The following is a 57671-nucleotide window of genomic DNA, read 5'->3' as shown; positions in this document are numbered from 1 at the left end:
TTGAAATCTTAATTAAGTTATTGAATTAGATGCTATTTTAATATAAAACCATACTTAACTGGATCTTCATCATCTATAACAAAATGATTGAATCCTGTTATATAAGCTGCTGCAGTTATTTCAGGTCTTACTGCATCAAATTCACCAACTTTATCAAGACCTACTATCTTACCTTTGAATAGAGTTCCTAATATACTTTCGTATACAAAGTTTTCTCCTTCTTTAATTTCTCCTTTTGCATATAAAGTAGCAAGTTTAGCACTTGTACCAGTTCCACATGGAGATCTGTCCACTTGACCTTGACCAAATATAACAACGTTTTTGTAAGTTGCTTCTGGATGAGTAGGGTCATCATATATTTCAACTAAATCAACAGTATTTATATGAGCTAAAGTTGGATGTTGTACAGCTATTTCTCTGTTAACTATTTCTCTCATTTCCATACCTATGTTGTTTAATAATTGAGTGTTCTTAGGCTCAACCTTAACACCAAATTGACTTGCATGAACTATTGCAAAGAAACTTCCTCCAAATGATATGTCAAATTTTATTTTCCCATAAGGAGCCATTTCTATTTCACAGTCTCTTTTGTATAAGAAAGCTGGAACGTTTACGAAAGATACTTCTCTAACTTTTCCATCTACTATTTTAGCTTCTGCTTCTATCATTCCTGCTGGAGCTTCCATTCTAACATGAGTAACTGGTTCTACCATATCTACCATTCCTGTTTCTATAGCAGCAGTTATAGCACCTATTGAACCATGTCCACACATGTTTAGGTATCCTCCACCATCCATGAATATGATACCGAAATCAGCAGTTGGATCACAAGGTTGAGTTATTATAGAACCGAACATATCATTATGCCCTCTTGGTTCTAACATTATAGCTGTTCTTAAATGGTCAAGATTTTTTTCTAAATACTCTTTTTTCTCAGCCATAGTATTACCTTTTATATTAGGAATTCCTCCTGTAACTATTCTTGTTGGTTCTCCCATAGTATGAGAGTCAATTGCTTGAATGCTTCTTGAAAATTTCATTTGCCTGTCCCCCTAAAATCATTATTAAAATAAATATTTATAATATATTTATTGAATTAATCTATGATAAACAGATAAAAAAACGGTTTCAGCGTCTATATTTACTTCTTAACGTTAATTAATTGACAATAAAGTGTATATATATAGCGCGAATACCATCACCGTAAAAATGTAAATTTTCAGTCATTTATCGACCACTTTTTACAACTTATCTACTTACCTATTTTCATTATAGTTAATTAATCTCAACTATTCAACAAAATTTTCACATTTTTCCATAATGCTTTTTTATTACAAAAAATATATACCATATGTAGAAGACATGGTATATATTTAACATTAATTTTATTCCATTTTGCAATTTTGGGGTTTATTTTTATATGTTTTTTGCATTTTTTTGTTATTTTTCAATATACAATTGTTATTTTTTTATTTATGATTTTCATTATTTTCTGTACTATCATTATCTTCAGAATCTTTTTTCTTATATGCTGAAATCAACATAGATATAGAAGTATAGAATACGACTGCAATTACTAACCATCTCAATATATCAAGTGGCAATGATTTAACTATATATGCCGCAATAAATACTCCTATTGCTCCAAATAATCCAAGTAGTAATGCAGCTTTTCTAGGGTATGCTCCTTCTTTAATAAATTTAACTGAACATACTGGCATTAATGTAGCACATGATCCCATCATTATCGGGAAAGCAACTGCTGGAGACATACCTAAGAAGTAAATTAAAGCCATGCAAGGTGCATAAAGTCCGATACCTGCCGTCATTAATGCTCCAAGTATAAAGTTACCTACAATCCCTATAACTAATTTTACTCCCGTAAGGCCTATGGCTTCTCCGCCACCTGGCATTAAATTTAATGCACCTAAAGTCATTAAAGCACCTGTCACTAATAAAGCAAATCCCATAATTTTTTGAATTTTAATTTCATCTAACTTGGATATTATACCAGCGCCTAACCAAGAACCTACTGCAGATGCTACTAACATCGTTACCAATGTTACTGGTTCTACATCTATAACCGTAGTAAATATTACCGCTTCACACATAACTGGTAAAGTATCTCCTACATTTAATAGTCCTGGTAAATCCTTATTTCTTACTCCCATTTTCAAGAACTTATTAAATGCTACTGTTGGTGCAAAGGAACCTATTCCTAAAGTATCAAAGAAATTAGTTATAAATCCCACAACACCCACTTTTGCTACACTAACCTCATCAAGCTCACCCGATACCTTAACTTGCTTGTAATCTTTAATAAATACATAGTAATAAAATGCCATCAATACTGCCCAAATCACTCTTACAAAGTTTAACATGTTACTTCCTCCTTAAAATTTATATAGTTAAATCCCACTTGCTGAGATTTATAACTAGCTTGTATAAATATATAGTATGCTCACTATATATTTATTCTAAATAAAATGTTATTAGACTATCTATAATGGCAATATACATAATACATATATAATTTGCACTACACTTGCATCAGGTGAAATTATAAAAAAAGACCTTCTTTGAATTTTAAACAAAGAAGGTCTTTATATATAATTAGCAAGCTTTGCTAACTGTTTCAATAGTTTTATTTTCTTTTTTCTTTGACATAAAGTAAGTTAAGAATCCGTAGAACCCTGCTCCACCAACTATATTACCTAATGTAACAAACAACATACTGTATAAAGCATTTGCTACTGTAACGTCATTAGCTACTGGTGAGAATAAACATACTAATAAAGTAGTCATATTAGCAATACAGTGTTCAAATCCGCTTGTTACGAAGGCAAATATCAATAAAAATACTATAGCTATCTTAGCCATTTCATCTTTCGTCTTGTAAGCTGCAAGTACAGCTGCACAAACTAATATGTTAGCTAAAACCCCTCTACAGAATAGTTGTAAAGCTGGTGCTGCAACTTTATAAGCACCACAGTATGCAAAATAATCCATTGTATGTCCACTAGATGCAAAGCCAGTTCCTACAAATAAAAGTGATACAAGTATTGCTCCTAAGAAGTTCCCAAAGTAACTATATACCATTATTCTTATTCCATCTTTTGCACTAGTGGCTTTAGCTAAGCTTCCCATAGTCATAATCATTGTATTACTTGTAAATAGTTCATATCCTAATGTTATAATTGCACTTAGTGCAAATGAGAATGACATCCCTGAAACTATTTTCGTTGCTGGTGATTCTCCAGCATGTAATTGCCCACCTATAGTGAATATTAATATACATCCAAGTCCTATAAACATTCCTGCAAATATTGATAGTACTAAATACTTTAATTTACTCTCATTAAGCGTATTAATTTTGTCTTCAGCTTTATGAGCTAATAATTGAATTGTTTCTTCATTCATTACCTATGTCTCCTATTCATCATTTATTCCATTTTGTATCTTGTATACAACCTTTTTTATTTTAGCACATAGATAAACTTTTTTAAAACAAAAAATAAAGTTTTAAACTGGAAAATTTTTCAATCAAATAATTTATTTCCTTACTATCTATAATGTTCTACAAATATAGGTCAGACAATTCTTGTTTAATATGATTATCTGCACTTATTTGCTTAACATCATTTTCATCATCATAATCTTTTATCTCTATAGGAATACTTATTATAAAACTTGTTCCTATATTTTTTATGGATTTAACGTATATATTTCCATTGTGACAATCCACAAAAGCTTTTACAATAGATAATCCTATTCCACTTCCTTCATTTGATCTGGTTAAGGAATTATCCAGTCTTACAAATCTCTCAAATATTTTATTTAAGTGTTCTTCATCAATTCCTATACCATCATCCTCAACTACAATATGCAAATTATTCTCACATATATCTATCTTTACATCTACAAAACCAGCTTTTTTAGAATACTTAATACTATTAGATAATAAGTTTAATACTATTCTTTCTATTTTATTTTTATCTACAGACATAATTATTTCTTCTTCTGTTGTATCAAAAGTTATATCTATATTTCTTGCTTGTGCATATGGAACAACTGACAAAACTGTATCTTCTATTACTTCAACTATATTTACATTTTCCATATTTAAATTAATCCCTTTTGAGTCAATCTTTTCTAAATCTATTATATTATTAACCAATTTTAAAAGTCTTTGGCAGTTATCTTCTACTAAAACAATATTTTTCTCACTTATAAAGTGTTGTTCCTCCTGCTTTTTCATATATTTAGTTAACTGCATAACAGAGTTTATTACTGTTATAGGAGTTTTTAATTCATGATTCATATTAATTATAAAATGATTTTTTAGCCTATTTATCTCTTCAATTTCATTCATTGCGCTCTTAAGTATTTCTTCATGTTTTTTCTTATATGCTAAATATCGTATAAGCGTAATTATGACTATAATTAATGTTACGACAAATAGTATTATAAATATAAATAATCCCTTGTATAAAGTTATAAAATCCTTTGGAGCATTAATTAGCCTGGTATCTCTCGGTAGCATATTAGGTCTAATCTGAAACTTACTCATATTAACGTAGTCAAATATATATTTATTAACATCATTGTCACTTATATACAAAGGTTTAACATTTTTACCATCAATGAAATCTTTAGCTATTTCTCCTACCTTTTTCTCTTGGCTATATCTACTTACTAGTTTACCACCAATACTTCCACTTCCTATCCCATCTTCTACCAAATTATATATGGGAATTTTATTATTAGTTTCATTAATTAGTTTATTTATATCCTTATCACTTATCCAATTAGAATTTTCAAAATAATTTGGATATATGGTCAAAATTGCACTACCCTTTTCTACACTTTTTATTTTATGTATGAATTCGTTTTCTGATAGCTTACTTGTATATATAAACTTAAAGTTTATGCCTTTAAAATTTGGTATTATATTATTTTTTAATTCATCTATTTCTTTACTATCTTCATAGTTATTTATTACTACTATATTGTTTACAAAAGGATGATACTTTTTAATTAGATTTATTGTAGAATCAACAAATAAAACCTGTTTAACTCCTGCCACCTTATCCTTTCTAATAGCTTCTTCTATTATTTCACTGTTTGATACTCCAAAAAAAATAATAGGCATATCTTTTAAAATTTCATTTCTATTTTTTATTGCAAATTTTAATGTGTAATAATCTCCTACTATTATTGCATCATAACTTTCTTCTTGTAATGTATTTTTTAACTCATCAACAAAATATTTTTGTTCTTCTTTATTTTCAATAATACTTTCACTAAAATATTTAGTATGTAAATCTATCCCTTCTCCTAAACCTTCTTCTATTCCTGATATTCTTTTTTCAAAATCTGAAGTACAGGAGCTATAAGTAGTTATAAACAATACATCTTTTTTTTCAATTGCATAAATTTTATATAGAAATAAATTTATTCCTATTAATATGGTTAATGTAGTTACTACTATTTTCTTTAAATATTCTCCCATATTATACCTCCTAATTTTAACTGATTTTTTAATTATACTAAATTAATCATTACTTTTATAGCATTTAATATCATCGAATCAAGAGAATCGTTTTCCTTTTTTTATTCAAACAGCTTAGTTTTTTAATCTAGTTAGGTCAAAAATAAAAAAGAGTTGTATTTAAGATGATATTTTACTCATCTTAAATACAACTCCATAATTAATATTATTCACTTATAAATTTTGCTTCTATTAATAATGCTCTAGATTTATCCACATTGGCAGGATTAACAAGTACTATTGGTCCAGTGCAACCCATTCCACTTTCAGCATAAATCTTATTTTTCCATAAAAATTCCACTGCATCTTCTAAATCCATTACATCTACTCCAGATATTTGTTCCGTTACAACTTCTTTTTCAGGTGCTTCTACCTTTTCTTCAATTGATGCAGATACTTGAGGCTTAGATTTTTTTAACCCTTGCAGTACTTCGTTGAATCCAGCTTTTTCAACTTTTGCAAATTCCTCTTTAGATATATTGTGAACATCGTTATTTACAAGTTCAGCCGCAAACTTGATTGCACCTTCTATAACCGGTGCTCCTGATGCTCTTGATATAATCATTATTAATTTATTGAAATCTTTGCCTATTCCTGGTCCATATCCATAGCCTACAGATTCATATTTTCCACCTGAGTTATAAGCAGAGAACATTTTTATTAATAAGTTTCCAGTTAATGAGTCAGTAACCATTACATCAGCTGACGCTGTCATTAAGTCGTTACCTCTCATAACCACTCCGCCATCTGCTCTATCTGACTGCGCGAAGTTTATATCATAACCTTTTTCTTTTAATGCTTTAAGTGCTATTTCCACTTGTCTAGCACCATCTACGTTAGCTATTCCAACTGTTGGATTTTTTATTCCACAAGCTTTAGCAGTTATTATTCCGTAAATAGCATTTTTAACCATACCTTCCACTCTTTCAGCAGAAGAAGTTCCTGTAGTAGTTGCTATAAACATCTCTCTTCCTTTTTCAGGAGTTATAACTCTACCTACAGTAGATACGCCTATTGGGAATGGATAGTGCATAGTTACTGCTCCGTCAACTTTCTTGCTGTCTAAAAGATTTTCCATTAATTCATGTGCTTCTTTTTCACAATCAGTTTTAACATGTTTTAATCCTTCAGCACTTTCACTTCCTATAGTAGTAACTGAAATATTTGATTTAATAGCTTTTAAAGCTCCTTCTATAACATTTTTTTCACCATGTTCACTTCCTATAGTAGTTATTGCTATTTTGGGTATTTTTACATCTATCGCTTCATCTTCTTCTAAATCTTGAAATTTCTTATCTTGATTTTCTTCTATTACAAATGATATACCATCAAATAAATTTGTCATTCTTCCAAGGAATAAACTTCCTTTACCAACTATCATGGCATTTTTAACACTACCTGCCATTATATCCTCTCTAGCAAATCCTAGATAAGGTACTCCTGATGGTATATGTCCTTGAGTTGGAGCCCAACCTACCATACCATGATTTTCTATAAATGAAGGTAATTCTTTTCTATCTAAGTTACCCATCTTAACAGCTAGAGCACCTATCATTTTGTAGTTAGCATTAGGTACGTCTCCAGCTCCTGCAGGCTTAGTTATATCTGGATTTTGCATTTCTGCAGAATATTTTTGTATATCAGTTATTTTAAGTCCTGCTTTTTCAAGTGGCTCACTAACTAAAGAACTAATTACTGCTTGAGGAGAAGAACCAGTTCCTACAGTGTGACGTCCCACAATATCATTTCTTATTTCTGGGCTTTCGCCGTCGTTTTCACTTACTAATACTGCAAATCCAGCAACCATATCTTCAAGTATTGGCATACCTTTTTTAACATGATCTTTTCCGTTCATACCAAGTTTTGCAGTAGAACCACCAGCGCAAACTATTACATTTTTGAATGTACCACTTTTTACAAGAGCAGCAGCATGAACCATGGCATGAGCAGGTCCTGCACAGAACCCTCTAACGTCTGATCCTGTAGCATTGTTAAGTCCTGCTATTTCAGCAGCAGCTTTGGCAAAGTTTCCTCCACCTCTTTGGTTCATATCACCACATGCTTCTTCACAACAATCTATAACATAATCTATATCATCTTTATTTACATTATTTTTATCAAGCATGTTCATTATAGAAAAAGCACAAGAAGCTTTTGATACTAAATTTTCAAATAAAACATGAGCAGATAAATTAGTGTCTACATCATGAGCATTTTTCACACAACCTACTACTTCTCCATTATTATATAAAGGCTCCGCATGCTCTTCTTCTATAAATTTCATTATAGTATCTAATTCTTCACCTTCTTTAATTTTTACAACTAAATCAGATGAAATTAGATTGTTCTCGCTTAATAAATTCTTGCTTAAAGATGCAAAGTTTTTTTCTAATTTAACTAAATCAAATACATCACATATTTGCATTAATCCTATAAATTCTTCTTGCGGCATTATTTCTCCAAACTTGCCATACTTACTAGCATCTGGAGTTTCTTTATCATGCCAAGGCATTGCATATTTAGATAATTCATCTGGAGTTATATTTCCTATATAGGCTTGATTTGGTGGGTATTTTACCACTTCATCATAAGTTCTTATATGATCTTTTAATACTTTTAAATACTCAGAATTTGGATTAACTACTCTCTCAGTAGTTTGAGTAGTCCCGTTATGAATTACCATATCAGGAGTATGAGCAAGTATGTATCCTGCTGCTTTTAATACACTATTCATATTGTTCCCCCTATTTTGAAATTAGCTAATCGATAAAAGTTTAAAATACTCTTCATCGATTAGCTAAATTATTTTAATCCTTATAGATTTTCTTAATATTTACAGAATTGTTCTCTTATAGATGACATTTCACCTACTATATCATCAACATCTAATACCATTTCCATCATACCTATTTGCTCGTCATAAACACCAGCATCAAATTCTTCTTTTACTTGTGGCTCACAAGCATGGTATACTTGAAGTCCTAACTGGACTCCTGTCAATGGACCTGCATATGTTGGGTCTCCTGCAGTTACAGTTTCTGCAGCAAGTCCTGCAGCTTCACCTTCTGCAGCACCTAACATAACAACAACATTTTCACAACCAAATTCTTCAGCAAATTCCTTTACTCTTTTTTGGTTTTCTAGGTCCATCGCTCCAGCAGCAGTTCAGACAAAGCATTCAGTTGAAGAGAAAACAACCTCTCCACCAGCTGTCTTAACACATTCTTCTATTGCTGGACCAGGAATACCATCTCTGTCACCAATTATGATGACTTTCTTTTTTTCTAATATACTCATTAGAAATACCTCCTGTCCTTATTTTTTATTTTAATAATAGACATATAACTGTTTAGTGTCACACATCTATTATTCTATAAACTGTTTTTTATTATAGATATTTTAAGCAACGGATATATCTGCAACGAAGCAAAATAATTCGCCGTCACGTCGCTCAAATATATATCGTTATCGCTATAACCTATAGGTATTTTTTAATCATTGCTTCGATGTTTTCTTCAGTTGCATCGTCTTTAACTACTTCTTCAACCTTAGCTCCATCTTTATATATAGCAATAACAGGTAAACCTAATATTTTTTCACTTATAGCAAGTCTTCTTGCTTTAGTTGTATTTAATTTAGTGAACTTTAACTGTTCTCCATATTTTTCACTTAAAGACTCAACTGTAGGCATTAATGCTGCGCATGGCTCGCATCCATCACCAAAGAAATCTACTAACACATATCCTTCACTTTCAAGAACTTCTGTTTTAAAAGTATTTTTATCTACTACTAACATTTTTTACCTCCTCACTAGTCTAAAGATTCTATATATTTTTCAGCTTGAACAGCTGCTATAGCTCCATCTGATGCTGCAGTTATTACTTGTCTTAGAGACTTAACTCTAACATCTCCTGCAGCAAATACTCCCTCTATATTAGTCTTCATATTTTCATCAGTTACTATATAACCTTTTTCCATAGTTAATACATCTTTAAACATATCTGTTTTTGGAACATATCCAACGAATCCGAATAATCCAAATGTCATATCTTCTTCGTCAGCTTCTATAGTTGTTAATTCACCTGTTTTCACATTTTCAACAACCATAGTACTTAATATTCCATCTCCTGATACCTCTTTAACTACTGTATCCCACATGAACTTCATCTTAGGATTTTTAAATGCTTTATCTTGTATAGATTTAGCAGCTCTAAGTTCATCTCTTCTGTGTATTAATGTTACACTTCTTCCGAACTTAGTTAAAAACATTGCTTCTTCAACTGCTGTGTCTCCACCACCAACTACATATATATCGAAATCTTCGAAGAAAGATCCGTCACATGTAGCACAGTATGATACACCCTTACCTATATATTCTCTTTCATTTGCACAACCTATTGGTCTTGATGAAGCACCTGTAGCTATTATTACAGCTTTGGCTTGGTAAGTACCTTTTTTACCTTTTAACTCTTTTACAGAACCGTCTAAATTAACTGATTCTATATCATCAATAGCAAATTCAGCGCCAAAGTGTAATACTTGCTTATGCATTCTTTCTACTAATGATGGTCCTGATTCTCCTTCTAAGCATCCTGGGTAGTTTTCTACTTCAGAAGTTAGAGCTATTTGACCACCTTCTTTTTTCTTTTCTAATACTAACGTGCTTAGTCTTGCTCTTCCTGCATATAATGCAGCTGAAAGTCCTGCTGGACCTCCTCCTATGACTACAACATCATATATTTTACTCATTATATTCCCTCCAAAAGGCTAGTAAATATATCTTGATTCTTATTCAAATACAGTTTGGTCTTCAACTTCAGTTTGTAAAGCTTTTAATGCTTTTGTAACTAACTCTCTTCTTATTTTCTTTTCCTCTTCTAATGATAATGCTGGGTTTCCAAGAGGATGAGGTATAGCTATAGTTGGTACTATTCTGTTAGCTCCAACTGTTAAAGAAATAGGAACTACTGTACACATGTGTACTACTGGTATTCCATCTCTTTCTATTTCTTTTACCATCGTTGCACCGCAACGAGTACAAGTACCTCACGTAGAAGTTAAGATTACAGCATTAACACCATCTGCAACTAATTCTTTTGCTATTTCAGCAGCATACTTCTTAGCATTTGCAACTGCAGTTCCGTTACCAACAGTTGTGTAGAAGTACTGATGTAAACTTCCTATTACACCTTGCTCTTCAAATTCTCTAAGTACATCTACTGGTAAAACTCTATCTGGCTCTTCATTTGCATAAACTGGATCATATCCACCATGAGCAGTTTCATGATCAGCACTGCTTAAATGCTTGAATGATCCTATATCATATTTACCATATTTAGAAGCACTTGAAGATTCTATATGATCTGGATTTCCTTTTGGAACTATACCTCCAGAAGTAACTAAAGCTATTTTAGCACTACTTAAATCAACAACGGCTTTATTTGGTTCTACCCTATCGAAATCAGGCATTGGATACTCAGTAGTAAACTCTTCACCTTTTAATTTCTTAATTAGCATATCTACAGCTCTCTTAGATCCTCTTTCACTATCAAAGAAGTTCTTTCTTACACCATTTGGCATATATCCTTCTTCTTTTGATGATCCTATTGGCTCTTTTTTACCTAATTTAAGTGCAAGAGGTGCCATAACTTTAACAGCGTCTCTCATACCCACTGCAGAGTTTCTAGTTGGTACCATGTAAACTTTTTGTTTAAACATGTCAGCACCTGGGTTTTCTATATACATACCTGTTAAAGATGGTATTCCTAACTCATCTTGTACAGCTGTAGCTATAGTACCACATGCAACACCATATCTACCTGCATTAAATGCTGGTCCAGCTATAAATATATCTGGGTTATATTGTTTAACCATTTCTAAAACTTCTTTTTTAGCTTCTTCTAAGTTTTCATTGAAATAAGAGTCACCGCATATTACTGTAGCTACTATTTCAGCTTCTCCTTTAAATGCTGCATTGAAAGCAGCGCCTGGCCCTACTATACCTTCTCTTACTTCAGGCTTAACATGAGCCATTTCTTCTCCACCTATTTGTGCGAAAAATTGATTTATATATTGAACAACTTTTATCATCTTCAAACCCCCCTCTCACTATCTTGCACTTAATTTATTAAATCCAAGTTCATTAGTAGCCCCAGTTATTACTTGAAGCTCTGCAACTATTGATCCATCTGGTTGTAAACTTCCATCAAATCCACCAGCTATAACATCTGCAACTTCTGGATATCCTATTACTTTATCCATTGGAGGAAGAGTAACAACCTCATTTGCATTGCCTCCTGTTACAACTGCATTTGCTAAAGGATCTGCGTCTGCTAATGATTGAGATTTTCCATCTCTACCAGCATACTCATCAGTAACTATAACTGTTTTTATTCCTTTTTCCTCTATCTTCTTACAGTTCATTATTAAGTCTGTGTCTGGGTTACCAAATCCTTCTTGAGTTATGACTACACCATCAACACCTAAGAACTCTGCTAATTTGGCACTCCAGTTAGAAGATCTCTCTTTATCAGCAAGATAAACGTTTTCATTAGTAAGGATTACCCCTACAAAGTTTAATTCTTTACCATGCTTTTCAAATAAATCATGTATAACTGGGTTATTTAAGTGATGATAAGTTGTGTTTTTGTCACATGCAGAAACACAGTTACCACTTACTACTGCACCATCCATTATTTCAGTTGGATTTATTAAAGTAGATATAGTTTTCTTAGCATCTACTCCATAAACATAAGTGTCATGTAATAATCCTTGAGTTTGAAGCATATACACATAAGCTACTCTTGGTAGTTCTGGGTATTTTTTGTATCCTTCTATTATTGAATCTGTTTCATAAACTTCTACTTCATCTGGAGTTATATCTTTAGCTAACTCTCCTAAGTATATAGCTGCTTTATATCCAGCGTATCTTATAGCTTCTTCGTGATTATGTTGTTTTAAACCGTCTACTGGTTCACAAACTACTACTAAGTTATTTAACCCTGAGAAAGGTGTGTATTTAGAACCTTCACCACTCATATCTATTATTCCTTCTTGGAAACCTACTATTTTCCCCGTTGTTACTACAGCAGAACCTTTAAGTACATTCGTTTTTCCCGAGCCCACTGTTGTTACCTTATTTATCATACCTGGGAATATTCCTCCCGGTCCTTCAACTTTAACTCTTGGCTCTATAACGTCTTTAACTGGCATAATACGAATACTATCACCTGGTTTTGCTATTTCTAAATCTACTGATTTGATATTCTCATCTTCCATTAATAAGTCAATTAACTCTTGCTTATTAACATAAATTACTCCATCTTCCACTTTTGAAACATCAGAAAAACATATGTCTTTAACTTTTACATATCCTAATTCTAATTTCAAAAAAATCACCTCCAAAAATTTTATTTACTTTACAAAAATTTTATTTACTTGAACTAGGTATTTATTTAAAAGCACAATAAGCGCTATTAAAACATATTACTATTTCTATGGAATAATAAATTCTGCTAAATATGCTCTATTTACTTAAGAGCATTTTCAATTATTGATAAATCTACAACTTTAAAATCATCCATTATTCTATCGGTTAATTCAACAGTATAATCTTTATCTTTTTTAAATTTGTCATATGTTAAAATTGCATTTTCAATAATTGTTAAAGATTTGTAATCTAGGGATTCTTTATAATCAGATATTAGGACTGATTTATATGGAGTTTCATTTGGTTTTATGCTACTAGACAGAGGGTGAGTTAAAAGTATATGTCCTTCATGAACTCTATCTCTTACATAAAGTAAGATTTCTTTAAAAGAACATTCCTTATAATAAATCTTATAATCACTTTTGTATTTTTCATATACTTTATTGTTGTTAGTTATTATCATTTTATATCCCCCAGAACAGTTCTATTTTTTTGCAATAAAATAGCAGAAAGCCCCTAGCTTTCTGCTCTGTATTTAACCTGAGAGTTTTCCTCTATTCGCATAGAGTTGCCCCTTCGGTGCATATATTTATTGATTAAACTTAATGATGTCTTGCTTTCCAGAGTTAAGTCGTACTACGGTCCTTTTGCCTGAGATCATCACCAATATTCGCTTAATATTGGCTTATTCCTTCGGCGCTTTTTAAAAGTCTCTCCCGTAATAGTCATCCTTAATATAATAATTGTATTATTCTAATTATTCTGCAATATAATAATCGTCTTATTATTCATTCACTTAAAGTTTCTATTCATTTATAATTTTTTTCTATTTTAATTAGATTATAATTAATTATATCTATAATAAGCAACAAGTTTTTTTATATTTTTCAATATTTTTATTTTTTTCTATATTTATTAATTTATATGTTGATAATTACTATTTATAACCCTTTATTTTTAACTTTTAGTACTTACAAAATTGCTATCTTAATTAGTGGTCATTTCATTAACTATATAATCTATGTCAAGTACCATTTCTATCATTCCTATTTGATCATCATATACATTAGATTCAAATTCTTCTATTGCTGGACCAGGTATACCATCTCTGTTACCAATTATGATGACTTTCTTTTTTCTAATATACTCATTAGAAATACCTGCTTATCTAAATTTTATTTTTATATATTTACATTGAGCATAAAATATTGCTCAATGTAAACATAATTTAAATTTTATTCGAATACAGTTTGATCTTCTATTTCAGTTTGTAATGCTTTAAAAGCTTTTGTTATAAGATTTCTTCTTATTTTCTTTTCTTCCTCCAATGGTAGTGCTGGATTTCCAAGTGGATGAGGTATAGCTATAGCTGGAACTATTCTATTAGCACCAACTGTTAAAGAAATAGGGACTACTGTACAAATGTGTACTACTGGTATTCCCGCTCTTTCTATTTCTTTTACCATCGTTGCACCGCAACGAGTACAAGTACCTCACGTAGAAGTTAAGATAACAGCATCCACACCATCAGCCTTCAATTCTTCTGCATATTTTGCAGCAAATCCTTTTGCATTAGCAACTGAAGTTCCGTTTCCTACTGTTGAATAATAATATCTATTAAGCTCTCTTATTACACCTTGTTCTTCAAATTCTCTCATTATATCTACTGGTAAAACTCTGTTAGGATCATCATTTGCATAAACTGGATCATATCCACCATGAGCAGTTTGATGATCTGCACTACTTAATACTTTGAATCCATCCAAATCATATTTACCATATTTAGATGCACTTGAAGATTCTATATGGTCTGGATTTCCTTTTGGAACTATACCTCCAGAAGTAACAAGAGCTATTTTAGCCTTTGATAAATCTTTAATTGCTGGATTTGGAGCTACCCTATCAAAATCAGGCATTGGGTATTCAGTTGTAAATTCTTCACCTTTTAATTTCTTAATTAACATATCTACAGCTCTCTTAGACCCTCTTTCACTATCAAAGAAGTTCTTTCTTACACCATTTGGCATATAACCTTCTTCAATAGATGCACCTATTTCTTCGCCTTTTGCAAGTTTAAGAGCAAGAGGTGCCATAACTTTTACAGCATCTCTCATACCTACTGCAGAATTTTTAGTTGCTACCATGTAAACTTTGTCTTTGAACATGTCAGCACCTGGGTTTTCTACGTACATACCAGTTAATGAAGGTATTCCTAATTCTTCTTTAACAGCAGTAGCTATTGCTCCACAAGCAACACCATATCTACCTGCGTTAAAAGCTGGTCCTGCTATAAATACATCCGGATTATACCCCTTAACCATATCTAATACTACTTTCTTAGCTTCTTCTAAATTTTCATTAAAATAAGAGTCTCCACATATTACTGTAGCTACTATTTCAGCTTCTCCTTTAAACGCCACATTAAAAGCAGCACCTGGCCCTACTATACCCCCTCTCGCTTCAGGTTTAACATGAGCCATTTCTTCCCCACCTATTTGTGCGAAAAATTGATTTATATATTGAACAACTTTTATCATCTTCAAACCCCCCTCTCACTATCTTGCACTTAATTTATTAAAACCTATTTCATTTGTAGATCCTGTAATAACTTGAAGTTCTGCAACTATTGAACCATCTGGTTTTAAACTTCCGTCAAATCCACCAGCTATAACATCTACAACCTCTTGATATCCTATCACTTTATCCATCGGAGGAAGAGTAATTAATTCATTTGCATTTCCTCCTGTTACAACTGCATTTGCTAAAGAATCAGCATCAGCTAATGATTGCGATTTTCCATCTCTACCTGCATATTCATCTGTTATTATTACTGTTTTTATTCCTTTTTCTTCTATCTTTTTACAATTCATTATTAAGTCAGTATCTGGATTACCAAATCCTTCTTCGTTGATTATTACACCGTCTACACCTAAAAATTCAGTTAATTTGGCACTCCAGTTAGAAGACCTTTCTTTGTCAGCAAGATAAACATTTTCGTTTGTTATTATTACACCAACAAAGTTTAACTCTTTTCCATGTTTTTCAAATAAGTCATGAATAACTGGGTTATTTAAATGATGATAAGTTGTGTTTTTATCGCATGCAGAAACACAGTTACCACTTACTATTGCTCCGTCCATTACTTCTGTTGGATAAATTAAAGTAGATATAGTTCTCTTAGCATCTACACCATATACATAAGTATCATGCAATAAACCTTGAGTTTGAAGCATATATACATAAGCTACTCTTGGTAATTCTGTATATTTTTTATATCCTTCTATTATTGAATCTGTTTCATAAACCTCTGTTTCATCTGGAGTAATATCTTTTGCCAAATTTCCTAAGTATGTGGCTGCTTTGTATCCAGCAAATCTTAAAGCTGCTTCATGGTTATGTTGTTTTAAATCATCAATAGGCTCGCAAACTAATACTAAGTTACAAAGCTTAGAAAATGGAGTATATTTTGCACCTTCACCACTCATATCAATAATACCTTCTTGGAATCCAACTATCTTACCTGTTGTAACTACTGCTGAACCTTTAAGCACATTAGTTTTTCCGCTACCTACAGTAGTAACTTTACTAATCATACCTGGGAATATTCCTCCCGGTCCTTCAACCTTAACTCTTGGTTCTATAACATCTTTAACTGGTATTATACGTGTACTATCTCCCGGTCTAGCAATATCTAAATCAACAGATTTAATATTTTCATCTTCCATTAATAAGTCTATTAGTTCTTGCTTATTAACATAGATAACACCATTTTCTACTTTTGAAACATCTGAAAAGCATATGTCATTTACCTTTACATATCCTAATTCTAATTTCAAAATAATCACCTCCAAATATTTTTATTTGTAACTAGGTTTAACATCATTATTTAAAAGCCCATTTAAGACTTATAAATCATCTTTATTCAAATCTTTTTAAATAATTTATATGCGACATGGTGATAGATGTGTTAAAATAACAAAATTTTGCAACAAAAAAAGCAGAAAGTAAGATAGCTTTCTGCTCTGTATTTAACCTGAGAGTTTCCTCTTAAAGAGTTGCCCCTTCGGTGCAATATGCTTTATCATGTTGTATTATTTGCTTTCCAGAGTTAAGTCCTACTACGGTCCTTTTGCCTGAGATCATCTTTAGCACTCGCTTGGTACTAAATTATTCCTTCGGCTCTTAATTTAATAAGTCTCTCCTGCAGTAATCAACCTTCATAATATGCATTTTTATTAACATATTTGTTTACTAGAAAAATAGAATATAAAAATTATTTATTAATTATTTTTATATTAATTATATTATATAAATATTTTTTATAATTTTCAATAAGTTTTCTAACTTTTTATAACAATAAAAAAAGAAATGTCACATGTACATATGACATTCCTCTCTAAAATGTGGTTAAGTCATTAAACTAAGCTTCAAGTATAGTATTCCCTTCTTTAATAACTTTCATTACATTAATATTTTTTAGTATCTTAATTAAATTTCACTTGCCAACTTTGCGCCTCCAAATATACCTGCATCATTTCCTAATGTTGCTAATTTAAACTCTGTATCAGCAGTTGAATGAAAGGCATTTTCTAAATAATATTTTTTTATGTTATGCAATAACATATCTCCCGCTTTCGAAACTCCACCACCTATAACAAAGACCTCTGGGTTACAAATGCAAGCTATATTTGATAAAGTACGTCCTAATATGGAGCTAAACTTTTCTACAACTTTTACAGACAATTCATCATTTTCTTTGGCAAAGTCAAATACATCTTTAGCTGTAATATTTTCAATATTTCTTAATTTAGACTCACAACTTTCTTTTTCTAAAATTTCTCTTCCTAATCTTGATATTCCAGTTGCTGAAGCATATTGTTCTAAACAACCTTTTCTACCACAATTACAACTTATTTTTTCATGAGGATTTACATTCATATGACCAATTTCTCCACCAGAACCAGTGTATCCAGCTATTACATTATTATTTATAATAACTCCTCCACCTACCCCAGTTCCTAAAGTAACCATTATCATATTTTTGTATCCTTGTCCTCCACCCTTATACATTTCACCAAGCGCCGCAATATTTGCATCATTTGCCACTTTTATAGGAATGTTTAATAATTCTTCTAAAGTTGTTGACACATTAAATACTGGCCATCCTAAATTTACACTTCCCAATATAGTTCCGTCATCTTTTACAGGTCCTGGTACTCCTACTCCAGCTCCTAATACTTCATCTTTAAATATATTTCTTTCTTCTAATAAGCTATTTATTGACTCTGTAATATCAGATAAAATATATTTTCCATTGTCAATTTTTCTAGTTTCAATTTCCCACTTATGCAATAATTCACCTTCATTATTAAATAAACCAAGTTTTACTGTAGTCCCTCCTATATCAATTCCTAGCGAATATTTCTTCATAATAACCCTCCAATTTGCTGTATATATTTATTGATTTATTTTTAAATATTTCTATTATATAAAACTTTACTTTTCATTTTATCTACTAAAGATTCTTTTTCAATTAACTTAGTGTTTATTATATAATACTTTTCACCTGGATCTTTGCTTTCCAATTTATCCATCATTATTTTAGCTACATATTGACCTAAATATTTTCCATTTGCCTCATGTATGAACTTATCATCTTCATCTTCAAAGAATAGTGCCTTTTCTAAATCTTGATTTATACTTACTGAAACAAAAGGAAACTCTATATCTTTTAAAAATTCAGTAGTGATTTTATCTTCTTCCTCGTGAAATAATAAAATCCCCTCAACAAAGTTGCTTTGTATAAACCTATTAATCCAGGTATCATCATTTTCTTTAAAAGCATACATGATAAAATAATCTCTATCTTTTGCACAATTGCTTATACCTCTAAAAACTTGAAGAAAGAAAGGATGGTAAAAGGAATCACAAATCCATTGTGGTATAATTACTGCTAATATCTTCGTTCTTTTGTTTGCCAGACCTCTCGCCATTTCATTTGGGACATAATTTAGTTTTTTTACTGCATCCCAAACCTTTTTTTTTGTCTTTTCACTAATTTTGCTACTATCCGAAAGTACTCTAGATACTGTGGAAACAGCAACATTAGCTTCTTTTGCTACATCTTTGATTGTAACTTTCATCCTCGTCTCCCCAATTTATATAACATTTTTAATTCATTGTAACTATATTCTTCTTAATTATATTATATTTTAAGTTATAATCAAATACTTCTACTTAGGAAGTTTCATTCTAATATAAAAACCTTTACCATTTTTGTGCTAAAAAAGCCCTCTTCTATTTTTCTTAATTACTTAAAAAGAGGACTTTATTTTAAAATATTATATTTATATATTCCTTACAATTAGTACACTTATCACCTTTAATATGAGCATTTGTTGTGTAAATATCCCTAGTTACAAGATTATATCCACAGTTTGGGCAATAAGTGTTATTATCTACACCTGCTACATTCCCCACATATACATAATTTAAATATTTTTTAGCTTCTTTCTTTGCATTCATAATATTTTCCACTAATGTGGGCTGATTTTTCATTTTATAATTTGGAAAATATCTACTTAGGTGAAGAGGAATGTTTTTGTCTATAGAAGATAAAAATTTTGCAATTCCAACTATTTCTTCTAATGAATCATTTTCATCCCTAACCATTAAAGTTGTTATTTCTACATGAGTATATTTACTAGCTATTTTTATAGTTTCTAAAACTGGTTCTATTTTAGCACCGCAAATTTCATTATAATATTTTTGTGTAAATCCTTTTAAATCTATATTCATTGCATCAATAAAAGGCAAAATTTTTTCTAAAGGTTCTTTATTTACAAATCCATTAGTCACTAATATTATACTAATGCTTTTATCGTATTCTTTTATTTTTTTAGCCACATCATAAACATATTCATACCACATAAAAGGTTCATTATAAGTAAATGCTATACCCTCATTATTTGGTATATTTATTATTAAATTTATAAGTTTATCTATATCAATAAATTCTGATGAAGATTTATTCTGTGATATTTCATGATTTTGACAAAAACTACAACTCATATTGCATCCAAAAGTTCCCACAGATAAAATATCCATTCCTGGCTTAAAATGATACAAGGGCTTTTTTTCTATTGGATCCACATTGGCAGAAGTTATTTCTCCATAATTTGTGACAATAGGTATATTATTTTTTACAGTTCTAAGTTTACATACTCCATATTTCCCTTCACTTAAAAAGCAGTTATGAGGGCAAAGGTGGCATTTTATGCAATTTCCTTTCTCTTTGTAAAATTTTAATTTTTCTTCCATCTATACACCTTCTTTGTATCTTGTCACCTGAAATCTTTCTATTTCATATTCTTCATGTGGATTTATACCAGCCTTTTCACAAGCTATTTTAAGTTGATAATCCACAGTATTTACTCCATCTAAGTCTGGTAGTAATAATCCTTTTTTATATCCCTGAATAACTATAACACCATATTTTTTAGGATTCAATTCTGCCTTTGTAGATTTATGAGGTCTGCTAAGAACGTCTACAGATATATCTATGTCCAACAATTCATTTTCTGTAACATTTGGAAATCTTGGGTCCTCTATTGCTGCATTCACTGAATTTCTTATTATTTCTTCTGCTATAGAATCGGTAGTTGGTAGGAAAGTTCCAATACAACCTCTTAACTTTCCAAATTTTTTTAAAGATACAAATACTCCACCTTTTTCTTTACTAAGTCCTTTTGGTAAATTACTTGGTTTTGCCATAAAATGACCATAAGTATAATAATGATTTAAACTTTCCCTAGCTAATTTTACATATAAGTTATCATTAGCTACTTTTTTATTATAAAGTTCCTTTTTCAGATTGATTAATTCTTCTAAATTACTCTGGTTTTTTAACTCATTATTAAAAGTCATCACTCCATATCCAACCCCAAATGGTCCTTCATAAGACAATAATTTACCCTTAACTACTTCTCCTTCCATAGCTCCAAGCATTATAAATACAGACCTTAATCCACATTCTCCTGCACATTCTACCATGTATTTATCCATATTAAATACGCTTAATACATCACCTTTTTGTAAATTATCTAATAATAACTTATCAAATTTTGAACCTTCTGGAGAATAGTTATAAGGTCCATTCTCACTTAATCTATGAGACAAATCTCCACTTGCTATAAACACTATCTTTTTATTTAAGTTTTGTGCACTTTTTCTTATGGCCACGCCAAACTTATAAAGTTCAATATCACTAAGCGCTGCATATGTAACATGAACTATTTTGTATTGTTTATAATACTTATTTATAAAATACATAGGTATCATAGCTCCATGATCTAGCTCATATTCTCTATTAAATTTGCTTAAAATATTAGAATCTATCCTTGTTACTGGTATATTTTCCTCCTTACAAATATTAATTAATTCTTCATTAAACACTTTATCAATTATACCTTCTATGTAAGTATCAAAATCGTTAAATTGTTTAAAATCTCCCTTTATATATTCCTCATTTGAAATTGCAATAGCATCTGAAAACATAGTTCCATGAGGGGTTATAATTACCACAGTTTCTGGCTCTAAGTTACTTATTTCTTCTCCTACTTGATTACAAGCATCAATAGTACTTTGTATTTCTCTTTCTTGTCCCTTACCCACAGATGGAATTATCAAAGGTGGATGAGGCATTAAATAATATCTTAATATATTTTCCATAATATACACCTCTCTTTAGATTTAAAATGTATCCTCTTATTATTTTCCCTATTTTTTTAAGTAATATTTTACAATACAAAAAAATCCTTATTATATATGTTTTAGAATTGTATTAAGATACCCTCTTTTTTCTATAAATTAATACTTAGACTTTGTTGTTTAATAACTTTCAGCTAAAAAACACCCTACTTATTACAATTTGGGTGTTTTATTCTAACCAAGCAAAATATCAATTTTTTGTATCTTATAATTATTCTTTTCAATAGTCATAATTACAAATCTTATAGGCAGGTTAAATCGTCTTTTGCCACAACTACCGGGATTTAACCAAAGTATTTCTTCCACTTTCTCACAAAAATATTTATGAGAATGTCCAAAAATAATTACATCTACAGGTTTTAAATTATATGAAATATCTTTTTTGTTGTGTACCATATAAAATCTAATCTTTCCTATATTAAAATATAATTCTTTTGGTAGTTTTTCTACCCACTCACCTTTATCATTATTACCTCTCACCATATATACAGGAGCTATATTTTTCAATTCTTTTAGAACATCTTCTGAGTTAATATCGCCACCATGTACTATATAATCACATTTTTTCAAATAATCAATTACTTCATCTCGTAATAATCCATGAGTATCTGATATGATACCTACCATATATTTTTCTTTCAATTTATTTCTCCTCATCTTTTATGGATTCCATTTCCTTATCCTTTATTTTATCTTGCTCTTCATTATGAAACCTATGTAATGATTTAATCGCACTTAAGAAAGTTTCCGACACTAAATCTTCAGAAAGAGAGGCATCCTTTGTTAAACTTACAAGGTATATAAAAACATCATGTTTGTATTCTTCATATATTTTTTTAATAATTAACATAAATCCTCCTTTCATATTATTAGTGATTATAAAATGTATTTCGTTACAATATATATTTAAATTTTTTATTCCAATTAAAAATCTGTTTATTATCTTATAATTTATTTGCACCTAAAAAATAGGAGTAAAACTACTCCTATTTTTATCATCTCATAATTAAATTGTATTTTGAATCATAATGTAATCCCAAATCATTACAAATACGTTTATTAATCTTACTTAAAGCTTCATGATATTCTTTATATTTAGGTGATAATAAAATCATATTTGGAATAAATATATCATTATAACCACTATCTTGTAAACGCTGCATAAACTTTCTCTGTAAAATAAATGCAGGATGATATTTAAAAAAGAAACTATTTTTTATTTTTACACCTCTTGCTGTCTGTTCTTTTAACTTTTCATATGCTTCATCACTTATATTTATATATTCTTTAGTCTTAGCATCCATTTGTTCTACCATTTTGCTCATGTCTTGCTTAGGTAATAATTTATACATGATAAAACTATTAATTTTCATCAATAAAGGTATTTTGATTTCTGCATTGTCCCAAAATTCAATTATCCTTTTATATGCATCCTTTTGCTCTTTTGTTTTAATTTTCATTTGCAAATAAGGCATAAAATGATTCATAAAATAGTAACCATAAAATCCTGGAATCATATCTTGTATTGCTTTGCCTAAAGTTTCATAATCTAAGTTTTCGTATATTTCTTCCACGTCATTGTTATCAATAAATCTTTTTAAAGATTCTGCTTCACTTTTATAATCTTCAAGCTTATTTATTTTTTCTTTATATATATTTTCTAATAATTGCTTATCTTTATTTTCAAGCAAAACTTTAATGTCCTTTATGCTAATACCTAACTTTCTATAAATAGAAATCTCTTTTAAAATTTTTATATCTTCTTTAGTATAATTTCTATATCCATTTTCATCTTTGTTGATTGACAAAAGTCCTTGTTCCTCGTAATATTTAATCGCACGCTTTGTCAAATCAACAACTTGAACAACTTCATTTATTTGCATATTATTCACTCCTCACTAATTATTTTAAACAAATTATATTGCTATACGTAAGGTACAAGTCAATAAGATTTATATCAATATGCTTCTTTTAATAAATTCTTTTTAATTTTAAAAAATAATTAGTGCAATTAATCCTATGAATTATCTCTTTTAACCTTTACCTGTTTTTTCTTAATTATAATTTCCTTATGATTTTTTAAAAATGATTTTCCTTTATGATTTAAGATGTCTACATAAGAACATGTATCTTTTACTTCAATTACACCAATATCTTCATTACTTATTCCCTCAATATTGCTAAATGCTCCAACTATATCTATAACTCTTATTTTTTTCTTCTTTCCAACATTCAAGTAAATTCTAGTTATTTCATCATTTAAATTTTTAACTTCCTTATTCTTATTTCTTTTATTGTTTGATAGATTATTTTGCTGTTGATCAAATTTTATTTTGCCTAAATTCACTTCATTATCATCAATACTTTCTATTTCTTGTATTTTATCATTTGTATACTCTTCTATTTCCTGAAGATATCTTTTCTCTCTAGACGAAACTATTGTAATAGCTTTTCCCCATTTATCAACTCTTCCTGTTCTTCCTATCCTATGAATATAGTTTTCTTTATCCCTTGGTACATCATAATTTATTACCAGAGAAATATCCTCAATATGAATACCTCTAGCTGTAATATCACTGCTTACTAATATGTTAAATTTATTATTTTTAAAATCTTTGATGATAAATAATCTTTTATCCTGAGACATATCACCATGTATTACTCCAACATTAAACTTATCTTTTTTCATATTCTTGTAAATTTCATCTACTTTATTTCTTGTATTTGCAAAAATAATTAAAGATTTTGGACATTCCTTATAAATAATCCTTTTTAATAATTCATCTTTATCATTTTCTTCACTTTTAATAAAATATTCACTAATTTGTTTTTTTATTTTTTCATCTTCTTTAATATCTATTCTAAGTGGATTTTTCATATATTTATCACAAGTTAAATTTATGTTATTATCTATAGTTGCTGAAAACATCCCTTTACATGATTTTTCAGGTAACTTGCTTAGTATAAATTCCATATCATCAACAAAACTTTTATGTAACATTTTATCAGCTTCATCGATTACAAAGTATTTTATATTACTTAAATCAATAGTCCCTCTTCCAATATGATCAATTATTCTTCCAGGTGTAGCAACTACTATATGAACCCTTTGTTTTAACTCTGTTACTTGCTCCCTTAGTGGTTGTTTTCCAAATATTGCACTACATCTAACTTTTTTTATTCTTCCTATATTTTGTATTTCCTCTTTAATTTGTAGTGCTAACTCTCTTGTTGGGGCTATTATTAATCCTTGTACTTTGTTATTATCTATATCAATTTTTTCTACCATTGGTATGGCAAAAGATGCTGTTTTTCCGCTTCCTGTTTTAGATTTCACTATTACATCTGCTCTTTCTAATAACCTAGGAATAACTTCATCTTGAACTTTTGAAGGTTCTTTATAATTTAAATTATTTAATGACTTTATTATATTTTTATCTAAATTAAACTTTTCAAATTTATTATTCATTTTTATCTCCTTAATTTCATAACATCTCTTATCATTATAATTGTCTAATTAACATTATTCAAAACAAAAAAGTCAGCACTAATTATTAATGCTGACTTGTGTATTTAAGCTACTGCTTTTTCTTTATTTACCTTGGTGTAACTTTTTACTTCTTTAACTAATACTGCCGCTATTATAACTATAGCAATAATATCTGCTACTGGTTGTGAGAACCAAACTCCATCTAATCCTAAGAACTTTGGTAATACCATTATTAAAGGTATTAAGAATATACATTGTCTTAGTAAGCTAAGCAATATTGATATTTTAGCTTTACCAATTGATTGGATATAGTTTGTCCCTATAATTCCAACACTCAATATTGGTAAAGTTACTGTGTATTTTTTAAGTCCATTTACTGTTATACCCATAAGTTCTGGATCACTATTAAACATTCCTACTAAAAACTCTGGTGCTATATTTATTATCATTGCACCAATAACAAATATACATGTAGATGCTATTAAACATATTTGTAATGCTTTTTTTGCTCTGTCATATTTTTGGGCCCCGTAATTAAATCCAACTATTGGTTGCATACCTTGACTTATTCCAAATGAAGGCATTAAAAATATCATTGAAATTGAACTTATAGTAGCCATAGCTCCTATTGCTAAATCTCCACCATAAGTTTTTAAACTTTGGTTACTTATAACTTGAACTAAACTTGCTGCAAGCTGAATTGCAAATGGTGACACACCTATTGCTAAAATAGATTTTGCTGCATTTTTATTTAATCTAACAGTTGATAACTTAAACTCTAAATTAGATTTTTTTCTTAAATAATATGAAAGTCCCCACATAGCTGTTATAGCTTGTGATATTATTGTTGCACTTGCTGCACCTTGGATTCCCATATTAAACTTAAAAATAAATAGTGCATCTAATATTATATTTGTAAGACATCCAACTGTCATTATAATTGCTGATAATTTAGGATTTCCATCTCCTCTAATAACATTGTTAAAGAACATCGCCATTATAGAAAATGTTGTTCCTACAATAATTATATCTGTATATGATTTTGCGTAATATAAGGTTGCATCACTAGCACCAAATAATATTAGTATCTGTTTTGAAAATATAAGTCCTAATATGGTAAGTGTAACACCTAATACTACTGATAATAACATACCTGTTCCTATTATATTTTGCGCCTCTTCTTTTCTACCTTGTCCTAATTTTATAGAAACATTTGTTGCTGAACCTACACCAACAAGCATTCCAAAAGCTAACGCTATTGTAAGTATAGGCATTGTAACACCAAGTCCTGCTATAGCCATAGAACCTACTTCAGGTATATTCCCTATAAATATTCTATCTACCACATTGTAAAGTGCATTTACCATCATTCCTATTATAGCTGGCACAGAATATTTTAATAATAATTTTCCAACTGATTGTGTTCCTAATTCTGCCTGATTTTTATTCATACATTTTCCTCCTATATATTTATATTAGAGCAAACTCTTTTAAGTAGTTTTATCATTAATTCTCTTTCTTCTTTATTTAATTGCTCGCTCATTTTTTCATCCCATTGATTCAAAATAAAGAATATATCATTCTTTACTCCTTTTCCTTCTTCTGTTAAATAAACCCTGTTGGATCTTTTGTCATTTTCGTCCTTTTCTCTTCTTACAAATCCATTTTCTTCTAACTTTTTTATAGCTCTTGCTGTAGTTCCTTTATCTATTTTAAGTACTTCAGCTAATTCCTCTTGATTTCTACCATCCTCTATATAAAGTTCTAATAAGTACATAAATTGACCTTGACCTATATTATATTCCTCCAGACCTTTACTAATGAAAATACGGCCTTTTCTATATATTTGAGAAATATATTTTCCAATATTATCACAATTATTTTTTTTCATATACCTCTCCCCTTTCTTTATTTAGTTGTGTATGCAACTATATTAGTATAACATATTTAGTTGTGATTGCAACTATTTTTTATAAAAATTTTATCTTCTTTAGTAACTACATATAAATAATAAAAGAGGATAAGTATTTCAAATACTTATCCTCTTAAAAAATAAATAATTATAAAGTTGATACTAAATATTTAGTATATGCTATAAATGCCCTTGCTTCTTCCATAGTATTATAAAGTCCTAAGCTAGCTCTTAACATTCCATTTGTCGGTTTATTATTATAAGCATTGTTACATGCAGTTTCATCGCTAATTCCCATTAACCTATTAACATATGGATGTGCACAAAACTTTCCAGTTCTTAGAGCAATTGCCATTTCATCCGCAAATCTTTTACCTATTGTTTTATAATTTTCACCATCTATATTAAAAACAATAATACCTAGTCGATCATCTATATTTTCATTATCTCCATATAATATAACCCTGTCTATTTTTTTCATTTCTGTTATTATAAATTCTTTTAACATCATTTCATGTTCATATATATTATCAAAACCAATTTTCTTCAATTCTTGTAATGCTCTACCTGTAGCCATAGCTCCTAATGAGTTTGGGCTACCTGCTTCATGCAAAGCTGGAGGATCATCCCATATAACATCATAATCTGTAACTGCTTTTACACATGCCCCTCCCTTTAAAAACGGTGTTAAGTTTGACAATTCTTCCTTCATTCCAACTATTACACCTGTTCCATATGGTGAATATGATTTATGACTAGAGAAAACAAGAAAATCTATTTCTTCTCCTGGCTTTTTGCCCTTCATATTTATTTCCTTATGAGCAACTAATTGAGCACCATCTACTATTATTTTTGCATTATATTTATGACATATTTTAGCTATTTCATGTATAGGATTTACATATCCTGTTACATTTGATGCTCCTGTTACAGTTACATATTTAATTGTACCATTATTTTCCTTCAATTTATCTTCTATACTCTCAACGCTTATTCTTCCTATTTCATCAACATCAATATATTCTACTGTAGCGCTATATCTCCAAGGCAAATCATTGGCATGATGCTCCATTCTTGTTGTAATTATTTTATCATCTTTACTTTTAATTAAAACATTTGCTAATAAATTCATACACTCAGTTGTAGTTTTTCCAAAAACTGCAGTATATCTTGAATCACTACCCACATTAAAAAAATCTAGTATAATTTGTCTTGCCTCTTCATATTTTTGAGTAGTTATTTCACTTTTCTGGCCAGTTCCCCTAGCTACAGCTCCATATGTTATTAATCCTTTACTTAATTCTCTATATGATGATTTTAATGATGGCGTAGTTGCTCCATTATCAAATCCTATGGGCATAGCCATATTTCCATCTGCCAATTGAACTGGATTGTCTACTCCAATAAATAAATCTCTATATTTATTATGATTATTATATATATCCATAAGTTTAGCATCCCTTCTTATAAAATTATACTTTACATTTTTATATATATGATTGTTCTTAAATAAGGTTACTTTCTACATATGATAGCCACATATTTATTTATCTTTCCATAAAATAAAGGAATATGTCAAAGTCCATATTCCTTTATTTTTTCCTCTATCTTTATAATATGTATTTATTTATAAAATATTTCATTTCTTTATTCAAATCGCCACAATCTTCTACAATTTCGCATCTTCGGCATTCTATAGCTTCCCCTTCTAAAGCCGGATGTATTTCTATATTTTTACCATTACATGAAATTAAAAATCCTAAGTTTATATCTTCATAAGCATTAATATATGCATCTGACATATATATACCTTGTGAATTTCCTTTTGACTCATCATCAATAATATAGTTTTTTCCATTTATACATGATAAATACTGTTCATTTCTACTACCAAAAAAATAATATAGCTGCCCCTTATACTTTAATAATTCTTCAATCTTCTTGTCTTTTTCATCTTCCTTTAAACAGGTACTTATACCATTGTAGCACGTTTTTACAGCAACTTTTTTACATATTTCCTCATTCATTTTGCATAAATCAAAAGTTCTTAATTCCCCACTAAAAAAACTCATTTTATGACACCCCTTTATATGTTTGTAATTATATTGTAATTGAGAATGATGTTATTTTCATTATAAAAAAATTTTTATACTACTGGTATTTTCTGCCTATTTCGTTTTATTTCAATGAATTCAAATTACTTAAAATATACTTTTTAAACTTATATGATAGTTTTTTTATATAAATAAAGTACAAATTATTAAAATTTTAATTCTTGGCCCAAGTTGTTGTTTTTCATTAAAATAAAGATTAGAATGTTACTTATAACCGAAGAAATATTAGCATACATCATACCTATATTTATATGGAGGTTTATTATGGGAGAACAAAAAATTAGCTTAAAGGAATTTTTATATGAAACATTCCTTCTTATTATGGGATGTCTTTTGATGGCATTATCTTTTGTATTGTTCTTTGATCCTCATTCAATTGCTCCTGGAGGATTAACAGGATTAGCAGTAATAATCAATTATCTGTTTAACATCCCCTTATGGTTTGTGAACTTAATTTTTAATGTGCCATTATTTATCTTAGCATACAAAGTTCTAACAAAAAGAGAATGTTTGAAAACGTTATCCGGAATAGTTTTCTTTACTTTAGCGCTAAATTTATTCGAAAATTTCGAAAATTTCCAAATTACTAACGACGTCTTATTATCAACTCTTACTGGTGGAGTAATTTTAGGATTAGGGCTTGGTGTAATATTTAATATCAACGGAACAACAGGTGGTACAGATTTAATAGGTCTAATATTAAACAGATGGCTTCCATCCATTAGTGTTCCCAAATTAATGGGAGTAGCGGATTTTATAGTAGTTATGTCATCAATATTCGCTACAGGAAAAATAGAGATTGGTTTATACTCTGCACTAGGATTATACGTTGCTGTTGTAGTAAGCGATATGGTTGTGCAAGGTTTTTATAGTGCCAAATCTTTTACTATTATATCAAATTCACCAGATGAAATATCTAATGCTATATTAGAAAAAATGAATAGAGGAGTTACTATTTTAAGTGCCAAAGGTGGTTATACAAAAGAAGAAAAAGATGCTTTACTTGTTGTAGTCGGTAAAAGAGAGGTATCTACTCTTAGAAAAATCGTCAAAAGTGTTGACCATAATGCATTTGTAGTTATTACAGATGTTCACGAAGCACTTGGGGAAGGTTTCAAACAAATGTATTAGCAAAAAGGCGGTATCTTTTTTGATACCACCTTTTTATTGTCTATAAACTTATAAAGTTAGGCTTCATTTTGTCAAAAGTACAGACATATTTGTATCCCATATCTTTTAAATTTTCATAAATTCTTTTAAATTCATGAGCCACTTGAGCTGGATTATGAGAATCTGAACCTGTAGTAATAATTTCCCCTCCAAGTTCTCTATATCTTTTTAATATATATGATGAAGGAGTTAAATCTGGTAATTTGTATCTAAAACAAGATGTATTAATCTCTATTCCTTTACCTTCATGTATTACCATTTTTAATATTTCATCAATTTCATCACCAAATACCTTATCGTCTATTATATTGTTTAAATCACCGTACCTTTTAACAATATCAACATGACCAAGTACAGAATAATTTTTAAATTTCTTCATCACACCGTACAAAGTTTCATAGTACTGTCTATAGGCTTCTAATTGAGTTTTGTCTTGATAGAATTTTTTTCCTATCAACTCCTGCTTATCAATTGTATGAATTGATGCTATAACAAAATCAAAGTCGTTATTGATGACATCTTCTAAACATCTATCTAGTACATGACCTTGCAGTCCCATTTCTATTCCCTTTTTTATAGTGATATCATTTTTGTAAAGTTCATTAAAATAATTCAATCTAGAAAAATAATCCTTATAGTCTACACTAATATCTCTTTCTTCATCATCTATTATTACACTATAGTCTATATGCTCAGTAAAGCATATCTCTTTTAGACCTAATTCTATAGATTTTTTTATCATATCATCCATAGGTGTTTTACTATCTTCAGAAAAACTCGAGTGCATATGATAGTCATAATACATAGTCTTTCCCCCTATTCATTACTTTTTCTTTGTTGTTGTATCTTCTCCAAAAGCACCATACCAATCTTCAGTAAATTTATCTACGCTCCAACTAGTTAAAGGATGGTTCATCATTGCACTACATATATCTGATGGTACAGTTACACTATGAACACCTGATTTCATTAATTCTAAAACTTGTTGGCAGTTTTTAAAGCTAGCAGCAAGTACCTTTGTTTTCATATTATAAGTATTTAATATTCTAACTAAATCACTTACTACTGATATTCCATCTGCACTAATGTTGTCTAATCTATTAACGTAAGGTGCAACATAATCAGCACCGGCTTTTGCAGCTAAAAAACCTTGATGTGCAGTAAATATTGCTGTTGCAGTTATCTTTATTCCTTGTTTTTTAAGTTCTTTTATAGCTCTTAGCCCATCTTTTGTTACTGGTATTTTTACATACATATTCTTTCTTATACTACTTATAAATAAAGCTTCTTCTATTATATCTTCAAATTCTGTACTTACTACTTGTGCATGTATTGGTGTATCTTGGCCTATAATTTCATCAATCTCTTTTATAAGTATTTCAAAATCTTTCCCTTCTTTTGAAACTATACTTGGATTAGTAGTCACACCATCTATAATTAAATGAGTGTACAGATCTTTTATGTCCTCTAAATTTGCTGTATCTAATATTAACTCCATAATTACCTCCTAAATTTTGTATACAATTATTAGAAAAAATCAGTTACCTCTATACAGAAGTAACTGATTTTTTTTCAATATAAAGTATTAATTATTTTTTTATTAATATTTCACTACCGATTGATAGTTTTGGTACCTCTAAACTTTCAACATATATACTTCCTGGTAAAGAAGCTTCTGCTGACCCATCAAATACTATAGTAACATGACCTAAACTTACTAAGTTTTGCTCTGCAACATTTCCAATTGCAGTTATTTTGTATTCATTTCCATCGATTTCAACTGTATGACCAACCTCTATAGTCTCACTTACTGGTTGTATATCTACTGTATAACAGAAATCTTTTAATGTATCTGGAGCATTATCTCCAAATAATATAAACATTGGCTCCCCTTCAAAGGCTGATACTTCTGAACCTATATTTTTTATTTTATTTTTGTATATTGTTTCCATTTTGAATCTCCTTAAGTTTACATAAAGTTTACATATATTTTTAAATATTCTTTATTTTATATTATGCATATAATCCTATGCTAGCTGCCCAAGCTATTAATACTCTTGGTACACCAGTTAAAAATCTTGAATATAATACAGCTGGAACACCAACTTCAACTGTTTCTGGATCTGCTTCTGCAAGACCAAGTCCTACTGGTATAAAGTCACATGCACCTTGAGTATTTATTGCAAATAATGCTGGTAAAGCTAAACTTGGTGCTATATTTCCTTTTCCAATTTCAACACCTATCAATGTTCCTATAACTTGAGCTATAACTGCTCCTGGTCCAAGAAGTGGTGATAAGAATGGTAATGAGCATATAAATCCTATTAATACAAGACCTATTCCTGTTCCTGCTAGAGGAGTCATTACTTTTGCGAATACATCACCTACACCAGAACCTTGAATTATACCTATTAATAGTGCAACGAATGCCATAAATGGTAATATCGTGTTTATTACAGTTTGTACAGCATCACGAGCTGATTGGTAGAAAGTATTTACTACTTTTCCAGCTCCCATACCTATTTTAGTTAATAAGCTAGTGCTTCCATCTTTTTCAGTAGTTTGAGTTATTTTTTTATCCGCGCTGTATTTAAACTCCCTTTGCTGTTCTTCTTCTTTTGATTTTTGAGCTTCATTAGAAGTTTCTTGTTTATTAACAATTCCTTTTGCTAAGCTTATTTGATCAACTCCAACTGCAGATACATATATATCTTCAGTTATATATTTAGCTAGAGGACCACTTTTTCCAACTGGCATTACATTTATAGTTGGTATTCTTTTTTGTGGATATATACCACATCTAAGTGTTCCACCGCAATCTATTATAGCTAAAAATATTTGCTCTTCAGGTACAGATGTTTTGAAACCGTTTACCGCTTCACAACCAGTAAGCTCTACTATTTTGTCTACTATGTCTGGTTTAGCTCCACCACCTGTTATATATAAAAGTTTATTTTTTTCTTCTGTTGGTGTTACTGTTAAAGGACCACCAAATCCTCCATTACCTTTTTTTATTTCAATTGTCCCGAATTTTGACATCTTTATATCCTCCCTTAGATTTAGTCCTACGCTGCTACAGTTTTAACTTCTTTACTTAGTTCAATACCTTGTTGTTTCATAACCATTTTAGTTGTGAAATCAGTCGCCCAACCACTCATGAAGTTACATACTAAACCTACTAATAAATATCTTACCGCTAATGGCATTGTACTTAGTCCTAATGTTGATATTCCGTTTGCTATTCCTAAAAATATAAATACTTCCCCTGGATTTATATGTGGGAAAACACCACTACTTGTATGACAGAAATAACTTGCAGATGCATAGTAGCTTGGTTTATATCTTTCTGGCATAAATCTACCTAGTGATAATGCCATTGGATTACCTAGCATAAATGCTCCTAAGAAAGGAACTACCATATAACGAAGTACAGGATTTTTTGCTGAAAACTTAGCAAATCTGTTTATTTTTTCCTCTCCTATTAATCTTATTATAGTGTTCATTGCTATTAATAGTAATAATACTTGAGGTACTATTCCTGTTACCCAACTTGTAAAAGTTTCTGCTCCTAAAGAGAACAGCCCCATAAAACCTTCTGCGAATTTTATAATTGCATCCATAATTATTCAAACCTCCATTAATTTATTTTTGAGTTGCTACTTTTTGTATTGATCCTGCAACCTTTTCAAAAGGACTCTTAGGATCTTCTATGCTACCACCACTTGTTATAGTGATATAGTTTGAAGAGGCATCTAATATTGATTTTTGAACTTGTTTCGAATAAGATCTAACATGGTCTTTTGTTATAGTAGCAATATCAATTCCATTTAAATCATTAAATTCCTTAAATCTAGCAAGTACTGTAACGCCAGATAAACACATTCCTTTTAAGATAATTCCTTTATCATCTATTGCAAACATTGCTATTGATCCTGCTACAAATCCGCCTTTTTTCTTTCCTATGGCAACTCGACCCATTCGTCTTAAATCTCTAAAGTTTAAATTAAAATTTTTCATTTGCATCATAGTTAATAAAAATTGAACTACATATGCTGCACCTAAACTTATAATTACAGCCCAAAATATCATATTTACTCACCTCATCTTTTAAAAAGTACTGTCTTCTTTTATCTTATAAAGAACTAAATCCTTATATTTTTTTAACCTAGATATTTCTTTTATTTTATTTTCATCTTTAGCAATGGAAATGATTTCGTTATAAATTTTAATTAGTAATATTTCATTTTCACCAAGCTCTTCTGGGATACCAAGTAAAAATACTAGTTTCACATTTCTATCTTTATCAATAGCTAAAGTATCATCAAATACTCCAAGAGCCAAAACAATATTATCACTTTCATAATTTACAACATGTGGTATAGCAATATGTTTATCAAAAACCATAGTAGAGTTGTCTTCTCTCTTCTTAAGTCGTTCTTTAAAACCATCATCCACATATCCATTATTTTGAAGTGCATCAACCATTAAGTTTATATTTTCTTTATAACTTAAATTATTATCTAAAACGAAAAACTTTTCTTCATCTAATAAATTTAAAAGTATAGAATCTATTCCCTGTAATAGAGGAACTTCCAATTTTTGAGTGTATTTGACTTGCTCGATTTGATTTCTAAATTGGTGTTCATCAAATATCTCTTTCATATATATAATCGGTGTATTTATATCACAAGTTAATTTATATGTGGAACATATTAAGTCATATTTGTTTAATAACTCATCATTAACTTCTGTACTTGAATATATATCTATTTCTGATTCTGAAGATAAAATTTTCTTTAACTGACTGGATATAATTCTTGCAGTTAATACCCCACTTCCACATATAATTGCTACTCTATAGATTTTATTCTTATATGAATTCTCTGATATAAAAACCCCAAAGTACATAGCCATATATCCTACTTCATCTTTAGATACTTTTTTACCTAATTTGTCTTCAACAATACACTTAGATAATTCCGCCATTTTAAATGCCACTGAATATTTTTCCTTAATATCTTCTAAAATAGGATTTTTAATTTTTATACCAAATTTAACTCTATTTATCATGAAAAACATATGATATACAAATTCATCAAAGAAATCGCCTGGCATAATAGTTATATTCATCTGGCTTTTTATTAAGGTTATTATTTCCTGAACTAAATCAATTGTCTCATCAGACACTTCAATTTCTTTTATTCCCTGAGAGTTTATGGGAGTTCTCATACTAATTATAGGTAAGACCATAAATATTCTCTCATTCACAGGAACTTTTACAGGTATAATTTTTTCTACCTCATCTAAAAGCTTGTCTACAAATTCAAATGTTTTTGTAGATTCTAGTTCTACATATTTATCATCTAAAGATTTAATTGTATAATCATTTAGCAATCTATCTATCATAACTGTAAAGAATTTTATAAAGTTATCTATTGCTCCACTTCCCAAAGCATTTTCTCTACAAATTTTAGATATGGATTCAATTATGTCTTCATCAATTTTGAATTCTTTATAAATTGGACCATACATGTCTTGTAATAAACACATTCTAATATCTACTTCATTTCCTTCAAGAAATAATCCTGTATTCGTTTTCCCGACAATCTTTAAATTATACTTTTCCATCTTATTTCTTAATTTTTTTAAATCACCTATAAAAGTAGTTTTTCCTATGTTCATTTCTTCTGCTAAATCATCTGTTAGGTAGGGCACATCACTATTCATTAACTTATACAAAATATATGACATTCTATTTTGTTGTGAGTTAAAAAAGTCATCTTGTATGCCTAAGTCTTGCCTTACTATATCAAAGTTTTGTTGATCAATAACATAAAGTACATATTTACCTTGTTTAATATCAATCAACGCATATCCTTTTAGCAATCTATTTAGTTCTTTTATTTCATTTTTTACGGTTTTTGTACTAACACCTAGTTTATCTGCAATAGATTGTGAGGACGTTAAATTACTTTGTTCTATAATTCTTAATATTTTACATAAGCGATTTTCTTCATTTATAATATTCATCAATCTCCCTCCCTATTGCAGATTAATTTTTATGTCTATCCTCTAGTCTTTCCACCAGCCACATTTACAGTAACCCCATGAATATATCCTGCTCTTTCAGATGCTAAGAAACATACTGTATTTGCTACTTCGCTTAGTTTTCCATCTCTTCCTATTGGAGTCGTAGATGACTTTGTATAACCAGCTCTTAATTCGTCTACTGTTATCCCTCTCGTATATGAAAGTGCTTCTTCATATGCTAAAGTTCTTAATCCTGTAGCTTCCATTATTCCTGGTGCTACCCCTACAACCCTTACTCCTTTTTTACCAAGCTCTTTTGCCCAAGATCTTGTAAATGAATTTACTGCATTTTTACTTGCTGCATATATTCCTTGACCTTCAGAACCTTCAAGACCACATTCAGAAGACATATTTATTATTACACCATGTCCTTGTTTTACCATTTCTCTTCCTGCAATTTGTGCACATAAATATACTCCCTTTACATTTATGTCCATTACTTTATCATATATATTATCATTTAGTTCATACTTACTATTTTCTTCCTTGTCATCAATTAGTAAAGAAGGTATATTTATACCTGCATTATTTACTAATACATCTATGCTTCCGAAAGTTTCTTTAGCTTTTTGTACTGCTGAACTTATACTTTCTTTATCTGTTACATTCATATTTGCATATAACATTTTCCCGCTATTTTCTTCTATTTGAAATTCTGGCTCATTTGGATTTAAATCACATACAACTACATTCGCACCTACATTTAAAAATTCTTGTGCAACGGCTTTCCCAATTCCTGAAGCTCCGCCTGTAACAAGGACTGTTTTATTTTCTAAACTCAACCATGATTTTTCCATTCGCTTATCTCCTTATCTGTTATTTGTTAAGATAAGTCTACCAAAGATATTAATTTTAATTAATATCATCTTTTTCCCGCCAGAAGAATTTCTTAGTTATAATGTATTTAATTTAATGTTTATATGATATTATACTAGTATAATAAATGGTTTGTACATATCATAGAAACTATTACCAAATATTGGTTGATAATTATTTTATATATAATTGAACTATTCGTATTTTTATAAATAAAAAAGGCATTGTATCTTCATGTTAAAAACATTACAATACAACACCTTCCATCTATTCTTTTACATTATATTTTTATTCAACTGTAACTGATTTAGCTAAGTTTCTAGGCTTATCTATGTCGCATCCTCTCATTTGAGCTACATGATAAGAAAGTAGTTGCATTGGTACAACAGCTGTTATACTCGCATACATATCATCAACTTCTGGTATATATATTACTCTATCAGCTGATTTTTCTACTTCTTTATTGTGTTCTTTAGCTATTGCTATAACTTTAGCTCCCCTAGCTTTAACTTCTTGCATATTTGAAAGCATCTTTTCAAATAACTGCTCTTGAGTAGCTAAAACTAAAACAGGAGTTCCTTCTTCTATTAAAGCTATTGTTCCATGTTTTAATTCTCCAGCAGCGAAAGCTTCAGCATGCATATAAGATATTTCTTTTATTTTTAAAGAACCTTCCATAGCCAGTGCATAATCAATCCCTCTACCTAAATAGAACATATCATTTTTATCTTTTATTTCACTTGCTATTTCTTTTAGTAACTCATCACATTGTAATACTTTTTCAACTTGTGATGGCATCTCTTTTAACTTGCCTATCATTTCAAAGTATTCTTCTTCACTTATAGTTCCTTTTGTCATAGCCAAGTTTAATGCTATCATATAAAATGCTGTTAATTGTGTTGTATAAGCTTTTGTAGATGCAACTGCTATCTCTGGACCTGCCCATGTGTAGAATATATCGTCAGACTCTCTAGCTATTGATGAACCAACAACATTAGTTATCGATAATACTCTAGCACCTTTTGATTTGGCATCTCTAAGTGCTGCTAAAGTATCAGCTGTTTCTCCTGATTGACTTACTATTATTATTAAAGTATTTTCATCTACAAATGGATCGCTATATCTAAATTCAGAAGCTATATCAGCTATTACTGGTATTTTAGCGAATTTTTCTATAGCATATTTTCCAACAAGTCCTGCATGATAAGCAGTACCACAAGCTACTATATAAACTTTGTTTATTTTATCTAAATCTTCTTTAGTTATTTTTATATCGTCTAGTTTTATTCTTCCATTTTCGTCTAATCTTCTAAGAAGAGTATCTTCTACACCTTTTGGTTGTTCGTAGATTTCTTTTGCCATGAAACTATCAAATCCACCTTTAGATGCTGCTTCCACATCCCAAGTTATTTCACTTACTTCTTTTTCTACTACTTCTTTATTTTCATTTAAAACAGTTACTTTATTTCCTTCTATGTGAACAAATTCACCATTTTCTAAGAAGTAAACATTTCTTGTATATTTTAATATTGCAGGTATATCAGATGCCACCATATTTTCATCTTCACCTAAACCTACAACTAATGGACTATCTTTTCTTACTGCTACTAATTCATTTGCATTGTCAGCACATACTACACCTAATGCATAAGCTCCTCTGAACCTTTCAGTTGCTTTATATACTGCTCCTAAAAGATTTCCTTCATAGTATTTACTTACCATGTGAGCTACTATTTCTGTATCTGTTTGAGATAAGAATTTAACTCCTTCAGATTCTAATTCAGCTTTTAATTCAAGGTAATTTTCTATTATACCATTGTGAACAACTGCTATTGTTTTATCCATATTATAATGAGGATGTGAGTTTACATCTGATGGCTCTCCATGAGTAGCCCATCTTGTATGCCCTATTCCTAAATGTCCATCAATAGGATTTTTTTGTAAATCATCAGCAAGTATTGCTAATCTACCTTTGAACTTTCTTATTTCTAATTCGTCACCAGTATTTACGGCAACACCTGCAGAGTCATATCCTCTGTACTCTAATTTTGACAGACCTTCTATTAATACTTCTGTTGCCTGTCTTCTTCCTAAATATCCAACTATTCCACACATATTATGTGTCCTCCTAAAAATATTATTTTATATATTTTTAGAGTTAGGTCATGAAAAAGCTTACTTAAGTTTTCCTTTGTCCACAGAATCACTTCTATGATTTGAAAAAACCTTAACGATGGTAAACACACCGCAGAGCATCCGCCGAAAAATCGATTAACTCTGTCCTCGTCAACTTAACCCCCAATACTAATAATAAAAAATCATGTTGTTGTTAAGTTCTGGCGCTTAATATTTATATTTGACCTTACTCTTAATTAAACTAATTTTAAAAAATTTTTAAATAAATATTTTTAAAATTAAATTAACTATATTATTTTATAAGTACGATACTAATATATAATAAAGACTATGTCAATCTATATAAATAATCCTACTCATCATATTTTTTTTATAATACTGTATAATTGTTTTATTTTACTTCATTTCAAACCACAGTAAATATAATTAAATTTAATTTTTAATTAGAAGCAAACGTAAAAAATCGCCTAAAATATTTTTTAGACGACTAATATACTTTTTATTTATTATTTGCTTCCTACATAATCTTTCATAGAATTTTTAATTGTATATGGTAAATATCTAATTATTAATACTGCTAATAAGCATGTCCCTACTTTATCTATTAAGTTATTCCCCACCTTTGTAATAAATGATGCTGCAAATATACTACTACCACTACTTCTTAACCACATAACAATTACATCAGATGCTGTACCTGTTAAACCTCCGTAAATAGCAACCCCTATTGGAGTCCCTATTAATGGACAAACTATACTAAGAATTAATCCTGTTATAAATGCAGTTACATAGGTAAATTTAAATCTTTTCGCTACAAATCCTACTATTAGAGCCACTGCAACATTGACTAATAAGAATGGAATATCTTTTATACTATACATAAATCCTGTTATTATGTTTGTTAATGCTCCTACTATTGCCCCGGGAATTGGTCCCATAAGTGCTGCAGTTATAACTGTTCCTAGTGTATCCAAATAAAATGGTAACTTAAGTGCACTTGTAGCTATACCAAGTACTATATTTACTGCTATTGCTAAACCACAAAAAGTTATCATTCTTGACTTATTACTATTCATGATATCATCTCCCTTTTTATTACATTTCAGTTGAATTATATCATGATTTTATTGGAGTTCAAGAGAATCGATATCATATATATAAAAATACAATACTGCTTATTAATTATAAATTTTTTAAATGAATAATTTCATCTTTTAATGTTCTAATTGGTATTTTTATATTATAATCACCCAATAATTTTTTTAACTCTTCTATAAATACGCCTGATTCATTCTCCAAAGATATACTTTTTATTTTTTCATTTAATGATGCACATCCTCCAAGCTCTCCTCCATAATTACCTTTGCAAGTAAAATTATATCCACAACTAGGACTGCCATCTATAGCAACAATACCTATTATTTCAAATTTCTCTTTATTTGTATAATACTCTATTAATTGTTCTATCACAGGCTTTAATAGATTATTACAATGTTTTTTAAAAAATGGATTATCAAATTGATTTTTTTCATGTCCCCAACGTTTTGAACCATACATTGTAAACTCTGGACATGGTAATTGTAATAATTCTATATCTTTTTTAAAAACTTCACTTAATAATTCTTTTCTTAAATTATTTTCTTCGTTAATTTCTTCTATATTATATCCTTCAACTTTTGATGCTCTATTTAAAATGCAATGTGTTACAACTAAAATTCTTTTCATAATTCCTCCTTATTTTATCTATAAATTATTATTTTTATTATATATAAAAAAGCCATGGCAATTTATTTTCACCATAGCTTTATCTAAAACTCTAAATTATTTTACATCATAAAGAAAAAATATGCTAATAAAATAATACCAAGTATTATTCTATACCATCCAAATATTTTAAAGTCATGTTTTTTAATATATCCCATAAGGAATTTGATTGCCCATACAGATACTACAAATGATACTACAGTACCTACACCTAATACTATTAATTCAAAACTTGTAAATGCAAATCCAAATTTAACTAGTTTAAGTAAACTTGCCCCAAACATTACTGGTATGGCTAAGAAGAATGTAAATTCTGCTGCTATTTCCCTTGATACACCTATTAATAATGCTCCAACTATTGTTGCCCCTGAACGAGATGTTCCTGGGAAAACTGCAGCTATTAATTGGAATAATCCTATGATTATAGCCATTTTATATGTAAGTTGATTCATATTTGTAACTTTAGGTCTTACATCCTTATTCTGATTTTCAACTACTATAAATAAAATACCAAATATAATAAGCATAGTAGCTACTGTTTGGAAATTATAAAATAGTGCATTTATTTGGTCATCCCATAATAATCCAATTACTGCTGCAGGAATACAAGCAATTACTATTTTAATCCACATAATAATTATGTCTTTTTGTACAAATGGTTTTCTATCAAATTTAAAAGGAAAAATCTTTTTCCAATATAAAATTACAACAGCCATTATGGCACCTAGCTGTATAACTACAAAGAACATTTCTTTGAAAGCTGGCGACATACCTAATTGTAGAAATTCATCAACTAATATCATATGACCTGTACTACTTACTGGAAGCCACTCTGTAATTCCTTCAATAATACCCAATATGATGGCTTTAAATATTTCTATCCATTCCATGTTTTCACCTCATTTATATTTTCTTTATTTGAATAAAAAAAATCCTAATTAATATTTAGGTCTTTTTCTAGTATACCATATAAAGTATGACTTAGCCTCATAATTTTATACTTACTATTTTGTAATAAAATTACAAATTTTTCAAAAAATAAAAATTTAATTTTCCTATTTATCCCATCACAACTATCCTCATTATAAAAAAAGTTATCTAAGATATTTTAGATAACTTTTTATATTAAATAGTTAGCTATGCTATTTTTTCTGATTTTCCTTTATTACTTTTATCTTTTGGAAGACCTAAACCTATAGCAACTATACCACACAGAAACATTAATATTGGATAGTGTAAGTACCCAATTATCGCAAATGGTGATATTCCAGCCAAACCTGCCGCAGTTAATAGTTGCGCTCCATAAGGAATTATTCCTTGCCATACTGATGAAAATATATCCAATATACTAGCTGATTTTTTTGAATCTATTTCATATTCATCCGCTATATTTTTAGCTATTGGTCCAGCCATTACTATGGCTATAGTATTGTTTGCAGTACATAAATCTACAATACTGACTAATGCTGCTATTCCAAATTCAGCACCTTTTTTATTTTTTATTTTACTTTGTATAAAATCAAGTACAGAATCTATTCCTCCATTAAACTTTATAAGCTCAACCATTCCGCCAACTACAACAGATATCATACAAAGTTCGAACATTCCTGTCATTCCTTCCGATACAGCTGTTATTACCCCAAATAAATCTAAAGATCCTGTTATTATTCCTATTGTTCCTGCAAATATTACTCCCCCACCAAGAAGTAAAAATACATTTGCTCCAAGAACTGCACCAATAAGTACAAACAAATATGGTAAAACTTTTACTAACTCATAGTTATATGTTTCATTTGATACGCTTACATATCCTCTGCTCATTACTGTTAATAATATTATAGTAATTATAGCCGCTGGCAGTACTATTAAAAAATTTACTTTAAACTTATCTCTCATTTCACAACCTTGGGTTCTTGTAGCAGCAATTGTTGTATCAGATATCATTGATAGGTTATCACCAAACATTGCTCCACCTACTACTGCACCTAAAACTAGAGCTACTGGTATACCCGTTTTTGAAGCGACTGCTACACCTATTGGACCTATTGCTGCTATAGTTCCTACAGATGTTCCCATTGATATAGATATAAAACACCCTATAACAAATAATCCTGTAACTAATAAGTTAGCTGGTACTATTGATAAACCTAAATTTACTACAGAATCAGCTCCACCCATGGCTTTTGATACACCACTGAAAGCTCCAGCAAATAAGAATATTATAAGCATTAAAATAATATCTTTATTTCCTCCACCTTTACAAAATACTTCCATCTTCTTATTAAAATCAGCTTTTCTATTAAATAGAAATGCTACTGCTGTTGAAATTATAAAAGCTACTAAAGTAGGCATTTTATAAAAATCTCCACTTATAACTCCACTTCCAATAAATAAAACTAAAAATATTACTAATGGCAACAATGCCAATGCACTACCTTTTTGTCTTTCCTTGCTCATAATTATTCTCCCTTCCTTATAATACTTACTATCAGTTGAAATTTTACTTTCAAGAATAAAAAAAGCTTGAGAATAATCTCAAGCTTTTATAAACTATGTTATTCCTCATCTTTCAGCCTTCGCTGCAGGATTTAGCACCTTTTTATATAAATATATATCGGTTGCCGGGTATCATAGGGCCTGTCCCTCCACCACTCTTGATAAGTAAGTAAATATTTATTTTTATTAATTAATATATTAGAATATTTTTTATTTACTGTCAACTTTTTATTATTAAAAAATTCTAATATAACATATAAAGTACAGACTATTTTTCAGGTATATAGATTTGTTTTGTGTCAAATCCCAAATTTTTAAATTTAGAATATAAAAATTCGTACTTACTTGGTACAATTTTTATTACATTCATATCAAAAGGTAATTTTGATATATTTTCTACCTTAATATTTTTTCTAATAAGTAAGTCTATATATTCTTCACACCAAGGTTTTATAATTTCTGCTTCTCCACTTATTTGCAAACCACATAAATTATTCATACTTTTATAATCTTCATATACACAAAGAGATATTTGATTGTTTTTTGAAAGCCCTATAAACTTTAGACCACCTTCACTAGTTATATAAATGTTTCCATCGTAATACTCATATTCTAAAGGTGTTGCCCTTACAAAGTCTCCATATCCAGTAGCAAGTGTACATGTATTTTTATTTTTAAGAAAGGTTTCAATTTCTTTTTTAGTTATATTAACTGGAGGTATAAACTTAGGTGTATTAAAATATTCTCTCAAGTTTTTACCTAATTCTAATACTTTGTTATCCTCAGTAGTAAACTTATTTATAAACATTTCACCCTTTATATACTCACAAAAAATATTTTCATTATTGACAACTTTTTTTAATTGTTCAATCTTATTTAATGCCTCTTGTTTATTTAATCCTATACATACTAAGGCCACTCTTTTATTATTTAAGTCTATTTTATTTTCCTCTATATATTTCAAAATTTTTTCACAGTTATTTTGTCCATACAAAGAAAACACTAAAACAATATTAGAATAATGTTTAATATCATGCGGTGAATCATTAATGTCAAAAGATTTTGCTGGGCCTAATATTGGACATACGGTGTTTGAGATAACCTTACATGTTTCATACTTACTTTCATATAAAATAAGAGTAATATTCATTTTATCCACCTCTTCATAATAAATCTTATTATTTGACATTTATTTTTTAGGAATTATTATCATATATACCTTTCTTACTATTGTTACACTTTTCATAACTCACGTCTATTAAATGTGTAAACATCTTATGTTTTTATTATCTTTATATTTTTTTCAATAATAAAAAAAGGAATTATTAAGATTTACTTAATAATTCCAATATGTACTTTTTCTTTTCGATGATTATAAAACTCTTCTTGCATTTACATAAGTATTTACATAGTACGAACTATTCATATCGTTTATAACAACTTTTCCTTGCCCAGATGCAGCATGGATTAATTGTCCATTTCCTATATAAATACCACAGTGAGTAACTCCACCATTATTTGATCCAACAGTGTCAAAGAATACTAAGTCTCCAGGTTTTAAATTACTTCTACTTACATAAGTTCCATAGTTACTTTGTAAAGATGATGTTCTTGGTAATGTTATTCCAGCAGCATTTTTAAATACATAGTATGTAAACCCTGAACAGTCAAATCCACTAGGTCCTTGAGCACCCCATACATAAGGCTTTCCTAATAATTTTTTTGCATAAGAAATTACCTTACTTGCTGAAGTACTAGTTGAAGTATTAGAATCTGAAGAACTTCCAGAAGATGGTTTTTTACTAGTTAAATATGTACTCGAAACATATCCTGTTACACTTCCACTAGTTATTTTTGACCATCCATTACTAGTTGATTTTACAGTTACTTTTGTTCCATGACTTAATGTAGTTATTACTGAGTAGCTTGTTCCAGCTCCTTTTCTTACATTTAATCCAGCTTTTGAGTCTACGTATTTAGTAGTTGATGTTTCACTATTTGAATTATTGCCAGTACTTGGCTTACTACTACTTAAATATGAACTAGAAACATATCCTGTTACACTTCCACTAGTTATTTTTGACCATCCATTGCTAGTTGATTTTACAGTTACTTTTGTTCCATGACTTAATGTAGTTATTACTGAGTAGTTTGTTCCTGCCCCTTTTCTTACATTTAGTCCAACACTTGCATCCACATATTTTGTAATTGATGTTTCATTACTATCATTATCTGAAGTATTGCCTGAACTTGGTGCTTTACTGCTTAAATATTGATTTGAAACATATCCTGTTATACTTCCACTAGAAATTTTTGACCAATCACCACTTGTAGTTATTACTTTAACTTTAGTTCCATTAGTTAATGTTGCTATCTTAGCATAGCTAGTTGATGGACCTTTTCTTACATTTAATCCAGCTGAAGTATTAACATATTTCTCACTCGTTGAAGTTGATGTTCCATCTGATATATAATCCTTGTGAACATAACCTGTTTTTGAGTTATATTTTATTTTTCTCCAACTGCCATTTGAACCTAAGTAAGTAACTGTTTTTCCTTTTTCTATTTTACCCATAGAATCATATGACTTGCTTGGTCCAGTTCTAAAGTTTACTCTTCCTGTTATTGTTCTTGTATCATCTGCATGAGAGTTCGTCACATCGGTCATTGGTGCTACTAACGCTGTAGCTAGCATACCTGCCATTACATATTTTTTATTTATACTCATATTTAATCGATTTTACAATTTTATAAATTGTAATTTCTATCCCCCTTCCAATATGTAACATATCTGAAACATATTTACTTGGTATTAATACTATTATTACATTTTTAAATTAGTTTGTCTATATTTCGACAGTAAAAAAAATACATTTTTGTAACTTTTTCGTAACTTTTTCCTTTCAAAATTGTAATTTTTTCCTAATTTAATTTTAATAAATATGTTTTATAGAAATCAATGATTTTTATATTATTTTTTTACATTTATTTTCAAAAAATAAATGGTGACTCTTAACAGATATCACCATTTTATTTATAATAAATTTACTTGTTTTTATAATTGAGCTTCTATTTTAGCTTTTATATGTTCTTTTGGAAGGAAGCCTACCATTTTATCTACTGCTTCTCCATCTTTGAATATTATCATTGTTGGAACAGTTGTTATCGCATATCTTCTTGCAACATCTAGTGCTTGATCCACATCAACTTTAAAGAAATTAGCTGTATCCATTTCTCCACTTAATTCTTCAAATACAGGAGCTAACATTTTGCAAGGTCCACACCAAGTTGCAAAAAAGTCTACTACGCATACTCCATTCTCTATTGATGTATTAAAATTATCGTTATTAAGTATTTGTGCCATTAAAATATCCTCCATATTTTTCTATATTTTATTTGTCATTTATATTTTATTACAATAACAAATTTATATCCATATTATTATTAATATATATACCCATTTTTTACATAAATACACATTTTTTATATTATATAAATAAATTTAGGTTTGATTCTTCTGTTGCTCCTAAATAAGATGCTACTCCTCCTATTTCTACACCATCAATAAACTCTTCTGCTTTTATGCCCATAAGTTCCATACTCATGGAGCAAGCCACAACTTTTACCCCCATATCCATTGCATTTTTTATTAATGTGTCAATATCATCCACATTATGCTTTTTCATAATTTGTTTTATCATTTTAGGCCCCATACCACCCATATTCATTTGTGATAAAGGTAATTTATCTGTGTTTGATGGCAACATAATATCAAACATTTTCTCCACAGTATCTTTTGAAACAGAGGGCTTGTCTTTGCTTTTTAAGATATTAAGTCCCCAGAACGTAAAGAACATCGTTACCGGTTTTCCCATAGATGCCGCTCCTGTTGCTATTATAAATGATGCAATTGCTTTATCTAAGTCACCACTAAATACCACCATTGTAGCTCCATCTTTTTCATTGTTACTTAAAGAGCAAGAATGATTTACTTTTACATCCTTACTTCCTTTTTGTATATAAGCTACAAAAGCCTTTTTATTTTTGTCAAATTCAGATTTTAATAAAGTATTCCCTGTTTTATCACACCACGAATCAATGTCTTTTGTAAAACCAGGATCACTGGCCTTAACTTCTAGTATTTGATTTTTTTCCATTTTATTAATTTCTTCAAATACTCTTCTTATTGGACCAGGGCATTGAAGTCCACAAGCATCTAAAGTAACATGGGCATCCACATTTTCCTTATTAAAATCATTTTTATTCATTTCTTTTCCCCCATTATTTTCACTGATATTTTGATTATTTAAAGCTTTTTCTGCTTTTTTAACAGCTAAATAAGTTTTTATTCCACCATCAATATTTACACAATCAAAACCATTTTGAGATAATATTCTACAAGCAATATATCCTCTAAGTCCTACTTGGCATGTGACATAAATAATTTTATTCTTAGGTATTTCATTTAATCTATGTCTTAAAACTGTTAAAGGTATATTAATAGAATTTTCTATTACCCCTGTAGCTAATTCAAATTCTTCTCTTATATCTAAAATTATAGAATTATTATTGTCTAATTTATCAACTTCATACCATTGAATAACATTTACATTATTTTCAATTATATTTTCAGCATAATATCCCAGCATATTTACAGGATCTTTTGCTGAATTGTATGGTGGAGCATAACACACTTCCACATCTTGCAAATCATATATATTAAGATTACCTTTTATTGCAGTAGCTATTATATCAATTCTTTTTTCTACTCCATTTATTCCCACACCTTGTGCTCCAAATATTTTTCCATCCTTAGGATCAAATATCATTTTATAACAAATCGGAAAAGAACCAGGGTAATATGATGCACTTGATGATGGATGAATATGAATTACTTCATAATCAATTCCTAATTTTTTCAAAGTTTTTTCATTATTTCCCGTTGTAGCCACAGTATAATCAAAAACTTTTGCTACAGATGAACCAAGACTACCTTTGTACTCTGATTTTTTACCACAAATATTATCTGCAACTATTCTACCTTGTCTATTTGCTGGCCATGCAAGAGGAATCATTGTAGGTTTTTTATTTACGAAATCCATAATCTCCACTGCATCACCTAATGCGTAAATATTATCATATGAAGTTTTCATATTCTTATCAACTACTATGGCTCCACGTTGATTTACTTTAAGGTCACATTCTTTTGCAATATTTGTTTCTGGTTTTACACCTATAGATAAAATTATCATATCCGTATTTATTTCTTTTCCACTTGATAATACTATCTTTTTACCATAATTCTCAAAAGAATTTACACCATCTTTTAAAATAACTTGTATACCTTTATCTACAAGATGTTCATGAATTATACTTGCCATTTCTATATCTAATGGTGCCATAACTTGTTCACTAGCTTCTACTAATGTCATCTTTAATCCCAAGTCATACAAGTTTTCTAGCATTTCAAGACCAATAAACCCTCCACCAACTACAGTGACATGCTTTGGTTTATTCTCATTTATAAAATTCTTGATTTTATCTGTATCTGGTATATTTCTCAAAGTAAATAAATTATCACAATCATTGATACCTGAAATTGGCGGTTTAATAGGACTAGCTCCAGGCGATAAAACTAAGTCATCATAATTTTCTTCATAAGTTTCATTAGTTGTGTGATTTTTAACTGTTACTATTTTATTTTCCTTATCTATTTTAATAACTTCACTAAAATTTCTTATGTCTATGTTAAACTTATTGCCCATAGATCCTACACTCGTAACTATTAGCTTATCTCTTTCACTTATTGTTCCCCCAATATAATATGGAAGCCCACAGTTAGCAAAAGAAATATATTCGCCTTTTTCAAACATTATAATATTTGCGTTTTCATCTAATCTTCTAAGTCTAGCTGCTGTAGATGCACCACCTGCTACACCTCCAACTATAATTATCTTCTTACTCATTATAAAAACCCTCCTTTTTATAAATGCTACCTAATACTTACAATATATAGGAATAAGATTTTTTCGACTGTAACATTGTCACATAAAACCCAATTTTTTTTATTTATTTTTTATATCATTAAGATTTCAAATAATAATAAATGGGTAATTATTTTATAAATAGATTTTTATATACAATCAATAAAATTGTGAAACAATATTTAAAGGAGACCTTTCAATGAAGATATATGAAGATATAAGTTCATCAGAGCTAAATAATATGATAAATAATAAAGAAAAACTTATCTTACTTGATGTTAGAACAGAGGCTGAATATAATACTAGCCGTATTCCTAATGCTATAAATATTCCTATAAGTGATTTAGATTCACAAATAGATAACTTATTACCTTATAAAAATGAAAAAGTTATTATTTACTGTCGCTCTGGAAAAAGAAGTGTTTATGCTGCCCATTTATTAGATGAATATGGATTTAAACATTTATACAATTTAACACAGGGCATTATTGGCCATTTGAATTATTTATAAAAATAAAAATACCCACATGAAATATCTAAAGTGGGTATTTTATTATAAATTTCTTAAGTATTTCTTAATATTTATAAGATTTTTAATAGTATTCAAAATTTGTTATATAATAATTATAAGATTACATATACTTTATTTGAAGTAATGAACTTACATAATTAAAAGAAAAGGAGAATTAACATGAGAAGAATATCTTTGTTTATTGTTATTAATGCAATATCTTTATTTATAATTTCAAATTTAATGTCTAGTGTATATATAGGTTCTTTATCAGCTTTAATAATGCTTACTATAATTTTTGGATGCCTTAACTTAATAGTAAAACCTATTATACAATTTTTCTCATTTCCTATAACTATTTTAACTTTAGGGCTATTTTCATTAGTTATTAATGGTATAGTTCTATACTTAGCTTTTTCTATAGTACCAGGTGCAGAACTTAATGGAATCTTAAATTCAATTTGGGCTGCCATACTATTATCTATAGCCAATTCTATATTCTATAATATTTTTGATTGATAACATCATTAAATGATGTTTTATTGTAATAAAAAATCTGTAAAGATATTTTCTTTACAGATTTTTTAATTTAATCCAGCTCGAGCATTTCGCCTTTAATTGAGTATATTATCATTTCACAAATATTTGTTACATGATCTCCTATTCTTTCTAAAAATCGTCCAACCAGCAATAACCTTACAGCCTGAGGTATGTTTCTTTCATCTCTTTTCATGGCAGAGATACAATCTATATATACTTCATTATATAAATCGTCTATTATATCATCTTGTAGAGCTGTTTTATGAGCTAGCTTTACATCACTATTTATAAAAGCAGTTTTTGCACTTTTTAACATATCCATACTTACTCTTTTCATTTTAGGTATATCTATTAGCTCTTCGACGTACTCATCTTCACCTATCTTAATTGTTTCCATAGCAATATTTACAGCGTAATCACCAATTCTTTCAAGTTCCGTAGACATAGTACTAAGTGCATATATAGTTCTTAAATCCTTTGCCATTGGTTGTCTAAGTGCAATAAGTTCAATAATTTGCTCTCTTATATATCCTCTTAGATTATCTATATCATCGTCTAGACCTATTATTTCTTTAGATTTGTCTATATCTTTTTCAACCATTGCATTTACAGCTTCTTCAACAATATTTTCACACTTACCCATCATTTCTACGGCAATATCCTTTAAATAATTTATACTTAAACCCAAGTTATTATCATTTTTTTTCATGTAAACACTCCTTATTTTCATCCAAATCTACCTGTAATATAGTCTTCTGTTCTTTGATCTGTAGGATTTGTAAATACTGTTTTTGTGTTATCAAACTCCACTAAATCACCACTTAGAAAAAATGCTGTTTTATCAGAAATCCTTGCCGCTTGTTGCATATTGTGAGTTACTATTACCACTGTAAACTTTTCCTTCATCTCTTCTATAAGCTCTTCTACTTTTAGTGTGGAGATAGGGTCTAGGGCTGAAGTTGGTTCATCCATAAGTATAACCTCAGGCTTAAGAGCAATAGTCCTAGCTATGCAAATACGTTGCTGTTGACCTCCAGACAGTCCAAGAGCTGAAAATTTAATCCTATCTTTAACTTCATCCCAAATAGCCGCACCTTTTAAACTTTCTTCAACAATTTTATCCAGCTGTTTTTTATCTTTTATACCATGTACTCTTGGCCCATATGCCACATTATCATAAATACTCATTGGAAATGGGTTTGGTTTTTGAAATACCATTCCCACCTTTGTCCTAAGTTCTATAACATCATCATCTTTATAAATATCTACCCCTTCTAACTTAATTTCTCCAGTTATTTTCACATTATCAATAAGATCGTTCATTCTATTTAAAGTTCTTAAAAAGGTAGATTTTCCACATCCCGATGGACCAATTAAAGCAGTTACTTCGTTAGCTTCTATATCTATATTTATATTTTTTAAAGCTTTATTATCACCATAAAATAATTCTAAATTTCTTACGCTTATTTTAATATTTTGTGACATTTTAACACCTCTCTTTAGTAATTAGCTTTATTAAATTTCTTGCTTATTAATTTGGCAATATAATTTAGGGCTAATATTATTACTATTAAAACTATTCCCACTGCACAAGCCTGATTTATATCTCCATTTTCCTTAGTTACTAAATATGCTTGTACTGTTAAAGTTCTTGCACTATCAAATAATGAGTAAGGCATTTGTGCCACAGTTCCTGCTGTAAGTAATATAGCCGCCGATTCACCTATAACTCTACCCATGGCTAAAATTACGCCAGACAAAATACCTGGTATGGCACTTGGAATAATAATTTTATATAGAGTTTGAAACTTTGTTGCACCTAATCCTAAAGACGCTTCTCTATAACTATCAGGTACAGTTTTTAAAGATTCTTCTGTAGTTCTAATTATAATAGGAAGAATTATAATGGACACAGTAAGTGCCCCTGATAATATGGAATAAGAATAATTAAGAGCTACTACAAAAAATATGCCTCCAAATAATCCATAAACTATGGATGGTATTCCTGATAAACTTTCTGTAGCAAATCTAATTATCTTAACTACCTTTCCTTGCTTTGCATATTCTTGCAGATATACTGCTGATAATATGCCAATAGGAGTTGCTATTAATATGGATAATAATACTACGTATAATGTAGTTATAATCATTGGCTTAATTCCACCACCACTAGATGAATAATTTCCAAATATAAAGGATGGACTAATCAGTTTTATACCATTTAAAAATATAAAACCTACTATTAATATGAGAACACTTATTGTAAATATTGCGCACAAATATACTAAAGCATTCAATATGTTATCTTTAGTTTTATTCATATTAATCTTCCTCCTTATTAGAAATCCTACTTAGTATTAGGTTAAGTATAATAATGAATATAAATAACACAATTCCTGTTGCAAATAACATTTCTTGATGTGTTCCAAAGGCGTATCCCATTTCTAAAACAATGTTTGTAGTAAGAGGTCTCACGCTATCCATCAATGAACTTGGAATTGCTGGTGAATTTCCTGCTACTAGTATAACTGCCATAGTTTCACCAATAGCACGTCCTACTCCAAGTACTACAGCTGCTAAAATTCCTGATTTAGCTGCTGGAATAACTATATTAAAAGTAGTTTGTGTTTTTGATGCTCCAAGAGCCAAAGATGCTTCTTTATATGATTTAGGTACAGCCCTTATTGCTGTTTCTGACACAGTAATTATAGTTGGCAGCATCATTACTGCTAAAACAATAATTACTGCTAGTAAGCTTTGACCTTTTGGTAAATTAAATATTTTTTGTATTTTAGGAACTAGAAATGCTAAACCAAATATTCCATATAATACTGATGGAATTCCTGCCAATAACTCTACTGCTGGAGAAATTATTTTACTTAAGGATTTTGGAGCAACTTCTACTATAAATGTTGCAGTTAAAATTCCCACAGGAACACCTATAATTAAAGAACCTAAGGTTGCATATACTGATGCTAATATCATAGGTAATATACCAAATTTGTCTGCAGATGGTACCCATTCTGTTCCAAATAAAAAATCAATAAATGAATATCCTTTAGATATAAATGGTATGGAACCTTTGTAGAAAACAAAACCTATTATAAGTAATAAGCTTATTACAGAAATAAATGCACTTAGTAAAAATATCTTTGATGTAAGACTTTCTATTAAATATTTATTTTTATTTGAATTATTTTTCACACGATTAATATTTTCGTTCATAGGCTTCTCCTTAGATGTATAAAATCCTCCTTAGATTAATAAAGGAGGATTTATTGAGCATATTATTTTATTCTTATTAATCCATTTTCTTCTACAATTTTTTGTCCTTCTTCGCTTAAGATAAAATCTATTAATTTATTTCCATTATCTTTTAAGTTTTCTTCTTTATATATTAGTAAAAATGGTCTTGATATTTTATAAGATTTATTTTTTACATTTTCTGCCTTTGGTGCAATTTCATCAATGTTTATAGCATTTATTTTATCGTCCACATATTCAAAAGATATAAATCCAATAGCATTTTCATTACCAGCTACTGTTGATTTTATATTTCCTGATCCATCACCTATTTGTGCCTTTTTAGTGAGTTCTTCTGATGTATATCCTACTATTTCTTGAAAAGCATCTCTAGTTCCAGAACCATCTTCTCTTGAAACAACAACTATCTCACTATCTTTACCTCCTAATTCTTTCCAATTTTTAATTTTGCCAGTATAAATATCTTTTACTTGTGACATTGTAAGAGATTTTACATTATTAGCTTTATTTGAGATTATAGCTATTCCATCATAAGCAATTTCAACTTCTGTAAGACCTTCTGCCTTTTCTTGTTCTTTTAAATCACGAGATGACATACCTATTTGAACTGTTCCATTTATTGTATCTTTTATTCCCGCTGAAGAACCTAATTGATTTATTTCAACTTTCATGCCTGAGTTAGCTTCTTGAAATTTTTCTGCTTCTTTTTCCATAAGAGGTCCCACTGATGTTGATCCTGACACCGTTATACTACTAGTACTAGAATTCGATTTTTCAGTAGTTTCAGTTTTTCTACAAGCTATAGATATAAGCATTGTAACTAAGCATAAAAACAATGTAATTAGTCTCGTTTTTTTTGACATATATTATACCTCCATTATTATGTAATAAATATTTTATTATATTAAATTATCATTAGTATAACCATGTAAAAAGATTAATATTTCCATATAAGAAATTATACTTAAATATTATTAAAGCCATAAATTATAATTTTTATAATTTATGGCTTTAATAATAAAACAATATATTTGTACTTAAATACAATGTATTTGGATTTGTTATAGTAGTTATTGAATCCTCTATAATACAATTTATATCATACTTATTTCCGTAAGTTATTCCCACAGGCACAACTAGACAACAAGAAAATCCAAATATATCTTCCACACAATATTCTCTTATAACCTTCTTATTTAGCTTATTATTTCTTCTATGTACATCTTTATAAGTTATATCATATTTTATTGTTCCTACCACAAGGACTAAACACATATTTTCATTAGATTTTGTACATAATTCATCTATATTATTCATTGGTGCATTAATAATTTTTATATCCATTATTTCAATAGTAACTTTTGTATTTTAGACATCTTCTACTAAATTACATACTTCAATCTTATTATCTACGGTTATTTGATTAAAAACCATATTTTTGACAAATGTACCTACTTCATTACTAATAATATTTATTCTATCTTTCGTTTTTTTATATTATATAAGTAATCATATTCTATACTAGAATAATTTTTAATTATTTCATCACCTCCATATTGTGGTAATACTAATGCTTTGAATTTTATTATTATCTTTTCTTTAGCTTTAATATCCACAATGCGAAAACAATCTTGAGGATTTAATCCTCCTTTACTTATGTTGTTAACAACAACAGAATTTTCTATAAATCTAGTTTCTTTCGGTATATCATCTTGCACAAACACTTTAGTTATAACATCATCACTTATATTAATAATAATTTCCGAGTACAATAAGTTTTTACCACTTAAATACTGACCTTCTAAGGATACTCCTTTTTTTGTATCAATAACCTTAACAAAATAAATATCAACTTTAGGCATAGTTACATCAATGTCATCAATACATATATTTGTATCATAAAGCATTATATTATCATATATATTAAAATACGTTATCTCTGACAATTATCCATGACAAGACAATTTGCAAACCATTTGATCTACATTGAACTCCATATATAAATCCTCCATATTTATTTATCTATAAATTATATGAGTAGTTACTAATAAAATTGAATATTTATACATTAAAATAGGATAGATTATTTATGAAATTTATCCTTATATTTTTAGTGATTTAATATGTCATCAATTTCTTTTATTAAAACTTCTTTATTCTTATTAGCTATATCAAATTCATTTGATATTTTATATTTCAAACTTTGTATCTTCTTATCTTTTTCATTTATTTTTGCTTTAAACTTGTCCTCTACTTCTTGAATACTTTGACTTAATCTATTTATTAAAGATGCCATCTCATCAGAACTTCCTGCTATTCTATTTAACAACATTAAATTTTGACCTAAAAGATCTGGAATATCTTCATGAGAGTATCTAAGTTGATGATCTATTTCTCCATAACCTTCTTCAAATATAGTTCTAACTTGAACCTCAGTAATAAGTTTTTTATTGGTTGGATAAGATTCTAATAAATAATGTACTGATCTATATCCTGATGGTCTTGAACAAACAGCTATTCCCTGTTCATCAAATTTTCTAGTGTCATCTCCTTCTCTTACATTAGCTACTATCTCCATAACATCCCACATATTAGTTATAAAATTATGTATTTCTTCCCAATCTTCTTTAAATATATGTATTACTCTTATACCAAGTAAATCTGTAATTTCATCTTTATAGTTTTCTGATGTGAAATTAAAATCTTGTCCATATTTAGCTCTTCTTTCAGGAGTTTTTCTAATTACTTTTTCTATTAAGTGACTTACATCCTTTACTCTAGTTTTTACTGAGTGAACCTTTGGCTGAGCTCTAAGTATATTGGCAACTAAATCTGCCTGAGTTTCATAGCTTTTTTTTGAATCGATAAAATCATCGTGTATTGCTTTTAAATCTTTCCAACTTATATTTTCTTTTTTAAGTTCTTCTTCATTTATTTTATACATATTTAAAAACTGTTCTTTATTTATCATTTTCTCCTCCAGCTAATTATATCTATTTTTATTTTACCTTATAATTATGCATATTTATATTTTTTTTATCCTTATTATTATATTCTTAATTTATATATTGATAAACTTAGATTAATAATGCTATAATTTCCCATGTAACGTCAAAAATTTATACAAAATATTAATCATAATTTAGGGGGTATATGTAATGAAAAAAATATTTAAATCATTAACTTTATCTATTGTAATAGCATTTTCTATGACTCTTGCACCAAGTTTAAGTATTATTAATACTGAAAATGTAAGTGTTATAGAGGCTGCTACAAAGAAAACGTTTAAAACTTTCACTGTTAACTCAGTATATAATTCTTCAACAAAGATAAGTGGGAAAGGGACTAAAGGTGCTACTGTTAAAGCTTATGTTGGTAGCAAGCAAGTAGGTAAATCAACTGTATCTTCTTCTGGAAATTACTCAATTAAAATTTCTAAGAAAAAGAAAAACACTAAAATTACAGTTAAGATTAATAAAAGTGGTTACACTACTAAATCTAAAACTATAACAGTTAAGAGTAGCTCATCTTCTTCTAGTTCATCATCTTCAAAGTATGTTTATGCAAATGGAGGACATTCAACTTCTAATATTTATCATAAAACAGCTAAGGCTCATAATATGGAAGGTGCCATA

Annotated in this window: 55 protein-coding genes and 3 riboswitches (1 of these 58 running past the window's edge); of the genes, 4 read left to right on the top strand and 51 right to left on the bottom strand. The window is 29.2% G+C overall.

The window, feature by feature from the left end; all coding sequences use genetic code 11:
* Positions 1-32: 32 nt before the first annotated feature.
* The 26 genes from TEGL_RS03825 to TEGL_RS03700 form a co-directional block, all read right to left on the bottom strand.
* A complete protein-coding gene (locus TEGL_RS03825; protein WP_018592765.1) occupies positions 33-1040 on the bottom strand; it encodes a proline racemase in 1008 nt (335 codons plus the stop codon).
* Between the two features lie 429 nt (positions 1041-1469).
* Positions 1470-2381 carry a sulfite exporter TauE/SafE family protein gene (locus TEGL_RS03820; RefSeq protein ID WP_018592764.1) on the bottom strand — a complete coding sequence of 304 codons (912 nt, stop codon included), beginning with the start codon at positions 2379-2381 and terminating at the stop codon, positions 1470-1472.
* A gap of 232 nt (positions 2382-2613) precedes the next feature.
* Positions 2614-3420, bottom strand: a complete 807-nt coding sequence (locus tag TEGL_RS03815; protein ID WP_018592763.1) for a formate/nitrite transporter family protein — start codon at positions 3418-3420, stop codon at positions 2614-2616.
* A 157-nt stretch (positions 3421-3577) separates the two neighbouring features.
* Complete coding sequence (locus TEGL_RS03810) at positions 3578-5512, bottom strand: sensor histidine kinase (RefSeq protein ID WP_018592762.1); 1935 nt, start codon at positions 5510-5512, stop codon at positions 3578-3580.
* 205 nt (positions 5513-5717) lie between these two features.
* A complete protein-coding gene (grdC, locus tag TEGL_RS03805) occupies positions 5718-8285 on the bottom strand; it encodes a glycine/sarcosine/betaine reductase complex component C subunit beta (protein WP_018592761.1) in 2568 nt (855 codons plus the stop codon).
* 92 nt (positions 8286-8377) lie between these two features.
* Entirely contained in the window at positions 8378-8848 is a 471-nt protein-coding gene (grdA, locus tag TEGL_RS03800; protein WP_081617924.1) for a glycine/sarcosine/betaine reductase complex selenoprotein A, read from the bottom strand.
* A 181-nt stretch (positions 8849-9029) separates the two neighbouring features.
* Positions 9030-9347, bottom strand: a complete 318-nt coding sequence (gene trxA / locus TEGL_RS03795; RefSeq protein WP_018592758.1) for a thioredoxin TrxA — start codon at positions 9345-9347, stop codon at positions 9030-9032.
* Positions 9348-9361: 14 nt separating this feature from the next.
* Complete coding sequence (trxB, locus tag TEGL_RS03790; protein WP_018592757.1) at positions 9362-10300, bottom strand: thioredoxin-disulfide reductase; 939 nt, start codon at positions 10298-10300, stop codon at positions 9362-9364.
* Between the two features lie 39 nt (positions 10301-10339).
* Complete coding sequence (grdB, locus tag TEGL_RS03785; protein ID WP_154650673.1) at positions 10340-11647, bottom strand: glycine reductase complex selenoprotein B; 1308 nt, start codon at positions 11645-11647, stop codon at positions 10340-10342.
* A 12-nt stretch (positions 11648-11659) separates the two neighbouring features.
* Positions 11660-12940: a glycine/sarcosine/betaine reductase component B subunit gene (locus TEGL_RS03780; protein ID WP_018592754.1), complete on the bottom strand. Its 1281-nt coding sequence runs from the start codon at positions 12938-12940 to the stop codon at positions 11660-11662.
* Between the two features lie 140 nt (positions 12941-13080).
* Positions 13081-13443 carry a GrdX family protein gene (locus TEGL_RS03775; RefSeq protein ID WP_018592753.1) on the bottom strand — a complete coding sequence of 121 codons (363 nt, stop codon included), beginning with the start codon at positions 13441-13443 and terminating at the stop codon, positions 13081-13083.
* A gap of 166 nt (positions 13444-13609) precedes the next feature.
* Positions 13610-13709: riboswitch (glycine riboswitch) on the bottom strand.
* Between the two features lie 258 nt (positions 13710-13967).
* Positions 13968-14123, bottom strand: coding sequence for a hypothetical protein (locus TEGL_RS03770; protein ID WP_242827291.1), 156 nt, complete (start codon positions 14121-14123; stop codon positions 13968-13970).
* Between the two features lie 92 nt (positions 14124-14215).
* A complete protein-coding gene (gene grdB, locus TEGL_RS03765) occupies positions 14216-15523 on the bottom strand; it encodes a glycine reductase complex selenoprotein B (RefSeq protein WP_242827289.1) in 1308 nt (435 codons plus the stop codon).
* A 12-nt stretch (positions 15524-15535) separates the two neighbouring features.
* Positions 15536-16816, bottom strand: coding sequence for a glycine/sarcosine/betaine reductase component B subunit (locus tag TEGL_RS03760; RefSeq protein ID WP_018592750.1), 1281 nt, complete (start codon positions 16814-16816; stop codon positions 15536-15538).
* A gap of 275 nt (positions 16817-17091) precedes the next feature.
* A riboswitch (glycine riboswitch) is annotated at positions 17092-17194 on the bottom strand.
* A gap of 274 nt (positions 17195-17468) precedes the next feature.
* Complete coding sequence (locus tag TEGL_RS03755; RefSeq protein WP_018592749.1) at positions 17469-18410, bottom strand: ROK family glucokinase; 942 nt, start codon at positions 18408-18410, stop codon at positions 17469-17471.
* A gap of 41 nt (positions 18411-18451) precedes the next feature.
* Positions 18452-19123 (bottom strand): LacI family DNA-binding transcriptional regulator, encoded by a 672-nt coding sequence (locus tag TEGL_RS03750; RefSeq protein ID WP_018592748.1) that lies wholly within the window; start codon positions 19121-19123, stop codon positions 18452-18454.
* Positions 19124-19313: 190 nt separating this feature from the next.
* Positions 19314-20300: an AmmeMemoRadiSam system radical SAM enzyme gene (gene amrS, locus TEGL_RS03745; RefSeq protein ID WP_018592747.1), complete on the bottom strand. Its 987-nt coding sequence runs from the start codon at positions 20298-20300 to the stop codon at positions 19314-19316.
* Positions 20301-21710, bottom strand: coding sequence for an AmmeMemoRadiSam system protein A (amrA, locus tag TEGL_RS03740; RefSeq protein ID WP_018592746.1), 1410 nt, complete (start codon positions 21708-21710; stop codon positions 20301-20303). It lies immediately after the preceding gene.
* Between the two features lie 213 nt (positions 21711-21923).
* Complete coding sequence (locus TEGL_RS03735) at positions 21924-22391, bottom strand: metallophosphoesterase family protein (RefSeq protein WP_018592745.1); 468 nt, start codon at positions 22389-22391, stop codon at positions 21924-21926.
* A gap of 1 nt (position 22392) precedes the next feature.
* Entirely contained in the window at positions 22393-22599 is a 207-nt protein-coding gene (locus TEGL_RS03730; RefSeq protein ID WP_018592744.1) for an RNA polymerase sigma factor, read from the bottom strand.
* 145 nt (positions 22600-22744) lie between these two features.
* The gene (locus TEGL_RS03725; RefSeq protein ID WP_018592743.1) at positions 22745-23632 is read right to left on the bottom strand and encodes a MerR family transcriptional regulator; all 888 of its coding nucleotides are present in this window, start codon (positions 23630-23632) and stop codon (positions 22745-22747) included.
* Between the two features lie 134 nt (positions 23633-23766).
* A complete protein-coding gene (locus TEGL_RS03720; protein WP_018592742.1) occupies positions 23767-25218 on the bottom strand; it encodes a DEAD/DEAH box helicase in 1452 nt (483 codons plus the stop codon).
* A 104-nt stretch (positions 25219-25322) separates the two neighbouring features.
* Entirely contained in the window at positions 25323-26690 is a 1368-nt protein-coding gene (locus TEGL_RS03715) for an MATE family efflux transporter (protein ID WP_018592741.1), read from the bottom strand.
* A gap of 11 nt (positions 26691-26701) precedes the next feature.
* Positions 26702-27130 (bottom strand): MarR family winged helix-turn-helix transcriptional regulator, encoded by a 429-nt coding sequence (locus tag TEGL_RS03710; RefSeq protein WP_018592740.1) that lies wholly within the window; start codon positions 27128-27130, stop codon positions 26702-26704.
* A 169-nt stretch (positions 27131-27299) separates the two neighbouring features.
* A complete protein-coding gene (locus tag TEGL_RS03705; protein ID WP_018592739.1) occupies positions 27300-28598 on the bottom strand; it encodes an aminotransferase class V-fold PLP-dependent enzyme in 1299 nt (432 codons plus the stop codon).
* 163 nt (positions 28599-28761) lie between these two features.
* Positions 28762-29223, bottom strand: a complete 462-nt coding sequence (locus TEGL_RS03700; protein WP_018592738.1) for a hypothetical protein — start codon at positions 29221-29223, stop codon at positions 28762-28764.
* A 306-nt stretch (positions 29224-29529) separates the two neighbouring features.
* Between TEGL_RS03700 and TEGL_RS03695 the strand changes: the two genes are divergently transcribed.
* Positions 29530-30396, top strand: a complete 867-nt coding sequence (locus tag TEGL_RS03695; protein ID WP_018592737.1) for a YitT family protein — start codon at positions 29530-29532, stop codon at positions 30394-30396.
* Between the two features lie 40 nt (positions 30397-30436).
* Here the strand turns inward: TEGL_RS03695 and TEGL_RS03690 are convergent, their stop codons facing one another.
* From TEGL_RS03690 to TEGL_RS03610, 17 genes are all read right to left on the bottom strand, one after another.
* Entirely contained in the window at positions 30437-31240 is an 804-nt protein-coding gene (locus tag TEGL_RS03690) for a histidinol-phosphatase HisJ family protein (protein WP_018592736.1), read from the bottom strand.
* Positions 31241-31258: 18 nt separating this feature from the next.
* The gene (gene fsa, locus TEGL_RS03685) at positions 31259-31933 is read right to left on the bottom strand and encodes a fructose-6-phosphate aldolase (protein ID WP_018592735.1); all 675 of its coding nucleotides are present in this window, start codon (positions 31931-31933) and stop codon (positions 31259-31261) included.
* A 91-nt stretch (positions 31934-32024) separates the two neighbouring features.
* Complete coding sequence (locus TEGL_RS03680; RefSeq protein ID WP_018592734.1) at positions 32025-32387, bottom strand: PTS glucitol/sorbitol transporter subunit IIA; 363 nt, start codon at positions 32385-32387, stop codon at positions 32025-32027.
* Positions 32388-32448: 61 nt separating this feature from the next.
* On the bottom strand, positions 32449-33474 hold the full coding sequence (gene srlE, locus TEGL_RS03675; protein ID WP_018592733.1) for a PTS glucitol/sorbitol transporter subunit IIB: 1026 nt from the start codon (positions 33472-33474) through the stop codon (positions 32449-32451).
* 26 nt (positions 33475-33500) lie between these two features.
* Positions 33501-34055, bottom strand: a complete 555-nt coding sequence (srlA, locus tag TEGL_RS03670) for a PTS glucitol/sorbitol transporter subunit IIC (protein WP_018592732.1) — start codon at positions 34053-34055, stop codon at positions 33501-33503.
* A 22-nt stretch (positions 34056-34077) separates the two neighbouring features.
* Positions 34078-34524 carry a transcriptional regulator GutM gene (locus TEGL_RS03665; RefSeq protein WP_018592731.1) on the bottom strand — a complete coding sequence of 149 codons (447 nt, stop codon included), beginning with the start codon at positions 34522-34524 and terminating at the stop codon, positions 34078-34080.
* A gap of 18 nt (positions 34525-34542) precedes the next feature.
* Complete coding sequence (locus TEGL_RS03660) at positions 34543-36465, bottom strand: BglG family transcription antiterminator (protein WP_018592730.1); 1923 nt, start codon at positions 36463-36465, stop codon at positions 34543-34545.
* Positions 36466-36500: 35 nt separating this feature from the next.
* On the bottom strand, positions 36501-37322 hold the full coding sequence (locus TEGL_RS03655) for an SDR family oxidoreductase (RefSeq protein WP_018592729.1): 822 nt from the start codon (positions 37320-37322) through the stop codon (positions 36501-36503).
* 307 nt (positions 37323-37629) lie between these two features.
* The gene (gene glmS / locus TEGL_RS03650) at positions 37630-39456 is read right to left on the bottom strand and encodes a glutamine--fructose-6-phosphate transaminase (isomerizing) (protein ID WP_338460404.1); all 1827 of its coding nucleotides are present in this window, start codon (positions 39454-39456) and stop codon (positions 37630-37632) included.
* Positions 39457-39983: 527 nt separating this feature from the next.
* Complete coding sequence (locus tag TEGL_RS03645) at positions 39984-40553, bottom strand: CD3073 family putative ECF transporter S component (RefSeq protein WP_018592249.1); 570 nt, start codon at positions 40551-40553, stop codon at positions 39984-39986.
* A 106-nt stretch (positions 40554-40659) separates the two neighbouring features.
* Positions 40660-41202, bottom strand: coding sequence for a CD3072 family TudS-related putative desulfidase (locus TEGL_RS03640; protein ID WP_018592250.1), 543 nt, complete (start codon positions 41200-41202; stop codon positions 40660-40662).
* A gap of 101 nt (positions 41203-41303) precedes the next feature.
* Entirely contained in the window at positions 41304-42131 is an 828-nt protein-coding gene (locus TEGL_RS03635) for an undecaprenyl-diphosphate phosphatase (RefSeq protein ID WP_018592251.1), read from the bottom strand.
* Positions 42132-42378: 247 nt separating this feature from the next.
* Complete coding sequence (locus tag TEGL_RS03630; RefSeq protein WP_018592252.1) at positions 42379-43698, bottom strand: Na+/H+ antiporter NhaC family protein; 1320 nt, start codon at positions 43696-43698, stop codon at positions 42379-42381.
* 102 nt (positions 43699-43800) lie between these two features.
* Positions 43801-43905: riboswitch (SAM riboswitch) on the bottom strand.
* A 100-nt stretch (positions 43906-44005) separates the two neighbouring features.
* On the bottom strand, positions 44006-44926 hold the full coding sequence (locus TEGL_RS03625) for a pyridoxamine 5'-phosphate oxidase family protein (protein ID WP_081617909.1): 921 nt from the start codon (positions 44924-44926) through the stop codon (positions 44006-44008).
* A gap of 183 nt (positions 44927-45109) precedes the next feature.
* Positions 45110-46465, bottom strand: a complete 1356-nt coding sequence (locus tag TEGL_RS03620; protein ID WP_018592254.1) for a C40 family peptidase — start codon at positions 46463-46465, stop codon at positions 45110-45112.
* Positions 46466-46792: 327 nt separating this feature from the next.
* Complete coding sequence (gene trxA, locus TEGL_RS03615; RefSeq protein ID WP_018592255.1) at positions 46793-47101, bottom strand: thioredoxin; 309 nt, start codon at positions 47099-47101, stop codon at positions 46793-46795.
* A gap of 124 nt (positions 47102-47225) precedes the next feature.
* Positions 47226-49703, bottom strand: coding sequence for a CoA-disulfide reductase (locus TEGL_RS03610; RefSeq protein WP_018592256.1), 2478 nt, complete (start codon positions 49701-49703; stop codon positions 47226-47228).
* A gap of 217 nt (positions 49704-49920) precedes the next feature.
* Between TEGL_RS03610 and TEGL_RS03605 the strand changes: the two genes are divergently transcribed.
* Together TEGL_RS03605 and TEGL_RS03600 are read left to right on the top strand one after the other, a co-directional pair.
* Positions 49921-50232 carry a rhodanese-like domain-containing protein gene (locus TEGL_RS03605; protein ID WP_018592257.1) on the top strand — a complete coding sequence of 104 codons (312 nt, stop codon included), beginning with the start codon at positions 49921-49923 and terminating at the stop codon, positions 50230-50232.
* Positions 50233-50412: 180 nt separating this feature from the next.
* Positions 50413-50751 (top strand): phage holin family protein, encoded by a 339-nt coding sequence (locus tag TEGL_RS03600; protein ID WP_018592258.1) that lies wholly within the window; start codon positions 50413-50415, stop codon positions 50749-50751.
* A gap of 70 nt (positions 50752-50821) precedes the next feature.
* On the opposite strand, the gene phoU is transcribed toward TEGL_RS03600, so the two are convergent.
* From phoU to TEGL_RS03560, 8 genes are all read right to left on the bottom strand, one after another.
* Positions 50822-51481 carry a phosphate signaling complex protein PhoU gene (phoU, locus tag TEGL_RS03595; protein ID WP_018592259.1) on the bottom strand — a complete coding sequence of 220 codons (660 nt, stop codon included), beginning with the start codon at positions 51479-51481 and terminating at the stop codon, positions 50822-50824.
* Between the two features lie 17 nt (positions 51482-51498).
* A complete protein-coding gene (gene pstB / locus TEGL_RS03590) occupies positions 51499-52257 on the bottom strand; it encodes a phosphate ABC transporter ATP-binding protein PstB (RefSeq protein WP_018592260.1) in 759 nt (252 codons plus the stop codon).
* A 14-nt stretch (positions 52258-52271) separates the two neighbouring features.
* Entirely contained in the window at positions 52272-53093 is an 822-nt protein-coding gene (gene pstA / locus TEGL_RS03585; RefSeq protein ID WP_018592261.1) for a phosphate ABC transporter permease PstA, read from the bottom strand.
* Position 53094: 1 nt separating this feature from the next.
* Positions 53095-53997, bottom strand: a complete 903-nt coding sequence (gene pstC, locus TEGL_RS03580) for a phosphate ABC transporter permease subunit PstC (protein ID WP_018592262.1) — start codon at positions 53995-53997, stop codon at positions 53095-53097.
* Between the two features lie 62 nt (positions 53998-54059).
* Positions 54060-54899: a phosphate ABC transporter substrate-binding protein gene (locus TEGL_RS03575; RefSeq protein ID WP_018592263.1), complete on the bottom strand. Its 840-nt coding sequence runs from the start codon at positions 54897-54899 to the stop codon at positions 54060-54062.
* Positions 54900-55047: 148 nt separating this feature from the next.
* On the bottom strand, positions 55048-55380 hold the full coding sequence (locus TEGL_RS03570; RefSeq protein WP_018592264.1) for a hypothetical protein: 333 nt from the start codon (positions 55378-55380) through the stop codon (positions 55048-55050).
* 128 nt (positions 55381-55508) lie between these two features.
* Positions 55509-55982, bottom strand: coding sequence for a hypothetical protein (locus TEGL_RS03565; protein ID WP_146053517.1), 474 nt, complete (start codon positions 55980-55982; stop codon positions 55509-55511).
* 164 nt (positions 55983-56146) lie between these two features.
* Positions 56147-57007, bottom strand: a complete 861-nt coding sequence (locus tag TEGL_RS03560) for a RelA/SpoT domain-containing protein (RefSeq protein ID WP_018592266.1) — start codon at positions 57005-57007, stop codon at positions 56147-56149.
* 187 nt (positions 57008-57194) lie between these two features.
* On the opposite strand from TEGL_RS03560, the gene TEGL_RS03555 reads away from it, so the two are divergent.
* Positions 57195-57671, top strand: the 5' portion of a protein-coding gene (locus tag TEGL_RS03555; RefSeq protein WP_018592267.1) for an Ig-like domain-containing protein. It continues 63 nt past the right edge of the window; only the first 477 of its 540 coding nucleotides appear in the window; its start codon is at positions 57195-57197; its stop codon lies off the right edge, out of view.

It is taken from the genome of Terrisporobacter glycolicus ATCC 14880 = DSM 1288 (assembly GCF_036812735.1).
Classification (GTDB): Bacteria; Bacillota; Clostridia; order Peptostreptococcales; family Peptostreptococcaceae; genus Terrisporobacter; species Terrisporobacter glycolicus.
The sequence above is the reverse complement of the archived record's forward strand: the minus strand, read 5'-3'. Positions and strand labels throughout refer to the sequence as shown.

What these genes read in the sequence shown, in the direction of transcription:
- TEGL_RS03575 (WP_018592263.1), bottom strand. Translation starts at nt 54,899, where the DNA reads ATGTCAAAAAAAACGAGACTAATTACATTGTTTTTATGCTTAGTTACA.
- TEGL_RS03640 (WP_018592250.1), bottom strand. Translation starts at nt 41,202, where the DNA reads ATGAAAAGAATTTTAGTTGTAACACATTGCATTTTAAATAGAGCATCA.
- trxB (WP_018592757.1), bottom strand. Translation starts at nt 10,300, where the DNA reads ATGAGTAAAATATATGATGTTGTAGTCATAGGAGGAGGTCCAGCAGGA.
- TEGL_RS03620 (WP_018592254.1), bottom strand. Translation starts at nt 46,465, where the DNA reads ATGAGTATAAATAAAAAATATGTAATGGCAGGTATGCTAGCTACAGCG.
- TEGL_RS03710 (WP_018592740.1), bottom strand. Translation starts at nt 27,130, where the DNA reads ATGAAAAAAAATAATTGTGATAATATTGGAAAATATATTTCTCAAATA.
- TEGL_RS03775 (WP_018592753.1), bottom strand. Translation starts at nt 13,443, where the DNA reads ATGATAATAACTAACAACAATAAAGTATATGAAAAATACAAAAGTGAT.
- TEGL_RS03715 (WP_018592741.1), bottom strand. Translation starts at nt 26,690, where the DNA reads ATGAATAAAAATCAGGCAGAATTAGGAACACAATCAGTTGGAAAATTA.
- TEGL_RS03560 (WP_018592266.1), bottom strand. Translation starts at nt 57,007, where the DNA reads ATGATAAATAAAGAACAGTTTTTAAATATGTATAAAATAAATGAAGAA.
- TEGL_RS03655 (WP_018592729.1), bottom strand. Translation starts at nt 37,322, where the DNA reads ATGGAAAAATCATGGTTGAGTTTAGAAAATAAAACAGTCCTTGTTACA.
- phoU (WP_018592259.1), bottom strand. Translation starts at nt 51,481, where the DNA reads ATGAAAAAAAATGATAATAACTTGGGTTTAAGTATAAATTATTTAAAG.
- srlE (WP_018592733.1), bottom strand. Translation starts at nt 33,474, where the DNA reads ATGTCAAAATTCGGGACAATTGAAATAAAAAAAGGTAATGGAGGATTT.
- trxA (WP_018592255.1), bottom strand. Translation starts at nt 47,101, where the DNA reads ATGGCACAAATACTTAATAACGATAATTTTAATACATCAATAGAGAAT.
- fsa (WP_018592735.1), bottom strand. Translation starts at nt 31,933, where the DNA reads ATGGAGTTAATATTAGATACAGCAAATTTAGAGGACATAAAAGATCTG.
- TEGL_RS03825 (WP_018592765.1), bottom strand. Translation starts at nt 1,040, where the DNA reads ATGAAATTTTCAAGAAGCATTCAAGCAATTGACTCTCATACTATGGGA.
- TEGL_RS03700 (WP_018592738.1), bottom strand. Translation starts at nt 29,223, where the DNA reads ATGAGTTTTTTTAGTGGGGAATTAAGAACTTTTGATTTATGCAAAATG.
- TEGL_RS03705 (WP_018592739.1), bottom strand. Translation starts at nt 28,598, where the DNA reads ATGGATATATATAATAATCATAATAAATATAGAGATTTATTTATTGGA.
- pstA (WP_018592261.1), bottom strand. Translation starts at nt 53,093, where the DNA reads ATGAATAAAACTAAAGATAACATATTGAATGCTTTAGTATATTTGTGC.
- TEGL_RS03630 (WP_018592252.1), bottom strand. Translation starts at nt 43,698, where the DNA reads ATGAGCAAGGAAAGACAAAAAGGTAGTGCATTGGCATTGTTGCCATTA.
- grdC (WP_018592761.1), bottom strand. Translation starts at nt 8,285, where the DNA reads ATGAATAGTGTATTAAAAGCAGCAGGATACATACTTGCTCATACTCCT.
- TEGL_RS03750 (WP_018592748.1), bottom strand. Translation starts at nt 19,123, where the DNA reads ATGAAAGTTACAATCAAAGATGTAGCAAAAGAAGCTAATGTTGCTGTT.
- TEGL_RS03665 (WP_018592731.1), bottom strand. Translation starts at nt 34,524, where the DNA reads ATGATATTTTGGGCTGTAATTATAAGTTTAGGTGCAGCATATGTAGTT.
- TEGL_RS03645 (WP_018592249.1), bottom strand. Translation starts at nt 40,553, where the DNA reads ATGAATAGTAATAAGTCAAGAATGATAACTTTTTGTGGTTTAGCAATA.
- amrA (WP_018592746.1), bottom strand. Translation starts at nt 21,710, where the DNA reads ATGGAAAATATATTAAGATATTATTTAATGCCTCATCCACCTTTGATA.
- TEGL_RS03730 (WP_018592744.1), bottom strand. Translation starts at nt 22,599, where the DNA reads ATGTTAATTATTAAAAAAATATATGAAGAATACAAACATGATGTTTTT.
- TEGL_RS03815 (WP_018592763.1), bottom strand. Translation starts at nt 3,420, where the DNA reads ATGAATGAAGAAACAATTCAATTATTAGCTCATAAAGCTGAAGACAAA.
- TEGL_RS03695 (WP_018592737.1), top strand. Translation starts at nt 29,530, where the DNA reads ATGGGAGAACAAAAAATTAGCTTAAAGGAATTTTTATATGAAACATTC.
- pstB (WP_018592260.1), bottom strand. Translation starts at nt 52,257, where the DNA reads ATGTCACAAAATATTAAAATAAGCGTAAGAAATTTAGAATTATTTTAT.
- TEGL_RS03635 (WP_018592251.1), bottom strand. Translation starts at nt 42,131, where the DNA reads ATGGAATGGATAGAAATATTTAAAGCCATCATATTGGGTATTATTGAA.
- srlA (WP_018592732.1), bottom strand. Translation starts at nt 34,055, where the DNA reads ATGGATGCAATTATAAAATTCGCAGAAGGTTTTATGGGGCTGTTCTCT.
- amrS (WP_018592747.1), bottom strand. Translation starts at nt 20,300, where the DNA reads ATGGAAGAAAAATTAAAATTTTACAAAGAGAAAGGAAATTGCATAAAA.
- TEGL_RS03625 (WP_081617909.1), bottom strand. Translation starts at nt 44,926, where the DNA reads ATGTCAAATAATAAGATTTATTATGAAGAGGTGGATAAAATGAATATT.
- TEGL_RS03690 (WP_018592736.1), bottom strand. Translation starts at nt 31,240, where the DNA reads ATGTATTATGACTATCATATGCACTCGAGTTTTTCTGAAGATAGTAAA.
- pstC (WP_018592262.1), bottom strand. Translation starts at nt 53,997, where the DNA reads ATGAACGAAAATATTAATCGTGTGAAAAATAATTCAAATAAAAATAAA.
- TEGL_RS03680 (WP_018592734.1), bottom strand. Translation starts at nt 32,387, where the DNA reads ATGGAAACAATATACAAAAATAAAATAAAAAATATAGGTTCAGAAGTA.
- trxA (WP_018592758.1), bottom strand. Translation starts at nt 9,347, where the DNA reads ATGTTAGTAGTAGATAAAAATACTTTTAAAACAGAAGTTCTTGAAAGT.
- TEGL_RS03600 (WP_018592258.1), top strand. Translation starts at nt 50,413, where the DNA reads ATGAGAAGAATATCTTTGTTTATTGTTATTAATGCAATATCTTTATTT.
- glmS (WP_338460404.1), bottom strand. Translation starts at nt 39,456, where the DNA reads ATGTGTGGAATAGTTGGATATTTAGGAAGAAGACAGGCAACAGAAGTA.
- TEGL_RS03570 (WP_018592264.1), bottom strand. Translation starts at nt 55,380, where the DNA reads ATGGATATAAAAATTATTAATGCACCAATGAATAATATAGATGAATTA.
- TEGL_RS03820 (WP_018592764.1), bottom strand. Translation starts at nt 2,381, where the DNA reads ATGTTAAACTTTGTAAGAGTGATTTGGGCAGTATTGATGGCATTTTAT.
- TEGL_RS03605 (WP_018592257.1), top strand. Translation starts at nt 49,921, where the DNA reads ATGAAGATATATGAAGATATAAGTTCATCAGAGCTAAATAATATGATA.
- TEGL_RS03725 (WP_018592743.1), bottom strand. Translation starts at nt 23,632, where the DNA reads ATGCAAATAAATGAAGTTGTTCAAGTTGTTGATTTGACAAAGCGTGCG.
- TEGL_RS03720 (WP_018592742.1), bottom strand. Translation starts at nt 25,218, where the DNA reads ATGAATAATAAATTTGAAAAGTTTAATTTAGATAAAAATATAATAAAG.
- TEGL_RS03660 (WP_018592730.1), bottom strand. Translation starts at nt 36,465, where the DNA reads ATGAATATTATAAATGAAGAAAATCGCTTATGTAAAATATTAAGAATT.
- TEGL_RS03610 (WP_018592256.1), bottom strand. Translation starts at nt 49,703, where the DNA reads ATGAGTAAGAAGATAATTATAGTTGGAGGTGTAGCAGGTGGTGCATCT.
- TEGL_RS03755 (WP_018592749.1), bottom strand. Translation starts at nt 18,410, where the DNA reads ATGAAGAAATATTCGCTAGGAATTGATATAGGAGGGACTACAGTAAAA.
- TEGL_RS03810 (WP_018592762.1), bottom strand. Translation starts at nt 5,512, where the DNA reads ATGGGAGAATATTTAAAGAAAATAGTAGTAACTACATTAACCATATTA.